We start from the raw sequence: 57,671 nt of genomic DNA, 5'->3' as shown, positions 1-57,671 counted from the left end.
TTTTGGACAGATTAAAATTAGAGTATTAATTTTAACGTCAAGAAAAAACAATGAAAAAATCAAGATTTACGGAGGCCCAGATTTTAAAGGTGCTCCAGACCCAGCAAGAAGGTAAAAAAGTGGCAGAGATCTGCCGGGAGTTTGGGATTTCCGAGCAGACGTTTTATAACTGGAAGAGCAAATACGGCGGCATGACCCTCTCGGAACTCCAGCGTGTTAAGGAGCTGGAATCGGAAAATGCCCGCCTTAAGCGTATTGTTGCAGACCAGCAACTGTCCATCGATATTTTGAAGGAGATCAACGCAAAAAAGTGGTGACACCTTATCAAAAAGAGCGCTGTATTGCTTACCTGCAGGAGATAAAACCGGATGTAAGTTATGCTAAGGTGTGCCGCGTAATGGGACGCTCACGAACTTCAAAATATTATGAAAAGCGAATGCCGCCGAAGGATGAAAAGCTGAAAGGAGCCATCACATCAATATTGGGAACCAGCAGATTGGGACGCAAGAAAGTCATTGTGAAAGTGAAGAGGAAATTTCCTGAGTTCGGTGCTTCTCAAATCCGACGCGTGTATCAGAAGTATGGTTTTTCGCTTTACAGAAGAATGAAGAGAAAACGCTTCGACAATCCTGCCAATCCCATTTCTGTCCCGTTGGAGCAGAATGAGGAATGGGCAATGGACTTTATGAGTGATGCACTGGCAAGAGGTTCACGGTTCCGGACCCTGAATATTATTGATCAGTATAACAGAAAATGCCTGGACATTGATATTCGCACCTCGATGCCCTCCAGAGCGGTAATAACGTTTTTGGAGCGTGTTATCGAGAAGCATGGCAAACCCAAGGGTATCCGCACCGATAACGGTTCGGAGTTCACCTCGGGTCTGTTCCAGACGTGGCTGCATGAGAATAATATCGAATGGATCAAAATCCAGAAAGGAAAACCACAGCAGAACGCCATCATCGAGCGGTTCAACAAAACCTACCGGGAAGACATTCTGGATGCGCATTTATTTTTCTCACAGCAGCAGGTGAAGCAGCTTACTGCGGTGTGGATTGAGGATTATAACAATGAAAGACCGCATGAGGCACTGAACTTTAAAACCCCGGCGGAATATGAAGCAGCGTAAGGTTTTATTAAGGCATGAGCTTCTGAAATATTGTTCAGAAAAAAGCACCGCAAAAAGCAGTGCTCCTGAAAATTATATTTCGTCGGCCAACTTATCCCTGTCAGGTTGCTCCTCAGCAGCGCCTGATTCCGTTTCGGTTGGCAAGTGCAAATTTCAAATGAAAAAACTATATTTACAAACTGTCGAAAAAGTAGACCACTTACCAAATGGCACTGTAATCTTTATGTTTAATAATAAAGATTGAAAAATACCAAATAAAAATAAAAATAATTAGTGGTAGAAAAATCTCAACATTCAATATTTTCGTATTCCGCAAAAATATTACAATTAAACTTAGCACTATTAATAGTGAGCTTTTATTATTATATATCATAAATAAAGTTATTATTATCTTGTTCTTCTACATTCTACATAATCATAATCACATAATTGTTTATTTGCGTCATAGTTAATTTGTGCAGCTGCAACACAAGCGCCTGCTAAAGCAACTCCTATAGGTGCAGCACCCCCAAAAGTTCCCGCAGCTATACCAATACACCTGCAACACAGCCTGTTACAATTATAATGTAATTACCATATGCAGATTGCTTGCAAGCAGATCTTCGACCTGCACAAAACTCAACATCCCCATTACCGCCGCTATCATCATAATAATCTTCTTCAAATGGATTAGATTCTGGTCCCGAAAAATTAGATGTTATTTCATTGATTGCATCTTGTATAATTATAGTTTTCTGATTTTGACTAAGAGATTTAAAATCGAAATCATTTGATAATTTTTGATTTAGTTGAATCAGATCATTTTGGAAATTATTAAAGTCTGTAGCATCTTGAAATCCCAAATTAATGAAAAGTAATTTCCTATCATTATTTGAAAGAGAAGTTTTATTCGATATTTTTTTTAATTCTGTGAAATTTTTATTTTTATTTAGATTTGAAATTAGAATTTTACTAATTTCTTGAAAGTTTTTATTTCTTGCTAAAGTTTTAGCAGTTGGTGTAATTTGTGAATCTACTTCTGATCTGCAAGAATTATTTAATTGAATAAGAATAAAAAAAAATACAATCGTTAAAATTTTTTTCATAATATAATATTGAAGTTAACCTACTTTCATGAACTTTAACGTCGCTGTTTCGGTTTGTCCGACGGATGGTAAAAAATTATTCAACTGTAATTTACTTAATATATCGCTACTTTAATTTCAAATTGTGTGAATCAAAGTTCCGCCATTGATTTTTGCAACTCTTTTGTTTAAATTTTCTGCCAACTACAGATAAAATTATTTTTTTCATAATAAAAAGGTTGTTTCCGATTTTCTAAAAGCTAAGTTGGAAACATTTCCTTAGCACTAAAGTTAAAAATTAAATTTAAATACACTTTATCTAAAATCTATCCTTCTTGCATTGTACACTACAATAGAACAGATGCTAAATCTTTTTTTTATTTACTACACTTACCATGTATTTTAAGAGCAGGAATGATGCTGTTTTTTTGGTCTACATTTTCTATATATGGCTTTAGATCCCAGTCTCCGTAATTAGATTTTCTCACGAACATTTTACCAGATGATTTATGAGGTTGAGTGTATAAGAATATTTTATTTGCGAATTTTTCACTTTTTGTGTATGTATTTTCAACCCAGATAATGGAAATGTATATCGCGTTTCCTTTTTCAATATAGATTTCGTCTATTAATTGTAAAATATTATTTTTTCCTAACTTTTCAATTGCGAGAACATAATTAGATGCATTTATTTTTTCTCCTATTTTTCCATTTTCATCATGGTAAATATCTACTAATAAATACCCCTTGCTACTTGAGGATTTCTTAAATGGTATTGAAACATTATCAATCAAACAATTAGCATTCTGGCTTTTAATCTCAACAGCAAATTCTCTATTTTGGTCAATTATGATTGTATTTTTAGAACTTTTATATCCTAATTCTGTATCAATTTTTAAATTATTATTTGAAATATTGATTTCAGAAATTTGAATAAATTTTGGAGTCAGTTTAACAATACCGGTTTTTAATGTAATTTTCTTTACTTCATATCCGGCAGACGAAATTATTACACTTTCTTTTGGAAATGTTGCGAAATTGTATTTACCCAAAGAATCGGTAACATATAAATGATCACTATCCATTATTTTACAAAAAGAGATAGGTCTGTGATCAAGACTATCAATAATGATTATTTCTTGACTTTTTATAAATATGGATAAGAAAATTAAAATTAGTTTTTTCATTATATAGAAATTTTAAAAGCAGGTGCTTGCACCTGCTTTTAATTAACAAGATGCCCAACCGCCTGTAGCTTCATGCTGAATTTTAATCCAGAAAATGTAAACATCTTCATATATAGCTCTTTCATAATTTCCTGGAGAAGTCTCTAAACACGGACCATAGCTTTCTTCAAGCCCAAAACCTTTTGCTTCCATTTGGGATGGCAAAAGAGTGAATAATAATGTTAATGCTAACGCCATAGATGGCAATAGTAATTTAATTGTTTTTTTCATAGTTTAAAAAATTTTGATATTAAAAAATTGAGTTACATATATCTAAAATCTAGCTTTATTTGCATTGTACACTACAAAATCCAGCAGATGATAAATCTTTTTTTATGGTTTTATTTTCCAACCAGTTCCCTTTACTGGCGGATCTTTGGTTTCATCATCAAAAGACGACAAAGAATCTTTTTTTGAAGCAGCATCCTTAGCTGTTCTGGACATAATTTCATTTTCTTTCGTAGAAAAAGATTCGTTGATTTCCTCATGCTCCCTACAAGAAATCATACATAAGCCGATAAGCACAGTCAACGTGCAAATTATTTTTAGTTTCATTTTTATTTTTTTTCTAAAAATCCCTCCGATACAGAATCTAAATATTGGTTTATTCATGGTATGTAATGCAGTTCGAGGTGTACAAAAGTGGTACTAATTATAAAGCAAAACAATAAAAATATCTCCGTCAATAAATAAACAATCATATAATCATTTGAAAAAAAATTATAAGTTATATTTCTAATAAGAATTTTTCAAAACTCTCCTTTTTGTCATATTTACTTCCTCGTTCTAACCGGTTCTTTTTAATAGATTTATGTTTTACAAAAGCACCAATTTTACAGTTTCTTTTTTCGATAAATTCTTTCAAATAAGACTTTTTTACCATTAAAAACCCACCATATCCAAGAGGTTCATCAAAAGGTGTGACATCTTTAAAATCTTCTAAAAAGTCACCCCAAAAGGCAACAATTTCTGATGTTCTTTTGTATACAATTTGATTTGATGATATATCAAGATTCAAATCTTTAGAAATTTGATTTGACAAGAGAAAGATTCCTTTTTTCATTCTAAAGTAATTCCACATATTATTAGTTTGATTAGCTAACGGAGAGATTAAAGGAACTAATTCTGAGGAACTATCATGAGGTTCAAGAAACTCTAACTCACAATCCATTAATCCATATTGAAATGGAATCGAAGTAGGATTATACCACATACCTACATCGGAAAGTTTTTCATGGATTTCTTTTTCATTATTTTTTTCGATAAAATTTTCATCACAACCAAATAATGTTGTTTCAATTTCATAGAAATTTGATTTTCGATCTTCAGAATTATTCTTTACAGGAAAAGAATAGTTAAAATAAATTGGTATGTATTCGTTATTTTCTTCAAATAAATTTGAGTACATTTCTCTTAAGTTTTCAATCTCAAATATATTGTTTATTGAAAATTTAGTTAACCAATTTGGTTTATTGACTGTGTTTATATCCCATAAAGAATAATCTACAGGTAAGTTCATTATTGTAAGCCTTAAAATAGCCGCTATTTCTATTAAATCAAATTTATAGAGAGCGTCAATTAGTCTAAAAAAAGTAGATTTAAGAATATCAGCAAAAATTGTAGACCTACCTGTCATATAATTATGTTCGGAGTTTTTAAAATCCTCGTCAGAATTCCTATTATAATTTAGGTTTCTGATTTCACATTCATCTTCATACATATTACACCAAACATTCCATATTTTAAATTGATCTGTTGCTTTTGATTGAAGAAAATCTATATTATCTAAATATTTTAAAGGTAAGTTTCTACCAATCAACTTATTAAATTTTTCTTCTGTGAGGTTTGTTTTTCCGGAACTAATTGTAGTAACAATTGGTTCAGAAAATCTTAAATCTAAATTGAGTTTACTTGAAATTTTCATCAACAATAGATCGGTAGCCATACATCTAATAGACAATAGATTATCTAAAATGGATTGCGTGAAATGTTTATAGGTTTCTGAATCAACCTTCGCAAGTGATTTAATTAAAATCAGCAATCCTTCACAAACTCTACTTTCGAGTTCTTCCTCAAATAAGTAATTAAAAAAACCGCTATGGAATTCACCCGTAACATCCTGTATAAGAAGATCAGCCATCTTCTCTCCTGCTATACCTCGAACTATTGGACTAATCCAAGTTAATCTTGATATTAAAATATCAAAATTTGTTATTATTAATGGATTAATGAAGTGTTCAGGCACTTCTAGTTCAACATTGGGAAAAATAGTAGGAAGAATATCCAAATAATATTGAGTAATTTTTTCAGCTTTCTCCAAATTATCTATATCAGCAAAGAATTGGTTTGAATATGGAATTGGTATGCCGAAATTTTTTTCTTGCCCATAATGAAGTCCAACATTCGCAACTGTTTTAAAATAGAAATCATCAATTCTTTCTGGAAAATCATTTTCAATTTTTTTCCATCGAATTTGTGACTCTTCCACTCTTCTTGAAAACATACTCCAACCACCACCGTTAGAATGCGCCCACGTAATACACTCGTAAGCAAATTCTTTATCATATTCAAATGCAAAAGGATAGATTATATCAAGTAAATCTGAAGAAACTTTTGAGTAATCGCCATTAATTATTTTCTTTATCTCAATTAAACTCTCTTTGGTATTCAAGTTTTGTGATAGTCGAGATTGAAACCATGTAAGTAAAAGACTTGAAATACCATAATCAACAAATCTAATTTTATAATCTATTTCTTTTTCAATATGATCCTTGATTTTTTTAGGTAAAATTGCAACTAATTTTGTATCAGTTTGAGATTTCTCTTCTTTTTTCTTTACTTCTTGCGATAAATCATAGTTAAACTTTGTTTGCAATTCCCACAAAATAGGAATCACATCTGGTTTTTCATTTGAAAATTTCATAAGAGTTTCAAAGTGAGGATCTATCGCTGTACCACCAATCGCTTTTGCTAATGAGTCACTATAATCAAGAGTATATAATATATCATCAAAGCAATTCTCAATGTCATAATACTCGCGTTTTTTGATGTAATAGAAATATTGATTGTATAATAATTGAGGATTAACCTTTGAGATTAAACCACACAGCTTTCCCATGAAATGATTCGTTTCGTCTCCATCTGTAAGTTTTTCAATATTAAAAACATAGAGGAAAATCTGTTTTATAAATTCATTTCCTTTTTTTGAACCAGATTTTACACAAACTTCTATACTTTCTATAATTTGATATAGAAGCATATCTTTATGATTTCCATAAGCTAATATGCTTTTCGCTGCCTCACTGATTAGAATTTTGGCATGACTACGATCATTATTTTTCAGCGCAAAAATTGCTAATTCAGATAGTCTTTGTGCTTTCTCATTGAAAGGAATAATTTCTTCTAAACTATATCTTGCTTCGTTTTGTATGAAGGAATTAAAATCATTTTCTTCAACAAAAACCATTTTAGAATTTATGACTCCATGTAAAGATTTACGATTATAAGATTTCCAATTATTTAAAAACTCTAAATCGTTTAGATTAAGTTCATACTGCATTCCGTTGAAACGATTAACAGTAGCCGCTAGCCAAAGAGTACTATTAATTATTTTAGGGATCGTTTCCTTTTCATAATCATAAATATCCCGATTTTCTGCAAAGTCCAATTTAGAAAGTTCAATTAATGGTAAAAGTGCTGATTTGATTTCTAAATGTTTTTTAGAATCGTAATATGTTCGAATTATTTCACCGATTTTTAAAACCGAATTATAGAATAGGATTAACCATTCTTCATTTTTATCTTTTGAAACATTTAGAAAATAATCTACCTCCTTATTAAGAAATGAAGAAATAAGATTGTGTTCGAATTGTTTAGTTATTGGGTGAATTTCGGAAGAGAAGTAAGCCACTTTTTTTGGAAACAATTCAAATGGTATAATTTTTAATTCTGAATTGTAACTCAAATTGAAGAGCTTACAATATAAACCTCTCAAAATGTCTTCTTCTTTTACAAGTTTAAATATTAATTTCTCGTATTTTGATACTCTTTTAATCACATCATCAAAAATTAAACTTTTGCCTATTGATTTTTTTTCTTCGGGATTAAGTTTTAGGTTTACGATTTTTGAGATTATTTGTTCAGATTCTTTTATTTTCAGAACTTCATTGATATAATACCCGAATAAAAATGCTGATTTTTTTTCTTTTCTAAATTGTTTAATAAAATTAAAAACTTTATTAACATGATTTTCAGTATGGCAAAGTACTTCTATCCAATATTTAACCAGTTGTTCTGAATCTTCATCATTTGTTTGTAGCAGTTCATTAATACGATTAATCGCATCTTCGGGAATCTCTGAAATTTTTCCTTTTTTTAATAATTCAATTAATATTTCCTTTAATTGATAACCAGTTAAGTCTGAAAAGTCAGGGTAAGACAAGGGCAAATCTTTTGTCATTGTAAATGAAGTAACCCAAATTGTTGCCAACGTATCTCCTAAATTGTACTCTCTATTTCTAAAAACGTTGAGTATTGTTGAGAAATAAATTACCTTCTCAAAAGATTTAAGTTCAAAAGATGCCTTTGAGGCAATGTAAAGAGTATTTTCAATTATTACCTCATTTTTTCCTTTTAGATAATATTTTATAATCCAATCATTATTAATTGACAACAAGAGCTCTGGTTTACCCAAATAATACTGAATCTTGGGAAGCTCAGACCAGCAAAGTTCTTTCTGATTGTCTTCTCTCAACCATTTTTCAAGTTCCTTGTAGAGACTAATTTGTTGTATTCTCAATTCTGGTTGCTTGAGGACGAAGACTAAAAAACTGTTATGGAATACTGATATTCCCTGTAGGTCAAATCTAAATAAATGACGAATTTGGGTAAAGCTTTCAACTATCTTGTGAGGCTTTATGTCTAGATTTGAAACCAATGAGTACAATTGTTCTTCTTGTAACTTGAACTCAAGAGTTGTAAGAGCAAAGGATATCGTTTTTGAAACCTCAGGCAACCTCCTCCAGAGTACTTGATAATATTCTTCAATTTCACCATTATATGAAGGAATGTTATCTAAGTCATAGGCTGACAAATGCATTTTTTGATTTTTGATTTCTGTAAGGACATATCTTAAATGAAGAGGATTTCCTTGAGTTAATTTTTGAATTTTTGAAATAATTGTCTCATAATAACTTCCATATGTTTCTTCTTGCTTAGGAAAAGTTTTGTTGACAATGGATTTAATACTTTGACGATTTAAACCTTTAATTTCTATCCATTCATTTTTGGGAGCATATTGATGAATTGCATTTGGAAAACAATCTATCGCCATTTCTTGCGTTCCAATTAATAACCAAAATCCTTTTTGTGGATATAGTATTTCATTAAGAAAATCAATAAGTTGTCTTTGGCTATTACCTTCCCTAATTACATGGTCAAGACCATCAATAATCAAAATGAAAGGAATATTGGAGTCTCTACTATAATTTGAAATTTGATCAATAAACTCTTTTAATTGGATGTGAGAGGTATTTTGTTCTCCTAACGATTCTATTACTGAATTTTTTTGCTTCTTGAATTCAGCTTTCAGCCCTTCTATAACCCTTTCTGAGTTTAATCTTTCTTGAAAAGATAAATCTTTAGGATTCAGATGGTAATGATGTCGAAAAACAAGACATCCCTTCTTTTGTAAAATACTATATAATTTAGAAAGATATGTGCTTTTCCCGGAGCCCGGTTTACCTATAAATACTTTTATTCCGCCCTTTAGATTTTGTAATTCATCAATGATTTCTTGATGAATACTTTTATCAAAAAATTGAAAATCAGATGGAACAACGAAATTTTGATTTAAAGGTCTTGGATTATCCCACGATAACCTTGATCTTATTTCGTTAAGAGTAATGATTTGAGGGTATTTATCTGAACCTTGTTGAGCAATATACAGTAGTAAGGGTAAGTGGTCTACTTTTTCGACAGTTTGTAAATATAGTTTTTTCATTTGAAATTTGCACTTGCCAACCGAAACGGAATCAGGCGCTGCTGAGGAGCAACCTGACAGGGATAAGTTGGCCGACGAAATATAATTTTCAGGAGCACTGCTTTTTGCGGTGCTTTTTTCTGAACAATATTTCAGAAGCTCATGCCTTAATAAAACCTTACGCTGCTTCATATTCCGCCGGGGTTTTAAAGTTCAGTGCCTCATGCGGTCTTTCATTGTTATAATCCTCAATCCACACCGCAGTAAGCTGCTTCACCTGCTGCTGTGAGAAAAATAAATGCGCATCCAGAATGTCTTCCCGGTAGGTTTTGTTGAACCGCTCGATGATGGCGTTCTGCTGTGGTTTTCCTTTCTGGATTTTGATCCATTCGATATTATTCTCATGCAGCCACGTCTGGAACAGACCCGAGGTGAACTCCGAACCGTTATCGGTGCGGATACCCTTGGGTTTGCCATGCTTCTCGATAACACGCTCCAAAAACGTTATTACCGCTCTGGAGGGCATCGAGGTGCGAATATCAATGCCCAGGCATTTTCTGTTATACTGATCAATAATATTCAGGGTCCGGAACCGTGAACCTCTTGCCAGTGCATCACTCATAAAGTCCATTGCCCATTCCTCATTCTGCTCCAACGGGACAGAAATGGGATTGGCAGGATTGTCGAAGCGTTTTCTCTTCATTCTTCTGTAAAGCGAAAAACCATACTTCTGATACACGCGTCGGATTTGAGAAGCACCGAACTCAGGAAATTTCCTCTTCACTTTCACAATGACTTTCTTGCGTCCCAATCTGCTGGTTCCCAATATTGATGTGATGGCTCCTTTCAGCTTTTCATCCTTCGGCGGCATTCGCTTTTCATAATATTTTGAAGTTCGTGAGCGTCCCATTACGCGGCACACCTTAGCATAACTTACATCCGGTTTTATCTCCTGCAGGTAAGCAATACAGCGCTCTTTTTGATAAGGTGTCACCACTTTTTTGCGTTGATCTCCTTCAAAATATCGATGGACAGTTGCTGGTCTGCAACAATACGCTTAAGGCGGGCATTTTCCGATTCCAGCTCCTTAACACGCTGGAGTTCCGAGAGGGTCATGCCGCCGTATTTGCTCTTCCAGTTATAAAACGTCTGCTCGGAAATCCCAAACTCCCGGCAGATCTCTGCCACTTTTTTACCTTCTTGCTGGGTCTGGAGCACCTTTAAAATCTGGGCCTCCGTAAATCTTGATTTTTTCATTGTTTTTTCTTGACGTTAAAATTAATACTCTAATTTTAATCTGTCCAAAAAAAGAAGCCATGTACCTAAGCTGTCAACACCAGCTTTAGTAACTTTTAAATCCTTATATAAAACTTGTCGAAGTTCTTCCTCAAAAGAATTCTTGCTAGGTTGATTAAATTTAAAGTTAAAGTTATCAAAAAAAGATTTTAGTAAAAGTTGCGAATATCCTTGTTCTTCTAACTTTAGGACTAAATCAGCATTATGGGTTTTTATTTTTTCTAAATTAAAATGATTGTCTTTAAAACTTTTCTTAAGAATAATATCTAATTGACCATTTGTAATTAATGAACAAATCCGATTATTTTCCTTCAAAGCAAAAAATGATTTCATCCATTTTAAAAGTCCTTTATTTATTAACTCGTCAGAATCCCAAAAATCTGATTCAGGGTTTTGTTTATGCTTAATCTGATAATACTCTACACTGCCATTTTTACGAGTTGCTGTTACATCATCAAGAGCAAATCCTTTTATTCCCAAATCAACAGGAACGAATTGAATTTTTATTTCAGAATATTTATCTGGATTACGTAACCAATCAATGCATAATCTTAAAACAAATAAATCTTCGTATGAATAGCCGCTTCGAATTGAACTGTTTGGATTGATTCTCATTTTTATTAATTATGTCATACACTTTTTAATAATTTCGTTTTCATTCCCGATTTCAAAAACAAGTAGAAATCAATAGAAAATTACCTTATATAGAATTACTCCAAGATAAGAATATTTTAGATAACTATTTCAGGATCAGTTACCTCTAAAAAACAACCCATTCCAATTTATTAATTTCAGACTTTAGCTTTTCGAGTGTATCAATTATCTCAGAAAATTCAGGTCTGTGTTCACTATACAACATCTCTGATTTCATGGTTTCATAATCTTCTTCCCATTGCTTGATAATTGAATCCGGAGGAATTGGATTTATGGTTTGAGGATTGTGTAGTGAGTAATCAACACCAGCAACTTTGGTAAACTCAATTCTGTGATGTACAATAGTTTTATATAAATCCTCATCTTGTAGCGCTTTATCTTTAAACTCAGAATGATAAAGAGAGTAAATATCGTATAAATGTCTACTCAAACGATTTACTCTAATTTTATCATGTGGTTTCTGAAATTCTTCATGTAGTAAGAATATTTTCTCCAAAAATGTTCTCTCCGGATTAACAGAAGGTACAAGAAATTCATCAGATGAAAAATCTAGATCTTTATATTCCTGATCAACAAAAGAAGAAATCAAACAATTAGAAAAAGGTTCTTTTAATGACCTGCAACCTATTTCAATTTGTACTCGTGGATTCAAATATCCTTTGGTTTCAATGATGGAAGGATAGTAAATATTAATGATTCGTGGATCTTGATCTGATGACTGAACATTTTCAAGGGTAAATATAACATCTTCTGCAATGCCTTTATCTTCAAAACATTTCTGTAGCTTGGGATAAAATTCTTCAGCTACGAATTTTCCAGATTTCTTTCTAAGATTAGTTTTTCTTTTAGGGATTTCAGTAAAACCCAAAAATTCTCTATCAATTGCCAAATCAACATCTTCAGAAAACCTTTGAATTAGATTCCACGATTTACTTAATGATGTACCACCTTTGAAAACTAAGAACTCAGCTTCCTCCATGGCAAATATTATAGACAAGCTTTGCGTAACCCACCAATCTTTTTCCACAGCGAAGGGTGTAATTCCTTTCTTTTCTGCTATTTGATTGAATGCATTGATTCTTGTTTCTTCCGGTAAGCTCAGAAATTTATTTTTCATCTTATTTTGTTAAGGCTTTGCGCATAATAATTCTAATCCATTCGGGAGCTAATTTGATGTCATGTTCTAAACGGTATGGTTCTTCATTTTTTAAGTGATTTAAAATCGTTTGAATTTCATCATCTGTGACATTGTCTTTTCCTATTTCTTTTAAAGCCTGAATTACAATACCGCTGATATTCCCAATCGCAGCTAAATTTTTGGGACTTGCTTTTTTGAAAACAATTTTCCGATTTCCTACCTTGACAGTTCTAGCCGATCCGTCTGTATGATACACCAGATTCATTGGTATTTGTGAAGACAATCCAAGTTTATTAAGAGCCAAGACACCTGTTGGTATAATTCGAGCTTTGTCTCTTTTTCTTATAGATTCTGCAATCTTTTCTGCCGTCGGCAAAATCTCACCTAAATAGGGATCTTGCTCTAAAATAGAAAAAATACCTCTTGCAACTCGATAAACTTTCTTTCCATTAACCAAGCGCTCTAATACTTTGGAAACAGCTTTATAGTTCCCAAATGAAAGAAAATCTTCTGTATAAAAAAGCGAACCCCTCTTGGCTTTTTTTATTTTATCAAGTATTTTATTATCAATACTTTCCATGTTGTATTGTATATATTATTGTCGCAAATTTAGGAAATATTTGCGACAAAATTCAATTTAAATAAATAGTTTAATAATTCTTCTATAAATCCCTTTTCAGTTCATTATCAAAGAATCTTCGCTAATATTTTATACTCACAATTAATGGCGAAATTATTACTTATTTATTCATATTCAGAACACTAAATAATCGTTTTACAGTTTCCATTACGATGAACTTAATTTAGGGAATGAAAAGCATTACAATGAAATTATTCGAATTATAAACTGAGTGGATTACAAGATGTCTATTTTCATTCTCTTTACCAAAACAAATTTTTACGGAAATATGCTCATTCTCTATTTTCTTTCAATTAAAGATTCATAAAGTTTTTCTCTCCAATAATCTCTTGAAATTACATCATCATTTTCAAACAGTTCATCTATTTCTCTAAAAATTTCAAACAAATTAAATGTATTATCAACCGTCATCTTCATTAGTTTATTAAATACTGGTGCCTTGTATTTTTGAAATTCAGGTTTTCTAGCATTTTTAATTTTATTTGCTAAATGGAGTCTAACATCTTTAGGACTTTTTATTTCTGAAATTTTTGTTGCATCTTCTGAAACTTGCGTAATGAAAAAATCAATTAAATTAGGTAATTCTTTAATTTTTTCAAACACATTTTTGGTATTTCCTGTATGCTTATAGTTCAATAAATCAACAGGATAGGCAATATCTTCTTTTTTAACGCCTTTTGGTTTTAAATAGATCTCACTTTTTTTGTTTCCATCTTTATATTGGAGTTTGAATACGCCATTGAAAGAAACAGCATTTCTCTTAATTTCATCATTCTCTAATATTAGATTGAATGCTAAACTAAGGTTTTTGTCTATCTGTTTTTCATTAGATAAACTAAAAGAAGCATAAAGATTTGAATCGTCAACAACGTAATTATCAATATAAATTTCGTTTTTCGATTCCTTTACATATTTATTTAATGCAATCAAAGCTACAAATACAGAGAAGTTTAATCCAAAATCTTGATAATTATCTACTGATGTTACTGCTCTTAAATAAAATTTATTTTCTTCATTTTTATAAAGAAGTCTTAAACTTTTTTCATCATTATTATCTTTGTTTTTGTTTTTTAGATATTTCTTTATAACATCAATCAAATCTTCATACTCTTTATCTCTGCAATAGTTAGCAAACTTACTTAAATTATAGTAGTCTAACATATCTTGTTTTGCCGAATATGCTGTTTCAACTTCAAGTAAATCTGATTTATTCTTCTTGATTATTTCTTCATCTTGAATTTTAAAAACTTCAAATAAAGCTTTTTCATCTTCAAGCATTTTTTTGAGTTGTATATCTTTAACTTTTGCTTTTATATCCGTTTTTTTACATTGAGAATCTAATATCAGTAAAGATTCAACTAAAAATTTTGAGTTTCCTATTTGTAAAACTTCAATTGCTTCTTCCTCAATTTGAAATAAATTTACAAGTTCATTCTTAAAAATTTCTTGATTAGCTAATAATCTCAATAACTGCTTCTGTGTAATGTAATTTTCAGAAGAGTTTTCACTAAACTTTTTACTATGTTTTTCTAAAATCATAATTTTAAAATATATTTTGGTGTTAATAAAAGGGGCGTTTCACCCCTAAACGTTTTTAATTTACTTTTGATAATGAAGCTACACCAATAAGTAACAGCATTGCAAAAGCACCAATAGCTAAAACATTAGCATTTGAACCTTTTGCATGAATGCAACTATCTTTATAGCATAGACTTATACTATCATTTTTTTGTAAAAATCTTTGCATAAGCATTAATTTTAATATTGAACACTTTGTTTTTCACTTTTGGTCGAAAAACTTAACCAAGCACACTTTTAGTACATGCTTACTTTTCTTTGGTAATTCCTTTAAAAGGCTTCGGACTTGATGTTTTCACATCCATAAATCTGCCTGTATCAGAATCTCTCTTCGTCCAAAATCCTGTTTTAGGATTATGTACTTGAGTTCTGTCTTTTACAGCACCTTTTCTAGAATTGTCTTTTGGTGGATTTATTGCCATCGTTTTACAATTGTTTGGTTAAAAATTATTCTTTCAACTTCTCGACATGAAAGATTTGACGAAATCATTATATTTGTTCAACAAAAGTATTGTTTCATATATAATACAAATGTTTCTACAAAGAAACGAATTAAATTTGTTTTACCAAAGAAACATTTGTACTTTTGCTGAAACATTATTCACAATTAACTAAAAGTTATTAACAATGAGCACTTCATTAGATACTCAAAGATTTTCAGAAATGATTAAGTCAAAAAGAGGAAGTAAGGGTTTGAGAGTGCTTGCTTCCGAAATAGGAGTTAGTGCATCCACACTTTCACGAATTGAGCAAGGGAATTTACCTGATATCGATACTTATTTGAGATTATGTGACTGGTTAGAGGTTTCAACGGATTATTTTACTAATTCGAATTCAAGTCTTGAAGATGTACAAAACGAAGTTATAGCACATTTAAGAGCAGACAAAACCTTGCCTCCAACAACTTCCGAAGCTTTAATACAAATGATAAATTTAGCTTATGCCTCTGCAACAAAAGAAAGCCAAATATAAAAGAGGTTTTAAGAAATGGACAGATGAAAAAGTCATTGAATTAAGGAAGCAGTTAGGATTATATGCTTCCTCTCCTTTGTGCGCTTTTAAATTATGTGAATTTTTAAAGATTCCAATTTTTGAACCTTCTGCTGTTCAAGGACTGTCCGAAGAGTTTTTAAATGAGTTATTAGTAGATGGTTCTACACATTGGTCAGCAGCTACAATTCCATTAAATGAAGGAAAATATATAATTATTCACAACCCTACACATTCCCCAGCAAGGCAACAAAGTAATTTAATGCATGAAATAGCTCATATACTTTGTGGGCATAAGATACCTGAACAAGCAAAAAACACTGGATTATCAGGGTTCTTAAGAAATTTTAATGCAGAACATGAAGATGAAGCAGAATGGTTGGGTTCTTCTTTACAATTGCCAAGACCAGCTTTACTATATTCGTTAAAAAAAAGAATGACATTAAATGATATTGCAGAGCATTATAATTGTAGTTTAGAAATGGTTCAATATCGAATTAATATTACTGGTGTTAAACGGCAATTATCTTATTTGAAGAAATAAGATTTTCATAATTTATTATCTTATTTGTACTGCGAGTGTAAAGAAATTTCGAAATTTAAAATATAAAGGTTTCTTAAAAATCCCGTATACCACTTATTGACTACACAAAATTGGCCATCCAATATGTGCACGATGTAGTTGTTCTAAATAGGTTCTAAATAATTTTGAATTCTCTACTTCTGGAAAATTTGAAACTTCCAAATATTCAAACCACCATTTATAATTTTTTAATTCTTCAAATTCGAAGATATTTAGGCAACCTGTACCTTGACTTCCTATGAAATGTTCTTTGCAGCGTTGTCTGAGGTATGCTTGATGACCTGTATAAACCACATATCCGTTTTCTAAATCTTCTGGAATAATTAGGGATTGTAGTTTTAAGGATTCTTTTATCTTTTTTTGAAAATTATAATGTGCTTTGTCTTTTCTTTCTTCACCATATTTTGAAAGAATTTCAATAGGAGTATTTGTTTTTATTTGATAGATGCCAGATTTTCTTTCGAGCTGTATTGCTAACTCTTTAATTGAAATAAATGGTTTTATAGGAATGGAAAACCATTTTGATTCTAATTTTGGAATGAGGACTTCTAAGATTTTTTGGTTCATTATCGAGTCATTAGTTGTGAAATATTTACAGACTTATTAAATAAAAAGTAATACTTGTAAAAATCAGATTCTATCGTAATGCCTTCTTTATTACAAGAAATTTCATAAAATGATTGCAAGTTTGAAGCTTGTGTAGCATTTATTGCTAAGGTATGGTCTCTACCTTTCACATTGTTAACTATCTCGTAACAAACCATTTCATGAATTAATTTTGTTGTACTGATGTTTGTTACGCCCGGTGAAACATTGTGTAAAAACACATCATCTTCGACTGTTATAATGTATTCGTTTATTGTAGTAGTATTTTTTTGAAGTACTAATATTATTTTTTGATTTCTAGAAATAATTTTTTTAATACGAGGTTCTAATGTTTCACACTGTGTACGTAAACTCTCAACTAACAACAATATTTTTTCGACATCAACTTTATATATTTCACTGATTAGATCACTGTGAGACAAAGGATTTAGGAGCAAAGCAATGTAATCATCAATTAAATTTAAAATAGAATTATCTATATGTAATGACTCAAAAAACTTCTTAACAGAAATCATTTTATCATTTAATTTTTTCTTATCACTTCCATCGTCATTTTTAAATAGTTCTTTAGGTAGATAATTTTCTAAAATTTGTTCTAGTTCTTTCCTAAGATAATTCATAGACGCAGGGTAATCTGGAGGATATGAATTTTTATGTTGTAAAGCTTGTGCAAAAAATCCTTTAGAAGGAAAGTCTTTTGGGGAATAAATTCCCTCATCATTTTTCACTTGATACAATTCTCTAATCTTCCAAAATGAAGAGTTTCCTGAATATTCAATTCTCCTTTTCACCATATTAAAAAAGCTTCTTTCGTGCGTAAAAAGGTAGATCTTGTATTTAGGTGCAAAAACATTCAGAATTATATCCAAAACCTTATCCCGATTACTCATATCTAAACTGACCAACAAATCATCTAAAGCCAAAAATTTGCCTTCAAAATCTGGACGAATAAAATCTAAAAGCAAGGTAAAACGAACCGCTAACCCAATACTAGTCAATTTAGCTTCATTAAAGTATGACTGTGGTTTAGGAATTGGAGTAAATGTTCCGTCTTCTTTTTTAATTTCAATTTTTATTGAAATATGCGGTTCATTAAAACCTACAAAATTATACCATCTCTCTCTTTCTTTGTAAAATTGAGGAAATCCATTACTAAACTTTAACTTATTTTCATCTTTATATTCTAATGAAATTCTAATTTCCTTATCGCCAGTATTTTTAAAATTGTCTTCATAAAACTGATTAACTTCCGTATTAATTTCATTTATCCAATAAGAAATATCATCATTGAAAATAGAGATTCGTACGTCAAAATCACTTTGTAAAGTTTGACTTCTACTTAATTTAAAATAAGGGTCACGGAATATAAATGGTTGGTTATTTTTAATATCTTTTAATTCATCTGATAAAGTTTTTTCATTATTTCCTCTATTTGTTTTCAGGAAAGGAAACATATCTGTTGATTATTTATTTTGCTAATCTATCAGCACCTAACCATATCTGCAAAAAGTAGTGGGGTCGATTTATAAATCTTTACGTAAAGATTTATAAATTTTTACACAATTAGCATTCAACAATATCATTATCAATCATTTAAAAATACTTGTAAAATAGGATTATTTTAAAACCAGACTTACTTTATCAGTATAAATTGACTATTTTTGGAATATTAATCATCTGAAAAATGAACTAAAAAACACAATGGTTAGAAAAACTCTATTATTATTTATTCTTTTTATTCTTTCTCCATTTTCCTCACAAGAATATTATTCAGAATTACGCAAGAAATATTGGGAATATGATGTGCATGACGCAAGAGCATTTACCATTCTCGAACTTTATATTAGTTCTGCAAAAAAAGAAAAAAATTATGCCGAGCTGTACCAAGCTTATGCTGATGCCATAAGATATTCTTCGAACAAAAAAATTCAATATGCAGACAGTGCCATTGTCGCTGCTCAATTATCAGGAAACAAAGATCTAATAGGCAGTTCACATATCGAAAAAGGAGCAGTTTATTATTCTACGTACAGAAAGTTTCAGCCTGCTTTGGACGAATACCTTAAAGCATATCAATACACCAAAAATGCAGACGATCAATTTTTAAAATACCAAAATCTTTATCATATTGGCGTTGTTAAAAGTTACCTGGGCTATTATCACGAAGCATTAGAATTGTTTGAAGAATGTATTGCCTATTTCGAACCGAACACAAAAGCAAATATTCATAAAAATTTAATTCTGAACAATCAAAAAGGTTATCTCAACTCACTGCATCAAATAATTATTTGCTACCAAGCAATAGGAAATGACAAAGAAGCTGAAAAACGAATAAAAGAAGGCTTAAGAAAAACGCCAAAAGCTGATTTTTTTTATTTAGAGAAAAGTTATTTTGAAAAAGCTAAAGGAATTTCGGAATTTAAAAGAAAGAATTATGAGGGAGCTATTTCTGATTTCAATCAATCACTTCTAGGATTAAAGGAGAAAGATGATTTTACTTGGGCATCGGTTGTCCATTTTTATAGAGGTTTGAGTTATGCTCAATCAGGAAATCAAGAAAAAGCCATTGAAGATTATAAAAAAGTAGATTCTATTTTTAATCAACATCATTTCATACTGCCAGAAATCCGCAGGAATTATGAAGAACTCATTCAATATTATAAAAAACAGAATATCCCACAACAGGAATTGTATTATACGAAACAACTCTTAAAAACAGACCGTATCATTGCCAACGATTTCAAATATCTTTCTAGCCGTATACATAAAGATTACGATACCAAAACATTATTGCAAGCGAAAACAGATTTAGAAAACACGAATAATTTCGGTAAATATTTGCTGCTATTAAGTGCTTTTGTTATATTAATTTTGGGTTGTATTGTTTTTTACTGGCTCAAAAGAAAAAAAGAAATCCAGAAAAAATACGACGAATTGTTATTGAAAAGAAATACCTCTAAATCCGTAGAAAAAAATAACAGTACCGAAGAAATCCCTAACAAGAATTCTAAACTGGAACCAAAAATAATTCTGAATCTCAAGAAAAATTTCGCTGAATTTGAAAAGAACAAAGGCTTTCTGGAAAAAGGAATTACCTCCGTAAAACTGGCCACCCAATTCGGAACCAACACCAGCTATATCTCCCAGTTTATCAATGAGTTTAAAGAAAGTAATTTCAATACGTATATCAATAAACTAAGGATCAATTACGCCACAGAAAAAATGTATATTGACAAAGAATGGCGGAAATATTCTGTTGAAGACATCGCAAGTGCATGCGGTTTTAACAACAGACAGAGTTTTTCGAATATTTTCTACGAACAAACAGGCCTCCGCCCCAATGATTTCATAAAAATGAGAAAAGAAGAATCTGAGCGTTCAGAAGTTTTCGTGGTATAAAAAATAAACAATACCTTTGCCCTGCTTTTAGAAAAGGGAATTGTGTGCAAATCACAAACTGTCCCCGCAACTGTAAATCACCATTAGTGAAACTGCGATACAACCACTGAGCAATCGGGAAGGTGCAGTTTTGTGAAAGTCAGGAGACCTTACTGAAAGTATTATTATTAAACGCTTTCGGAGGAAGAGTCGTGAATTACTGAACTTTCAGTTCTGTTTTTTTACCTGCATTTTTTCCGATAAGTCATCTTTAACCTAATTATTTTTTAAATGAACAAAAAATTAATCCTGGTTGGAGCAATGCTTGTCGTAAGTACAACCGTTTTTGCCCAACAGGAATCTACCATCGAAGAAGTTACCATCGCTTCAAAAACACCACAACAACTTTACAAAACCGGAAAAAATGTAAAACTGATTTCCCAGGAGGATCTTCAGAAATACAAAGGTCAAAATGTAAACGATGTCCTCGACCAGGTAGCCGGAATTCAAATTACAGGAAATTTCAACAACGCTCAGGAGCCAAAATCAATGAAAATCCGCGGTGGAAAAAGCGCCAATGTTTTAATTTTAATTGATGGAATCCCTTTGAAAGACGTTACAGGAAATGATTACAACGCGGCTGACCTTCGGCTTTTGGCTTTAGAAAATGTAGAAAGCATCGAGGTTTTAAATGGTGCATCTTCCGTGTTGTACGGTTCAAATGCTACGGTTTCGGTCATCAATATTAAAACTAAATTTTCTTCAGTGGACAAAATTCAGGGAACTTTAGGCGCGAGAGCCGGTTCTTATGATACGTTTGCGCAAAATTTGGCTCTGCGCGGAAAACTCAGTCAGTTCAATTATCAGATTTCAGGATTTAATGAAAAATCCGAAGGTTTTTCTTCTGCTACAGGCGAAAATTTCGATAAAGACGGTTTCGAAAAACAAAACATTAATGCCAATTTTGGCTTTAAAACTGATAATTTCACGATTAATTTGAATGGAGGATGGAATCATCATTTGTTCGATTATGATGAAGGCGCTTTCACCGACGGAAAATACCGGGGAAATGATGAGCAGAGTTATGCCGGAGCAAATGCGAACTTTAAATACAACAAAGGTGAAATCACCTTCAATACAAGGTTTTCCGGAAATGAAAGATTAGGACAGAACTTCGTTTCAAACGGTTACCAGGATCAATTCAGTTATTCTGGAAGAACTTTTTTCTCAGAATTTTTTAATCACTATACCGTTTCTGATCACTTCAGTTTTATTGTAGGACTTCAATATGAAACACAAAAATTGGGCGCAAAATCTCTTCCATGGGGCGGAAATTCGATGCAGGATGATTTGATCATGAACGATACCAAAATCAATAATTTTGATGTTTTCGCAACGGCAAACATCAATTATGAAGGTTTAAATCTTGATCTTGGAAGCAGAATGACCGATCATTCCAAATTTGGAAATCATTTCGTGTACAATATCAATCCGTTTTATCTGCATGAAATGGAAAACACCTATTTTAAAGTTGGATACTCCTTTGCGACCGCTTTTATTGCCCCAACTCTTTACCAGAACTACGGTTCGCTTCCTTACACTTTGCCGAATTCCGATCTGAAACCTGAGCTCAATTCTTCACACGAAATCGATCTGAGTTTCGGAAAAAAAGACAGAAGTCTGAATGTTACCGCAAGCCTTTTCCAAAGACAGGAAAAAGAAGCTTTTGCTTACCAGACGGTTGATTTTGTAACCTATGCAGGGCAATTTAAAAATGTAGGAGACAATAAAGTAAAAGGTTTTGAAATCGCCGCAGATTATCGGTTCAGCGAAATGTTTAAACTGGGCGGAAATTTCAGTTTCGTGGAAAAAGAAAAAGAAGAAACCATGCTCCGTCAACCGAAACAAAGGGTGAATTCTTATCTTGAAGTATCGCCTTTTCCGACTACAAAAATTAATTTCGCTCATCAGTTTGTATCGAAAAGAGCTGATGCTTATTACGATTCCACTACTTTTTCCAACAAAAATGTGGAATTAGAAAGTTTCAATTTATTTAATTTAAATATCAATCAGAATATCATTAAAAACGTCGATGCTTTCGTAAATATCGGTAATCTTTTTAATACTTCTTATGTTGATGTAATTGGCTTTAATACCAAGGGAAGAAATTATACCGTTGGTGCTCAATATCAATTTTAAACAGATAAAAGACTTAAATCAACTTTGCCAAAGTTTCGAACTTTGGCAAAGTTGATTTGCTTTTACAAAGAGGATTTATTGCAGAATTAGTCCCAATAATTCCCCTTCGCGAATCACGAAATTTCTCGCTTCTTCTTTATCGTTTCCGATTTCGCCTTCCAGAATGGCTTCTTTCACTTTTTCCTTTAAAATCCCAATTTCTCTGCCGGGCTGAATATTAAACATTTCCATAATTTCTTCTCCGGAAATGGGTGGCTGAAAATTCCGAACCTGATCTTTTTCTTCAACTTCTTTAATTTTCAAAGCAACATATTCGAAATTCTTTTTAAACTTTGCCTGTTTTGAAGAATTCTTGGTGGTAATATCGGCTTTGTTCAGAATAAACAAATCTTCCAGATCTTCGCCGGCATCAAACAAAAGTCGTCGCAGTGCCGAATCAGAAGTTCCGTCATCTACCAGCGCAATAGGTCTCGAGGATAACTTCACTAATTTCTGAACATATTTCATGTCGGTTCCCAACGGTAGTTTTAAACGGTAGAAAATATTTTTCACCATTTTGGAACCCAAAAATTCGTGGCCGTGGAAAGTCCAGCCTGTTCCGTCAACAAATTTTTTGGTTGGCGCTTTTCCGATATCATGCAATAAAGCCGCCCATCGAAGCCAAAGATTATCCGTGTTTTCCGAAATATTATCAACGACTTCCAGCGTATGCCAAAAATTATCTTTGTGCGTTTGTCCTTCTACTTCTTCAATTCCCTTTAATGCGGTAAGTTCAGGAATAATGAGTTGCATTAAACCGGTTTGTTCCATTAATTTCAAACCCAGAGAAGGTTTTTCGGAAAGCATAATTTTATTGAATTCCACCATGATGCGTTCCAGCGAAACAATTCTTATTCGTTCTGCTTCCTGCCGAATGGCTTTGAGAGAATTTTCTTCAATTTTGAAATTTAAAGTGGATGCAAACCGAATCGCGCGCATCATCCGCAAAGGATCGTCTGAGTACGTTTGGCTGGGTTCTAAAGGAGTTTGGAGGATTTTTTTCTTAATGTCATTAATTCCGTCAAAAGGATCGATCAGGTCACCGAAGTTATCTTTATTTAAAGAGATCGCTAAGGCATTAATGGTAAAATCCCTGCGTTTCTGGTCGTCTTCCAAAGTCCCGGTTTCTACAGAAGGCTTTCGGGAATCCTCAGCATAACTTTCTTTCCGGGCGCCTACGAATTCCAAATCAAGACCTTCATGTTTGAACATTGCAGTGCCGTAATTTTTGAATACAGAAACTTTCAGTTTGGGACTAATTTCGTGTGCAACAGCTTTTGCTAAATCGATTCCGTTGCTTTCTGTAACAAAATCAATGTCAGTGGGTGTTTTTCTTTTCATCAATAAATCCCGCACATAACCGCCAACAATAAAAACCGTTTGGTTGTTTTTCCCGGCAACTTCTGAAATAATTTTAAAGAGTTTCAGATTTTTATTTTGATTGAGATTGATGTTCATAGCTATTCTTCGACAATTTCTGCAAAGATAAAGCTTCTGATTTAATCAGCCGGTATTGAAGAACTACGGCAGATTCAAAAAAAGTGAGCACCGGTAAAAAACCGCAGTATTGAGGGGTTAATCTACCGTTGGGGAATTATTTAAAAGCCAGTCATCAATTTCTTCTTCTAAATATTCGGTCTGTAATTTTATCGCTTCCATAAAATCATCGGGTATGTTGGCTGTGTCGGTATTTTCCAGATTCCATAATTCGTCAGACATCAGTTCGTACTCGGAATATATTCTTTTGAATCGGGGGCTGTTTTTCTCTAATTCCTCAATTTTCTTTTGTTGAGGCGTAAATTTTCGGTAAGGTCTTTGTGTGGTCATGTTTTTTCCTGATTAAATTTTTGACTGGTTTATAAAACTTACTTCTGGTCTCAGACTCCATTAACTCATTAAAAATGAAAAAGTTACATTCACACATCTCTCTTTCACAAAATAAAAGTAAACAATATATCAAAGCGAAAAAATATTTTAACAAGTTTTTCTGATTGTTTAACATATAGTTTTAAATTTGCAACAATTAATATGAAGGAACTTTTACTCAAACAAAAACAAGTATTACTTTTCGTGATCGCGGGAGGGCTCAGTGCTGTCATTGAAATCGGTTCATTTAAAATATTCAGCGTATATCTGCCGTTGATTTTTTCCGGAGAAAATAATTATTACGGGATCCATTTCCCACTAAGCAATATATTTTCAACGAGTTGCGGAATCATCACTAATTATTTCCTGAGCATCTGGTTTGTTTTTGAGCGCGGCAAACATTCAAAACGCAAGGAATTTGCTTACTTTATGTTTGTTTCTTTTTTCTCAACTTTGCTGAGTTTAACTTTCTTCCAGCTTTTCTTTAGATTTGCGTTCAAAGAGAATATCGATGTAGGATTCTTCGTTATCAGCCAGGCGGTTATAAGTAAAACAGCAGCGATTCTGTTGGTTTCTGTCTTGAATTACTCGGTGAAGAAAAAAGTGATTTTCAATGGTTAATCATTAGAGTAATGAATAGCCCTTCTGTAATTTACCTAAAAAGTAATTTTCAAAGTACATGACAAAAGTTTTGAATTATATCTGGCGAGGCTGGATGGTGATTTTAGGAGCCGTCCTGACCCCGATTCTGGGCATCCCTGTGTTGCTGTTCTCCATTAAAAAAGAACATTATCCGTATGCCTATTTTTTTATCCGTTTATGGTGTTTCGGGATGTTTTACGGAATGGGATTCCGCTATGAGCTGATCAACCTCACCGATAAAAAGATGGATAAAAATCGACCGTATGTTTTTGTCTCCAACCACACCTCTATTATGGATGTGATGCTGCCGTGTATTCTGATGCCGCACCATCCGCTGTGTTATGTCGGGAAAAAGGAATTGGTGAAGATTCCGATTTTTGGAACGATTTATAAAAGGATTTGTGTGATGGTCGACCGGTCTTCTGCCCGCAGCCGTGCAGATGTGTACCGCCGTTGCGCAGAAAGAATGGAAGAAGGACAAAGCATTGTCATCTTTCCGGAGGGCGGGGTACCCGATGACACTTCGGTACTGCTGGATTCTTTTAAAGATGGTGCTTTTACACTTTCATCGAAACATCAGTCCCCGATTGCCGTATTCACATTTGTTGGTTTAAAGGAGATGTTTCCTTTCAATTATGGAAAAGGGCATCCGGGAAAAGTGAAAGTTTATTTCAATGATGTGCTGGAACCCAATCAGTCTGCGGAATTGCTAAAAGCAGAAGCACACCAAAAGATCAAAAACATTTTGAAAAGCTCAGTTTGAGAAATTAAAATAGCTATATTTGTTTTTAAGAAATAAATAAATATGTCGACAAATTCTAATTATTCTAAACAAACCAATTGGGGGCAATTTGTACCTTTGGTAACTGTATTTTTCTTTTGGGGATTCGTTGCGGCGAGCAACGATATTTTGATCCCCGTATTTAAAAAAGCATTTAATCTTTCCCAAGGTCAAAGTCAGCTGGTTTCGGTGGCATTTTATGTCGCATATACAGTGGGATCACTGATTTATATGTTTATTTCTAAAGCCATAAAACAGGATGTAGTTAATAAAATCGGATATAAAAACGGTTTGATCTTAGGACTTCTCATCTCAGCATCGGGAACCTTACTGTTTTATCCGGCAGCAAATCTGGGTTCTTTTCCTTTAATGATTACAGGGTTATTTATTTTGGGACTGGGCTTTTCGCTACAACAGATTGTGGCCAACCCGCTGGCAATTGAAATTGGACCGACTGAAACGGGATCACAACGCCTTACCATGGCGGGAGGAATTAATAATTTGGGAACAACGATTGGACCATTAATCGTCGCATTTGCTATTTTCGGTTCGGCGACCGCTTCTAATACGGAAGCGAGTATAGAATCTGTAAAAATCCCTTATATGGTTCTGGGAGGCGCGTTCATTCTGGTCGCAATTTTATTGAAATTCTCATCACTTCCACAAATTACACCAACGATTACAGAAGATACAGACGATGTTGTTCCTGGTGAGCACAGAGATTCTGCTTTGAAATATCCGCAACTGGTATTAGGAATGATTGCCATTTTCGTCTATGTCGGCGTAGAAGTATCTACCGCAAGTAATTTGCCGGCCTACATGGAAAACTCACTGGGTTTTTCAACCAAAGATATTGCTCCGTACGTTTCCTTATACTGGGCATCTTTAATGATTGGCCGATGGACCGGTGCAGTTGAAGCGTTTGACATCACATCAGGTTCAAAAAAGATCTTAAGATTTTTAGCTCCCTATTTAGCATTTGGTGTTTTCCTTTTGGTCAATGCAATTGCACAGCATGATTTATCCCATTTCTATATTTATGGTGTGATTATTCTGGTAATGATTGCGTGCGATATCTTAAGCAAAGGAAATCCTGCAAGAATGCTGCTGATCTTTTCATCAATGGGAATACTGTCCTTAATCACCGGAATGATGACCACGGGAATGATCTCTGTATATGCCTTCACCAGTGTTGGATTATTTTGCTCCACCCTTTGGCCATGCATCTTTGCTTTGGCAATTAATGGATTGGGAAAACACACCAACCAAGGTTCTGGTTTTTTAATTATGATGATTATGGGTGGCGGTATCGTTTCCTGGCTGCAAGGAATGCTTGCTGATTTCACTAATATTCATTTTAGCTATATCGTGGGTGTTATTTGTTTTGCCTATCTCGTATTTTATGCTTTGCGGGTAACAAAAATATTGAAAGAGCAGGGAATCAGTCTGGATCAGGTTCAAAAAGAAAATGCTCATTAAAAAGAATCATATTTACAATTATAAAAGATTTTGGGCAGGTGTATTACTTGCCCAATTTGTTTTGTTTTTAATGCTTTCAAAAATTGATTTTGCCATCGGTTTTTTTGAAAGTATTTTTGAATTTCAGAAAAGAATTCATCAGCACCTTTTTTCTATAATCCCTTTTTCTGTCGGTGATATTTTCTATATTTTTTTACTGGCGATTTTTCTCTTTTTCATTTTTAAAATTATAAAAAAAAGAAGCCGGAAAAGATATTCTTTAAAATTATTAATCCTTCTTAATATTCTTTATTTTACGTATCAGATTTTTTGGGGAATGCTTTACTTCCAGAAACCGCTCTTAGAAAAATTACCGGAAAAAGAGATCAATATCGAGGACGTAAAAACCCTCAGCTTAGAATATCTTGAACGCTGCAAAAAAACAAGAAAGCTGGTCAAAGAAGATCAGAATGGAGTTTTCATTGTTTCAAACGATTTGCCTGTTAAAGAGGAGATACTGAAGAATCAGACTCAGCTTCCCGCTTATTTAAATAACAAGAAGGGGACGGGAACCCAAGCGTTCAAATCGAGTTTGTTTAAACCGATGATGAGTTATACCGGGATATTAGGATACTACAATCCGTTTACAGCTGAAGCGCAGTATAACGCTGCCCTGCCATCCACTTATATTCCTTTTACGCTGTCGCATGAGAGCGCACATCAATTGGGCTACGCAAGAGAGCAGGAAGCCAATTTCATCGGTTTTTTAATTGGCAGGGATTCGAAAAATGCAGATCTAAAATACAGTACGGAATATTTTGTTTTGAAATCTTTGCTTAATTATCTGGCAGAACATGACCAGAAGTTTGCGGAAACCGTTTTAGAAAATTACTCTATGGGAATGAAACGTGACCGGATTGCAGAAAAACTTTTCGTTAAAAATCACAAAGGGCTATTGAATGAGTTTTTCGGTTTCTCCAATGATTTATTTCTGAAAAGCAACCAACAGGATGGCAGTATAGCTTATTCTTATTTCATCGATCTGCTTATCCGATATCAATGAGTTAAAAAAAAAGAATCGCACCTTACGATGCGATTCTAAAAACACAAATGATGAAAAAAAATTTATGCCTTAAATCTAACAGACGTCATCTTTAAAGCGTTGTAAATGTAGAAATAAATTTTGTAATAACAAAGTTATTTCTGATGAAAATCAGTTAAAATTGACTTATAAAAACTGAAATTATTCTTTCGGCATCACTCCTTTTTGACAGCCCTAATTGTGACAACTAAAATGGATTTTTATTGAAGTATCCAGAAAGCCGAACGGCAATAAAATATTGAGGTAGTTACTGATATTCAGTATCTGAAAATTACATTGTAAAACGGAAATCAGCAGAATTTTCACAAAAATAAAAAGTCCAGTAAAATACTGGACTTTTTTGTAGCGAAGACGGGAATTGAACCCGTGACCTCAGGGTTATGAATCCTGCGCTCTAACCGACTGAGCTACCTCGCCTTTTTTAAGGTGGTGCAAATATAAAAATATTTTACGAGGTAGCAAAAATTAATTTAACTTTAAATAAGAAATTACATCTGCAGCATGATCTGGCTTGGCAATAATCTTATTATTACCATCCAATATATAATAGCTCGGAGTTGCGTGGACATTATAAGTGTCTGAGAATGAACTATTCCAACCTTTTAATTCGGAATCATTGATCCAAGGCAGCATTTTGGCTTTATTTTCGTACGCCAAGGCATCACTGTCCAAAGAAAAAGCAATAACTTCTCCCTTCAATCCTTTAATCGCATTATATTTTTCGATAATCTTGGGTAATTCTGCTTCACAGTGGGAACAGGTAGAAGCCCAGAAAACAATAATTTTCTTATCTGCCTTTACGTCATAAATGGATTTGGCTTTGGTATTCGAGGCTCTATTGAAAACATAATTGGGAAATGTTGCTCCAACTTCTGTATTGATATTTGTTGCAATAGTATTTTTTAACCTTTCATTAATCGTGCATTTCAAATTCTTCGCTTCGGTAAGGTATTTGTCTTTTAAATCCTGCATTGCATAAGTATCAAAAATCTCAATAATTTCAGAAAGAACTGTTTGTCCGCGAGGCGTTTCTACATTTACGGCTTTTAGCATCTTATCAACATCTGCAGACAGGCTGGCAGTGGAACCGGCGTTTAAATAAGCAACAAGAACTGGTTTCAATAAAGATGAACTTTCCAGAAACTCATTTGATTTTGTTAAAAAATCGATAATTTGGTCCTGAGTAACAGCGCTCTTATTTGCACTTTTTTCCAAAAATTTATTATAGTTGGTGCCGTAATAAGCAACAAACGGGAACTTGGTAAGGTCTGGCGCAGCACTTGAGAGACGGAGAACTTCATTGTTGAGCGCCGTGGCAAAATCACTTTTAGTCTTATAATATTCTTTAATTTGATATAAGGCCGGCAAGATATATTCTTTCTTTTTCTGAATATCCTGTATTTGATCCATCACATAATTCGCTTCGTCAATGTAATCAATATTCACGATTTTATCTTTCTCAGTTTCAAATTTCATTTTAACATCCTTATTTTCTGAGATAAAATTAACGGATGCATTCGTCTCCGGGAAATACAGCTTCATCATACCGGAATAAGGTTTACTGACATTGATTTGCCATGAATTGCCTTTCTTTATCTCCTTGCTGTTTAGAACATCTTTGGAACCATTCAGCGTATAGAGATATACTTCTTTTGGAGTAAAGGAAGATGGGACTTCTACATTGATTTTAAACTGCGCTTCATAAGAATTGACAGCCAACAAACTCAAAATAAATATTACTTTTTTCATAATGTAAATATAAAAAAAAACTCATTGCAAATTCAATGAGTTCTCAGTATTGTTAAAAGGTTATACTATTTGTTTTCTCTGCACTTTTTTAGCATAAAGAACAATAAATAAAATCGCTGCTGCTGCTAAAATAAAAATGTACATATCGATTGGTGCTGCCGCTGTTTCGGGGGTTGTTCCTCCAGCACCGCCACCTGGTGGAGGTGGTGTCTGAGCATTTAATAAAAAACTGCCAAGGAAAATAAAAGCGGTTACCAATATCTTAACTATATTTTTCATCATCTTGTGTAATTTGTGTTGTATTATCTTAGGATTTTGGTTACTACTTTCTCACCTTTCTCTGAAGTGACATGTACTATATAACCCGCCGCAATTCTTTGAAGAGGCAATTCATAACGCCCTGCCGCTGAAACTTTAGAAGCATTATGTACAAGTTTTCCACTCATATCATACACTTGAATATCTGCATTTTTCCATGTTTTATCAAACATTACAAAATAGTTGTCATTCTCTGGATTGAAGACCACAATAGTGCTGCTTTTTTTCAAACTGGTATCGGTACCCAACGTGGTGTTTTGAGGCTTACCATAATAAATATTGTATTCTACACCATTTTGATAATTTCCCGGAACACTTTTTACGATTGCATTCTGTATGATGGGGTGCACTGCCGTTTCGGTTTCTTTTCTATAATAAAAACCTTCTCCCTGCGATAATAAATGAGTCGCGTCATTAACCAACTCAGCATTTTCTCTAATTTCAAATTTAAAACTTACAATATTTGAATTGTAATTCACCAATTTAATATTTTTCCCTTTGAAATCATTTTCGTTTGCTTCGTTAAGATACAACCAATACGAAACATTGCTGTTATCATATCCACCATTGATTGGGTCCTCTTCAAAAGTGCCAAAAAGTTGATCACCCTGCGCTCCAATTTGAGCTTTTACCTGAGTAGAATTACCTGACACAGTGGTCTCTCCTACAACATAATAAGTTCTTTCAACTTCGTTACCATTTGCATCTAAACCAACAATACCTAGTTGTTTAACCGTCGAGTTATTACCTGCTCCTTTGGCTGCCGAAACGGCATATGGTGTAACTGCTGATCTTGGATGATATTTAAACCTTCTCAAGGTAGAAAAATCGAGAATGGGCTTAGCTGTATTATCTTTTAATTTTATAACAAAAGTACCCATTGGGCGGATAACCTGGTAATCTACATCACCAGTTGCAACTCCTGCATTAAAGGTTATTGCTTTATAAGAAGTTGATCCACCTACTTCATTAGGCTTAAATTGCACTCCTGAAACCTCTAATCGCACTCCGTAAATATTGCTGAGATAATTACCATCACCATCCGTTTCAGCGGCAGCGATTTGAGACAAATCTAAATTAGTGAGATAAGGATTACCAAACTGATAAATGTTTTTACCAAAATCACCATTCCATGCTGTACCGCCACTGGCAATATGGAACCCATCCTGTAAATAGGTGTTATATCTTCCACCGTATTCGTTGATTCCGCTTCCACCAACACCGAAGAACATACCATCTCCCGCGTTTTCCAGTGTCACTTTTTTATCGGCATCAGGAACATCAGCAACCGGTCTACCTTTTAAAGTTCTTGTAAGTGAAGAAACATCTAATGCTTTTCCTCCTAAACTAAAATAGGTAACCGCTTTTGTATCTTCACCAAATTTAAAACTCAAATTTGGCAGGTTATCAAATACAACTCTACTGTTGTTCCAACGTAAAATCTCATTTTCCGATCTTCTTACCGTACTGAAAACTTTACCTAATTCGGAATTTAAAGTTGACGCTGATTTACTGTAAAATGGCATACCTATCTGCTGGTAAGCACCATGACTTACCTGCCGATATTCCTGATCAACAATACCTTTAATATTACTTTGAATTATACCAGAAATAAATAACTGTCCATAGGTGTAAACGGGCGGCGTAGTGGGATTAATAGAATTAGTTGATGCATAAGCAGTTGGCTCATTCAACTTATTAATAAAGTTGCCTCCTCCATTTGTTTCAACTTTATCCGCCCCAGCAGCATCGATTGTTTTAAAAACATCTGTCGTACCGTTTCCAACTACCATAACGTTTCCGTGGTTTTCGAAAACAGCATTTCCTTTCATCTGAAGACCACCGCCATTATAAAACAACGAACCTTTACCAACGTAGAGAATCCCGCCAGTGTCTACATGGCAAACAATTTGTGCTCCGAGTGTTACGCTCAACGCCAAAAAGCCTATCATAAATAGATTTTTTTTCATTTCAATTTGTGTTTTGTGTTTGTGTTTGTGTTTTGTACTTTCTTAAAAAAGAATGCCTTACAAAGATAATTAATTTTTGCAAGGCATCGTCAGATTGTTCTCAAAAAGCTAAAAAAGGGTGTTTTCACGGTTTATTACCACTTTTTTTTGAGCAGCAATATTGAACATGTAATCTTCGAGTACCTTTTCGGTTGTCCCACGAAGTCCTCGTGCTCCAAGTCCCTTATCCATAGTCTCTTCCACGATACTTTCCAGACCATCATCGGTAAACTTCAGTTCTACACCATCCATCTTAAACAATTCTACAAACTGATTAACAATCGAGTTCTTAGGTTCTTTCATAATCCGAATCATCGTTTCTTTGGTTAACTTATCAAGATAGGTAATGATCGGAAACCTTCCTAAAAGTTCAGGAATCAGACCGAACTTCCGCAAATCAATCGCATTCAGTTGGCTTAAGATATATTCTTCCTCCTCTATTTTATTCAATTTTTCTGCACTGAAACCGATCGCCTGTTTATTCAACCTACGTTCAATAATTTCTTTGATACCATCAAAAGCGCCCCCTGCAATAAACAGAATATTCTGAGTATTAACCTGGATGTATTTTTGGTCAGGATGTTTTCTACCGCCTTGCGGTGGAACATTTACGATGCTTCCTTCTAATAATTTCAACAAACCCTGTTGTACCCCTTCACCGGACACATCTCGGGTAATACTTGGATTGTCTGATTTACGTGCAATTTTATCGATCTCATCAATAAAAACGATTCCTTTCTCTGCTTTTTCTACGTCATAATCAGCTACCATTAAAAGTCTGGATAAAATACTTTCGACATCCTCGCCAACATAACCGGCTTCAGTAAGAATGGTTGCATCTACAATACAGAAAGGCACATTCAATTCTCTTGCAATCGACTTTGCCAAAAGCGTTTTTCCTGTACCTGTTTCACCAATCATGATGACATTTGATTTTTCGATTTCTACCTCGCGGTTCTCGTCTTTTGCATGCAACAACCTTTTATAATGATTATAGACTGCGACCGACAGCTGCTTTTTTGCCTGATCCTGGCCAATCACATATTGATCCAAGAACTCTTTTATTTCTTTCGGCTTTTTTAAATCCTCTATCTTTTCTGTAGAAGCAGAACCAGCTGATGCGCTGGTTTCCTTCACGATGCCGTGTGCTTGTTCGATGCATTCTTCGCAAATAAAACCGTCATTTCCAGAAATTAGCATTTGCACTTCATTTCGTTTTTTTCCACAAAAAGAGCATTGGTTTGAATTCATATAAATTTTATAATTAAGAATAAGTTTAAAAAAATTTTGTCAAAGTTCAATACTCTGACAAAAGTTGGCGTTTAAGAATTAATGATATGCTGTTGGGCTTCCCGATATTCTTCATCAGAAAATTTCAATCTTACATTTTTGAAGTTCATATCTTCCATTTTAGTAATCGGAATCAAATGAATGTGGGCGTGGGGAACTTCTAATCCGACCACCGCAACGGCGACTCGGCGCTCCGGATATGCTTTCGCCATTTTTTTCGCAACATGCTGTGCAAAACTCCACAGGTTTTTGAAATCGTCATTTTCCATATCAAAAATAAGATCTATCTCCTGCTTGGGAATGACCAGACAATGGCCTTTAACCAAAGGCATCGAATCAAGAAAAGCCAGATGCTTTTCATCTTCTGCAATCGTGTAAGACGGAATTTCGCCCTGTACAATTTTTGTAAAAATAGAAGCCATGATGATTGTATTTAATTAAAAACCCACGCATATGCGAGGGTACAAAATTACAAAATGTTAATAAAGAAGATGTTAAAAATTTGGTAATTTTTTAAAACATCCCAGTAATATCATATTTTACAAGTCATTTTTACTAATTATCCCAAATAGATTTCTAACACTTCAAAAGATAGTTTATTCCCGTTTGGCAAAAGAATTTCAGCATTATCGCCTACTACTTTCCCTAATAAACCTTTCGCAATAGGAGTATTCACAGAGATTTTCCCCAATTTCAAATCGCTTTCATTATCGGGAACCAAAGTGAATTTCTGCTCTCCTTTGGTGGTATTATTTTTAAGACGTACGGTCGTCAGAATCGAAACTTTCGAAGTATCCAGTTGCGTTTCATCGATTACCTTTCCGTTTACAATAAGGTTCTTGAGTTTAGAAATTTTCATCTCCAACATACCCTGCGCTTCTTTCGCAGCGTCGTATTCTGCATTTTCAGAAAGATCGCCCTTATCTCTGGCCTCAGCAATTTGTGCGGTGATTTTTGGTCTTTCAATGGTTTCCAGTTGCTCCAGTTCAGCTTTCATTTTATCCAATCCTACTTTGGTGACGTAACTTGCCATAATATCTAATATTTAACGTTAGTATAAAAAAATAATCCGACATTTGTCGGACAAGTTTTTGTGTGTTTGTTTCACAAAGATATAAATATATTTTAAATGAAAAGAAATATCTTCAACGTCTTTTTTTCTGTAATTTTAATTTTTGTCATTTTAAATTTCACCTCCTGCAGCAACCGCGAAGAAACGGTAAGCTGTTTCCCGAAGACCCCGATCAATGTAGTACTCAACCTGAACCTTCCCACCTATTTTACGCTGCAAAATGTTGGCGGATGGATGTACATCAATGAACAGCAATCCGGAACCCGTGGTCTGATTGTCGTAAGAACAACCAACGGATTCAAAGTATTCGACCGGAATGCTCCGCATATCTGCCCCGATTCCAACACCACTTTGAGTGTGGAGAATGAAATCAAAATTGTTTGTCCAAAAGATGGTGCAGAATGGATTACAATTACCGGTGAACCAACGAAAATATCACAGGTTCCACCCAAAACTTATCCTTACAGTTTCGATACCTACACCAAAACTTTATCTGTTTATTATTAATCAAAATTTCAACTCTATCTTTTTAAATATGAAAGCAGTAATCCAAAGAGTTTCTGAAGCGAATGTAAAAGTTGATGGTAAAATAGTCGGCGAAATTTCTGCTGGCTTACTTTTATTAATAGGAGTTGACGAAGAAGATGAACAAACCGATGCAGACTGGCTCATTCAGAAAATATTAAATTTAAGAATTTTCGGTGACGAAGAAGGAAAACTCAATTTATCTATTTTGAATATTTCCGGTGAAATCCTTTGCATCAGCCAGTTTACTTTAATCGCCGACTATAAAAAAGGAAACCGGCCGTCTTTCATCAAAGCAGCAAAACCCGAAAAAGCGATTCCTTTATTTGACTATTTTAAAACGGAGATTGCAAAATCAAATTTAAAAATCGAAAGCGGAATTTTCGGTGCAGACATGAAAGTCTCTTTATTAAACGACGGCCCCGTAACGATTGTGATGGATTCTAAAACCAAACTTTAAAATAAAATTTCTTCAACTTTAAAAACAACTCTTATTTTTAATTAAATTTGAGCATCTTATTATTAAAAATGAAGAAAACCATCCTGATTATTTCCGCGGCAACCCTTTTTTCCTGCTCAAAAAAAGGGAATGAAAACACGGCTGTCATTTCTCCGGAAGCCAAAAAAATCGAATCCATTAATGTTGAACGCCGAAAACTAAATGACCGTATTGCGATTAGAAATCAACAAAACATTTTCAGGGATTTGAGCGGAAAGCATGATCTGAAATTTACTTCAGATGAAACCTCAGCATTTTTTGGAACGGCAAATTTCGAAAAAACGGGCAGGGATCTATATACTGTATCCGGAAATGCCCAATCAGGAAAAAATACTTTAGAAATAAAAGGAACGGTAAAAAGAGTTTCTGAAAAACACCTTAATTTTGAAGGGGTGATTACTCAAAAAATCAACGGAACTGTTTTTAAAAGAACTTCAAAGACCACTTTTCTGGACGAAGGAAAAGGAAAATTCTGGCGTTTGCAGAATAAAATAAATGGTTCGGGATTTGTTGATTACATTGACATCTATTTTTAAAAATCAGCTACTATGTTAAATTACGAAATATCCGGCAGCGGAAAAGAACCTCTGGTTTTACTTCATGGTTTTATGGAAAACCTGTCTATTTGGGATGATATGGACACTTACCTTTCGGAGAAATTCATTTTAATTAAAATTGATCTGCCGGGACATGGCTTGTCTAAAGTCTATGACCACGTGCACACCATGGAACTTATGGCGAAAGAAGTAAAAAAAGTAACAGATTATCTAAACATCGGCAATTTTCATTTGCTTGGTCATTCGATGGGTGGCTATGTGTCGCTGGCTTTTGCCGAGAAATTCCCCGGGCTTCTGAAAAGCCTCACTTTATTTTTCTCTTCCTATTTCGCTGATGATACCGAGAAAAAAGAACAAAGACAGAAAAGCTTAAGAATTATCAAAGAAGCATTTCCCGCTTACGTAAATGCCGGCGTTCCGAATTTATTTAATCCCAATGAAAAAGATTTTCTGGAAGCTAAAATAGACCACGCCAAAAAAATCGCACTTTCTACTAAAAATGATGGCGTTTTGGCCGCGGTGAAAGGAATGATTGAAAGAACAAATAAAATGACTGTTCTCGAAAATTTCGACGGTAAAATTTTGGTCATCGCCGGAAAACACGACGGCGCGGTACAAACAGATTTGATTCTCAAGCATCTGCCGGATCAAACTAACATTAAATCCTACCTGCTGGATTGCGGTCATAACGGCCATTGGGAAAAACCAAGTATCTGTGCAGAAATAATCAATACAGAATTGCTACACCATCTTCCAAAAAATCTACTGTTTTAGAAATCTTCCTGCTCGATTTTCTCTTTGAAATCTACGATCGTTTCTTCGATGGTTTTCATGTACTTTCCACCGGCAGCGTTGATGTGGCCACCTCCATTGAAATATTTTCTAGAAAACTGATTGACATCAACATCTTCTTTGGAACGGAAAGATATTTTGATAAAATCATCGTATAAATCTTCCATAAAAAACGCTGCAACCTGAGTTCCCATAATACTCAAGCCATAATTGACGAAACCTTCGGTATCTCCTTTTTGAAAACCGAATTCTTTTAATTCTTCACGTTTTAGCCAGAGTATCGCCACTTTTCCATCTTTCACGACTTCTATTCTGCTTAAAATCAAAGCCAGAAGGTGCAGTCGGGAAACGGTATTCGTATCCCAGGTATTTGACGTAATCATCGCAGGATCGGCTCCTTTTTCAATTAAATTGGCGACGATTCTGTGTGTTGTGGCACTGGTCGAGCGGAAACGGAACCCACCGGTATCGGTCATAATTCCCGTATAAAGACATTCTGCAATATCTTTGTTGACCAAATTTTCTTCATTCAGTTCCTGTATAAAATGATAAATCATTTGCGAAGTTGCCGGAATCGTGACGTCCGAATATACATAATCAAAAGCATCAGGCTGTTGATGATGATCGATCAGTATCTTTTTAGCTCTGGCTTTTTCAAGCCAAGGACCAACCAAATTTCCACTTCGGTGAGATGCATTAAAATCCAAAACAAAAATTACATCTGCATTATAAATCGCTTCTCCGGCTTGTTTCCTTTTGTAATCAGCAATAATGATCTGTTTCGCTTCCGGCATCCACTTCAAAAATTTAGGAAAATCATTGGGCACAATAACATCCGCTTCTAAACCTTTTTGTTTTAAAAAATGTTTCAAACCCAAACTTGATCCAACTGCATCACCATCAGGATTATAATGGGTAATAATAACGATTTTATGACTCGGTGTTAAAAGCTTTTGAATCTCTGAAATTTCGGATGAAGTAAACATTTATTGGGATATTTTTTTTAAGAAGAGCAAAGATAGGGTTTGTTTTTATTTTAATTCCATAAAAGCTATTTCAGAAAACAGCAATCTTGACTATAATCTTATAAAGCAAATCAGATATAACACCGATTAAATGATGAAAAACGCTCTCTAATCTCCATCAAAAAATAATTTATAAAATCATTTGCAACTTTTTTTGATTGCGAAGAATATCGGACATCCTCTAATGATTAGGCTAAAAAATATAAGCAGAGATATTCCGGAAAATACGCTAAAAGATTTCATAAAGACAGAAAATGTTTATGTGATAAGTATTAAATTTAAATATGAGAAGAAACCTAGAACCACTTTGTTTGCTCACTCACTCTCTATCTTTTTAATTTATTTAAAATATTGCTTGTAGTAAATAAAAAGTTTCCTATATTTGCAATCTGAAAAATAAGATATAGTTTTTACTTAAAAATATAAGCAATGAGCAAGAGAACATTCCAGCCATCTGAAAGAAAGAAAAGAAACAAACACGGTTTCCGTTTAAGAATGTCAACACCTAACGGCAGAAGAATTTTGGCTGCTAGAAGAGCAAAAGGCAGAAAGAGTTTAACTGTAAGTGCACAGCGCGCTAAGAGATAATCTCAGGAATTATCATAACAGATTATGCTTGAAAAGTACCTTTTCAAGCATTTTTCGTTGTTAAAATTTGCTAAAGTGTATGCTCAGAAGAAAGATTTTTTTTACTTTTGAGCAGCTATTGCAGCGCACCCATTTCATCAATAACAATCAAAACACGATATGCCACATACTTATCAGGAAGGCCAGGATGTAATTCATCTAAAAAATGCAAAAATTGCGCAGAAGAATTTCACTGTACTTAACGAAGTCAACCTCAACATAAAGAAAGGAAGATTCTGCTACCTTATCGGTAAAACAGGTTCCGGAAAAAGTTCATTGCTCAAAACGCTCTACGGACACATCCCACTCAGTGCAGGACAAGGACATATTGCCGGATTTGATTTGGCTAAGTTGAAACCCTCAGACATCCCGAATTTAAGAAGAAAGCTGGGTATTGTTTTTCAGGACTTTCAGCTGTTACCAGACCGAACTGTGGAAAAGAATTTAAAATTCGTTCTCGAAGCAACAGGCTGGAGTGATAAAACCAAAATAGATGACCGAATAAATGAAGTTTTGGCAAGCGTGGGAATGAAATCCAAGAAACACAAAATGCCCCATGAACTTTCAGGAGGTGAGCAACAGCGTATTGCCATCGCCAGAGCACTCCTGAACCACCCAGAATTGATCCTGGCTGATGAGCCGACCGGTAATCTGGACCCAGAGACTTCCAACGAAATCATGACCCTTCTGAAGCAGGTAGCTTTTGAAAATAACTCGGCAGTGGTAATGGCAACTCACGATTATCACATGATCCAAAACTTCCCCGGAGAAGCAATCCGATGTGAAGACGGAAAAGTTTCGGTTTTAGATACTGCTGAACTTTTCGAATAATTAACATTGCTTTCAAAACATAAAAAATCCTGTAATTGCTTACAGGATTTTTCTATTTTAATTTGGGTGATAGTTCCTAGCCTTTGAACTGACCCATCGCGATGAATTTCTCCTGTCGCTGAATTTCTAATTCTTTGCCGGTAAATTTAGAAAACGCTTTGATGTTTTGAAGAATAGAAGCCTTCAAATGATCATAAGCAACTTGTGGTTCATAATGCGCTCCACCAAGTGGTTCTTCTACAATTCCATCAATGAATTTTTCTCTTAAGGCATCTTGCGGGGTTAATTTCAAAGCATTGGCTGCATCTTCTTTATGATCCCAATTTCTCCAAAGGATTGATGAACAACTTTCTGGAGCAATAACTGTGTACCAAGTGTTTTCGAGCATATACACTTTATTTCCAACACCAATTCCCAACGCTCCACCACTCGCTCCTTCGCCAATGATATACACGAAAATGGGAGTTTTGAGCATGGTCATTTCAAAAATATTTCTGGCAATCGCTTCACCCTGCCCACGTTCTTCAGCTTCTAAACCAGGATAAGCACCCGGTGTATCAATTAAAGAAATTACAGGAATATGAAATTTCTCTGCAAGTTTCATTAATCTCAGAGCCTTTCGGTATCCTTCGGGATTGCTCATCCCGAATCTGCGAAATTGTCTTTCCTTGGTGGTACGGCCCTTTTGGGTTCCGATAATCATTACTCTCTGTCCGTCAATCGTGGCCAGACCACCAATCATTGCAGGATCATCCGCAAAGTTTCGATCACCATGAAGTTCTAAGAAACTGTCTTTATCGGTAATACCTTTAATAACGTCCAAAGTATAAGGACGATCCGGATGACGGGAAAGCTGCACTCTCTGCCACGGCGTAAGGTTATGATAGATTTCTTTTTTCTTTTCTATAATTTTATCTTCGATTTGCGAGCAGGCGAGTTTTACATCTACCCCACTTTCTTCGCCCACCAATGAACAGGTTTGATACTGATCCATCAGTTCTTTAATCGGAAGTTCAAAGCTTAAGTATTCCATTTTAATTATTAAAATTATCCTTCAAATTTAGTAAAAATTAAAGAAAGTTATTGAATATTATTCACTGCATTTTTTATCCTGGCGATAGTTTCTTCTTTTCCAAGGATTTGCATAATATCTGGAACATCCGGTCCTTTCAATTCGCCGACTAAAGTTAACCGAAGCGGCATCATTACTTTTCCCATTCCAAGTCCTTTGCTTTCAGCAAAATCATGAATATCCTGTTTTAAAGCTTCAGGTTCAAAGACGGAATCCTGTAACTTCAGTGAAAATTCAGTCATCACTTCTGCTGCCGTTTCGTTCCAGGCTTTCTTTACCGCTTTCTCGTCATACTGAGTTGGTGCTTCAAAGAAAAATTTGCCGTCATTATAAATATCTTTTGCAAAAACGGCTCTTTCTTTCATTAATGAAATGATTTTCAATAATTGGGCATCACTTGAGTTTGTAAGATTAATTCCGTCCACATTTTTTATCAGTCCTAAAACCTCTTCGTCGGATTTTGATCTTAAATATTCGCTGTTAAACCATTCTGCCTTTTCTTTATTGAATCTTGCACCCGCTTTATGAACTTTATGCAAATCGAACTCAGTAATCATTTCTTCTAAAGTCAGCACCTCTCTGTCATTGGCAGGACTCCAGCCGAGCAGGGCAACCATATTGATAAATGCCTGCGGCAAATACCCTTCTTCGCGGTAGCCTTTTGAAATATTTCCAGTTTCGGGATCTTTAAAATTTAATGGAAATACCGGGAAACCGAATTTATCACCGTCTCTTTTGCTTAATTTCCCTTTCCCTTCCGGTTTTAGAATTAATGATAAGTGCGCAAATTCCGGTTTTTCCCAACCCATCGCTTCATATAATAAATAATGCAATCCCAGGGAAGGCAGCCATTCTTCACCCCGAATCACGTGTGAGATTTCCATTTCGTGGTCATCGACAATGTTGGCAAAATGGTAAGTGGGCATTCCGTCGTTTTTCACCAAAACCTTATCATCTAAAGTATTGGTATTCACAGACGATTTACCGCGGATGATATCTTCCAGATTCAGGACTCTGTCTACCGGCATTTTGAAACGCACGACGTATGGAACTTTTTCATCTATTAATTTTTGAACTTCTTCTTTAGAAAGCGTCAAAGAATTTTTCAGTCGGTTTCTGGTCCTGTTATCATAAGCGAAAACGTCCCCGTTTTTTTCGAACTCATTTCTCACTTCATCCAGCTCTTCCGGAGTATCGAAGGCCAAATAGGCATAATCTGTTTTTAGAAGCGCTACTAAATGTTTATCGTAAATTTCCCGTCTTTCCGATTGTCTGTAAGGTGCAAATGGGCCACCATGTTTAGGACTTTCATCAGGAATGATTCCGCACCATTCCAGGGCTTCCATAATATATTCTTCCGCACCTTCCACATATCGGGCAGTATCGGTATCTTCTATTCTCAATACGAAATCACCACCTTTGTTTTTGGCAAAAAGATAATCGTACAATGCGGTTCGTACTCCTCCTAAATGTAAAGGTCCGGTTGGACTTGGTGCAAAACGCACTCTTACTTTGCTCATTTTCCTTGAAATTTTAAGGTACAAATTTAAAGAAAAAAACGGTGTTTCATCTGTTTATTTTTATTGCTTTGAATGGTCAGATGGAACACTTGTTCAATTATTTTCCTGTAGATCATATTCTGACAGGCGTGTTTCATAAAATTACTTATTTTTGCACTATAAATTATGCTGTATATGTTAGAAATTGGTGACAGACCGTGGGGGAAATATTATGTTTTGGCAGATGAACCTCATTATAAATTAAAGAGAATTGAAGTAAATCCGGGTCAGCGATTATCTTACCAGTTTCATCATCACCGACAGGAATTCTGGACAATCGTTGAGGGCGAAGCAGTTGTCACCTTAGACGGAGAGGAGATTACTGTAAAATATGGTGAAAGCATTCATATTCCTTTAGGAGCTAAACACCGAATTGAAAACCGCTCAACAGAACTGCTTATTTTTGTGGAAGTACAGACTGGAACTTATTTCGGGGAAGATGATATTGTGAGGCTGCAGGATGATTATGAGAGAAAATAAAGTAATGGATCTTTTTAAATTACAATTCGTCTTCAGGAGTAATAACTCAAGTGAACAAAGTCGTAACAGTTTAAATGTCATTGATTATGACAACAGCCTAAACAATTCTTCTTTCTGCGCATCAATAGAAAATGGATAAATTGCTTTTTCTGAATTTTGATGAAGCGTATTCCAAAGTTCTTTGTTTTTACAGATCGCTATAATATTATCTGCAAATTTTTGACAATCCTCGTTTCCTGCAATTAAAGCGGTGATTTCATTTTCCAAAAACATTCCTTCAGCACCAATTTCGGTGGTTATCACAGGAAGTGTATATTCCAATGCCTGTCCGATTTTACCTTTCACACCTGCACCAAATCTTAACGGTGAAACAGACGCAAAACATTTTTCATAATAAGGAATAATGTTTTCCACAAAACCCACCACTTCAAATTGAGCAGAATTCATTTCTAATATTGATTCTGGAGCTTCAGCACCAATGATGGTAATCTTAAGATTGGGTAATTGTTCCCAAACCAAAGGCATTATTTTGTGATACAGCACTTCAACTGCATCTACATTAGGATCATGCAAAAAACCTCCGATAAAGAAAATACCATTTCGTTTTTCAAAGGCAGGCGTTTCTTCAGGTTTTACTTTTAAGTTATGAACATTGCTTATCGTAAACAGTTTAGATTCCTCTACAAAATCTTTCATAAAATCCTTTTCCTTCTCGCTGATTACAGCAATTTTGTCGGCTTTTCTACAGAGTTCGGTTTCGATATATTTAAAATAAACAGCTTCCTTTGCTCTGTTTTTATCATACTTTATTTGCAAACCCCTTTCCATTCTTAGATAATGGATGTCGACCATGTCATAAATAACTTTAGCATTTGGTGCGTTATTTCGGAAAAAATCGACATAATCTCTAAAGACTTCCGGGCGATGAAGCCATACAAAATCAAGCTTGGGAATCAGTTTTTTTAAAAAATATTTCTTACCACGCATGACCCCATATTTATTGAGATAGGGAGTATAAATTGTTATATCATTGCTATTTAGGTTTTCGATATATTTTTTTGACTCTACTTTGGGAATCCTGTTTGCCGAATCCATAATGTAAACATTATAGTTTTTAGCCAAAAACTTGGCAATTTCGGTGATTCGGTTGGATGCTGAATCCATATCAAAAGTGGGAATCTGAGTGTCGATAATCAGAATCGTTTTTTTGTTACTATCAGGAACAATTGTTTTTTCTGATAAAGGATAATTTTTTTTGAGATAAATAAAATTTTTAATTTTTCTTTTAATTCCCATGCATTTACTCTTTAATAATTTTTTTTATCCAACTGCTAAATCCATATTTTTTCACAATTTTATCTGAAATTTCATAATACGGAATTTTGAGAAATTCATCAATATCCTGATAATTATTCTCTAGAACCAAGATATTGCTTGGATGATAGAATTCGTAATTTCTCACCATCTTATTATCTGTAATTACTTTTTTCTTATAATACATTCCTTCAAAAAAACGAATCGATAATCCGTCGTGTCGGGGATCAACAAAATCCAGAAGAACATCTGCTTTCTTAACAAACTCCAGGTTTTCAGCAAACGATATCCGTTTTTTTATATAGGTAATATTCGGATTTTTGTTCTCATTTTTATCAAATTCCTGCAAATAAAAATTGAGTGAAATATTGTTTTCGACAGCAAACTGCACAAAGTTGTCAATCTTTTTTCTTCTGTTTTCCCAATCTAATCCTACAAAATAGAAAACTGGCCGCATGTTTTTTTGAATGGGCTGGGTGGATTTAAAATCATCAAAATCAAAGTAAAAATTGGTTATTTTCTTGACGTTTTCTACATCTTTCACTTCTTCAAAACAAAAAAAAGAATCAAAAAGAGAGAAATAGTTTTTTACCTCTGGGAACTTTTCAATGCCGTCCCATTGATAAGCAATTAATTTAGAAGTTTTATTTCTGAATTTTTCAATAAATGGAATGGGAAACTCATCTGGGCGAATCACCAAAACATAGTCAAAATTTTGCTTCAAGTCGTCTGCTAATTTTAAAAATTCGTTTTGTTTAAAGTTGGCAACAAGTTCCTTTTTGAAGTTTTTATCTTTTAAAAAAGTTTTTCTAAAAAAATTCAATAGCCTTTGATTTCCTTTATACTTAAAAACGGGAATTTTATCGGTTATCAATGACGCTTGAAATCCAGATTTCTCCAAATTTTTCATAAAGAGTTCTGAAAAATCTGAATAATCCGGCATTACCAAAAGAAAAGTTTTAGGAGTCACCATTTTATTTTAAGAAATAAGAGACTTTAAATACGTTTACGATTTTCCTCAGACTATTCACCGGGTTACGGAAGAAATGTTTTTCAATAATACTAAAGGGTTTTAATGATAATTTATTAATAGTTTTGTAATAGAGGTCATTATTCTTTGAGAGAAGATTCTCTTTTGCTAAGGGAATGTAACAATCTTTTAAAGCTGATTCCAGTCTTGAAATTATTTGACCACTGAGTTTTGATCGCTCTCTAACAGCAAAATCAAGAAATATTTTTTTAATATAAACCGAATACCATTTTGCAATTATATTGAATTGTTCGTGTTGAGAATATTTTTTAATAATCTCCTCCATAACCTGTATATAAGATTCTAAATTTCTGTCACCTACATTTTTTGTAATAGAATCTTGATTATCAATTCTATAAAAATAAGTTTCTTTATTGATAAATTTTACATTTTCAGCTAACAACATGGTTTCAAAAAACCACAATTCATCTTCATGTAAAATGCCGGATTTGAAACGAAGCTGATGTTGATCAATAAAATCTTTTCTATATAATCTGTTTTGTGCTACTGGCGTAAGTCCTATTTCCATCGTTCTAACCAAAACTTCAAAATGACTGTTCTCGAAGGTGATAGTGCCTTCTTTGGGATGCAGTAATTGAGAAAGCCTGGTCATATTATTATTATTATTAGAAAAAGCCGCAGATGTAGTAATGCCGGTAACAATATCATTATTTTGAAAAGATGAAACCAAAGTGCTGATTGCATCGTTGCTCAAAATATCATCCGAATCCAAAAAAAACAGGAATTCTCCGTTTGCATTTTCGATTCCTTTATTTCTAGTAGCAGAAAGCCCAAAATTTTCTTGTGTAAAAACTCGAATTCGGTTCTCTCTAGATTCAAAACTCTTTATTAAATCCAAAGTATTGTCCTTGCTTCCGTCATTAATTAAAATACATTCCCAGTTTTCATAATCCTGTAAAATCACAGAACTGATGCATGCCTCAACATATTTCTCAACGTTGTAACAAGGGACAACAATAGATACCAGCGGTTTATTTATCATTCTTAGAAATTAATTTCGCGTATAGATTTGGGTAATAGTAGTATAATCTTAAATATAACCAATATTCCAAACCTATGTCTTTAAGGTGATATTTAAGAAAAGATTTAAAGGATTGTCGGATTTTTTCCTTTTCAAGCTGCATTTCCTCTTTCGTCGTATTTCGGAGAATACGCTTAAGAACCATCAGAAGTTTTCTGATTATATTTTTTGTGATATTTTCTTGATTTTTGAGCTGTGTTGTACTTTGACAAAATTTAAATACATCCATTATCGCCAAATAAAAATAATAGGCGGTTTTCGGGGAAAGATTGTGCGAAAGACTGTCTGCATGTTGTAGGTAATGATAAAGCTTTTCATCCGATCTAACAACCTTTACCGCTTTGTCGAAAATTTTGAAAAGTGTTGAATAATCTTCAAAACATTTCAAATCTTCAGGAAAGCTTACATTTTTTAAAAAGGTCGCTTTGTATAGTTTGCCCCACGGGTGGCTTTGTATAAATTTATCTTCCAGTAAAAGAACTAAAGCTCTTTTTCCATCAAATACCTTCTCGCTAGAAATAGGTTTATTAAAAATGACATTTCCGATTTCATCTTCATAAGAAGCTTCTATAATAGCAATATCCGCATTTTCGGTAATAAGTAAATTATAGAGCTCGGAACAATAATTGGTTTCTACCCAATCATCAGAATCTACAAAACAAATATATTCTCCTATAGCTGCTTTTACTCCTTTGTTTCTTGCTTTCGAAACGCCATAATTGTCCTGTCTGAAAATTTCGATTCGGTTATCTTTTCTTTGAAATTCTTCATAGATTTTCGAACTCCCATCAGTGGAGCCATCATCAACAATAATTATTTCTAAATTATTGTAAGATTGTTGAATCACAGAATTAAGACATTTTTCTAACGTCTGTTCAGCGTTATAACAAGGAATGATTAGACTTATTAATGGATAATTATTCATGAGAATTGCAACTGGCTACTACTTGAATTAACGAAAATTTATATAGGAAGATTAAATCGCTTCTTTATCCTTTTTGCATAAAGCAAAGACTTCAACAGTAAGCCACACTTGCTAGATATTTATTCTGCAATTTAATTGAAAATATCAAGCCAAACAAATTTTTGATATCCGCTGTTTTACACTAAATTTGACCAGTTAAGTACCAATTTAAAATGGTATTAAAGGCTTTTAAATAAAAAATTTCATCAACATGAATATTGTATACTTAGTATTTGGCAATAATATGGATCACTATCAGCAGGTATATTTTTCAATATACACTTCCTCGGCTTATAAAAATGCTGAAGATAGAATTATAGTTGTTGCTGAAAACCCTTCATTGTTTAGCTCTTTAGAAGGTAATATAGAAATAATACCAATTAACAGAGATGTTATAAAAGAATGGGAAGGAAAATATAATTTTTTCTGGAGGGTAAAAATTAAAGCGCTTCAGTTGATTGCCCAAAAATATCCTTTAGATTCCATCCTATATTTAGACGGTGATACTTTCTTTTATAATAACATGGATGCGCTACGAAATGGTATGAAAAATGGACAAAATTTCATGCATATAGAAGAAGGAAAACTTTTTGCACTTTCTTCGAAAACCGAAAAATTAATGTGGACGCAGATGAAAGGCAAAACCTATCATAATACTAAAATTGATGAAAATTCTGCAATGTGGAACGCAGGACTGATTGGGATTTCTAACAAACATTTGGATTGCCTGGAGGTGACTTTAGGAATTAATGATGCGATGTGCGCGGATGATGTACCACGAAGACTTATAGAACAGTTTGCCTTTTCTCTGGGACTGAACGAATACTCTGCGTTGCGACCTGCGGCTCATATCGTTGGACATTATTGGGGAAATAAAAAACAATGGAACCAGATTATTGATCATTTTCTGAAAGAATGCTTTATGAAAAATTATTCTTTTGATCAAATCATAGAACACGTGAAAGAAATGAATCTTACACAAAATCCGATTCGGGTAAGGGAATCCAATACTCAAAAAAAACTAAAAATGTTTATCGATCAATTTTTTAAAAATAAAAGACCTGTTTACGTAAATAAATAATATTTTTTGCAAATAATTCAATCAACTCATTAATAGAACGTTTAATATTTTCAGATTAAATTTTCAACTATATTGTTAGCAAATCACTAATTCCATATAACAAAAAAATGGCCGAAATTTCTTCGACCATTTTTAGATATACTAATTAATTATTGTTTTTCAGGGTTCTGTAAGTTTCACTCACATAAAGGCTTTGGAGGTAACTTATTTTCAGTCCAGTAATTCCATCCAAAAATCCTAATTTTAAAAAATAAGTTTTCATAAACTTTAATGCAACTTTTCCCCAATGAGTAATGATTGAATATTTCTTTCCTTTATCGGTAAGTTCACTTCCTTTTAATAAACCATAATAAAGCATTTTCTTCTTGAATTGCTCAAAATTTTCAAAAGAATAATGAATTAATTTGTTTTTTAAAATACCGGTTGTGCCTTGTACTTCGAGTGTTTCATGTACTTTTTTATCGGCGGTATACCTGCATTTGGTTCTACGAAAAAGTCTAATGTTTTTATCAGTTTGTGTTCCCGAAAAACTCACCGGTTTTCCGCCAAAATAAAATTTTCGATAGAAATAATAAGCGTCCTTTTTATCGGATTTATTCAATTCCGAAATAATCTCTTTTTGCAGTTCCGGCGTAATCCGTTCGTCACCATCCAAAAAAATGACCCAATCATTTTTCGCGGCATCCAAAGCTATATTCCGTTGCTTTGTAAAGTCTTCGAACTGATGCTGGATGATTTTCACCTTCGGATTCCGCGAGGCAATTTCTACCGTTTTATCCGTGCTGAATGAATCTACAACAATAATCTCGTCACAAAATGTAAAGCAATCCAGAATTTCCTGAATATTTTTTTCTTCATTAAAAGTGATTATTAAACCACTTATTCTCTCCGTAAGCATCATTTTTTTATTCGTCTTTGATTAATTTACGTGTAAAGAATCAAAAAAACTTCAGTTTTCCCAGTATTAATTTAATTTTAAATTTTTGCAGCGAGTCCCCACCTTTGATATCGATTCTGCAAAGTTCGTAAGGTTGGGCATTTGGGAAATAATTTATTTTATTGCCAATTCTTACAGCAAAGTCAATGCCTAATTTCTTTAAGGTGTAAAAAAGCAGATTTTGATTCTCTTTATTTTTAGCATATTTTCCGTACGGATAGGCCACAATTTTAGAATAATTAATCTGATGAGATTCCAGAATCTGCATATTCGCTATTAAGTCTTTCTCAATTTCACGGATGTTCAATGTCCTGAAATTCTGGTGCAGATGACTGTGAAGCGCAATTTCGAAAAAATTGGGATTAAGATTCTTAAGGTCTTCAAAACTCATCATTTTATTTTCATGATACCCATTTTCAATAAAGCCTGTGGAAATAAAAATGATTGCTTTAAGGTCGTATTTTTCGAGAAGAGCCGGTAAAAACTCATAATTATTGTAATAACCGTCGTCGAAAGTAATGATGATTTTCTTTCTGGATTCGGACTGAATATCTTTAAAAAAAAGCGAACGGTATTTTTTTTCACGAAGATATTTAAACTGCTTTTCAAGATTTTCTACACTCACTGTAAGTTCATCTTCAGCTTCTTTCTCCACCTTATGATACATCAGAATAATAAGTCTGTGTTTGGGAAAAAGATAAAGATAAAGGCGAAAATAGATAATAAACAAAACTAAAATAATTACAAGAAATATCATTGTAAAGATTTTTTTTCGAGTTTGCTCCGTCTTATTATGCTGTAGAGTTTGATATATTTCATAAAATTATAAAAAGCCATCGTTCGGGCGATATAGAAACCCGCGAAACCATCCAGAAATCCAAACTTAATAAAGTAAGTTTTGAAAAACTGAAAAGCAGGATTTACAATTACTTTCAGTTGGTTTACTTTTTTGCCCCTTTCAAACATTTTTTCAGCCATCATATCCGAGTAATTATTCATTTTCGAAAGATAATGATGGATGTTTTTGTAAGTATAATGATTAATATGTCCGTTTAAACGGCCTTTTTTGCTGTCGGTCATCAAATATTCATGAACTTTGTCGGAGGAATATTGTGCACTGCTTTTTTTGAAAAATCTTTCGCGGTACACTTTTCCCCAACCTCCATGTTTTATGAGACGCGTGCCAACATAATTCTTGAATTTAATTTCATAAACATTAAATTTGGAATTTCCCGAATCCACAATTTTTCTGATGGAATTTTTCAACTCCGAATCCGGAATTTCATCCGCATCCAAAAAGAGAATCCATTCGTGGGTACAAAAATCTAAAGCATAATTTTTCTGTTCGCCGTAGCCGTTGAATTTCTTTTCGAAAAATTTCACATTAGGATATTCCGAACAGCGTTCTTTGGTTCTATCTTTAGAATAACTGTCAACAACAATAATTTCATCAGCGATATCATTCACTGAATCCAGATATCTTTTAATATTGTCTTCCTCGTTATAAGTTATGACGGCGACCGAGACTCCCATTATTTTTTATACTCCAAAACGGTTTTTTCGATAATCGAAACGCAGTCCAAAAGCTGTTCTTCAGTAATCACCAAAGGCGGCGCCAATCTAATAATATTGCCATGAGTCGGTTTTGCCAGTAAGCCGTTTTCTTTTAATTTCAAACAAAGATTCCAGGCGGTAGAACTTTCCGGAGAATCATTAATGAGAATTGCATTTAATAAACCTTTCCCACGGACTTTGGTAATGAGTGAAGTTTTCGCGATCACTTTTTCAATTTCTGAACGGAAAAGATTCCCTAACGATTCAGCTCTTTCAGAAAGTTTCTCCTCTTCTACAACATCCAGTGCAGCAATCGCAACCGCACAGGCAATCGGATTCCCACCGAAAGTAGAACCGTGTTGACCCGGTTTTATCACATTCATAATTTCGTTATTTGCCAAAACTGCCGACACAGGATACATTCCGCCGGAAATTGCTTTTCCTAAAACCAAAATATCGGGTTGTACCTCTTCGTGATAACAAGCGATCAATCTTCCAGTTCTTGCGATTCCGGTTTGGACTTCATCTGCAATGAAAAGAACATTGTATTTTTTACATAATTCCGAAGCAGCTTTTAAATAACCTGCATCCGGAACGTAAACTCCGGCTTCACCTTGAATAGGTTCTACTAAAAATGCCGCGATATTTTCTGCATCATTTTTCAGAGTTTCTTCTAAAGCATTGATATCATTATAAGGAATTTTTATAAATCCTGGTGTAAAAGGACCATAGTTTTTGCTGGCATCAGGATCATTAGAAAAAGAAACGATAGTCGTGGTTCTTCCATGAAAATTATTTTCACAAACGATTATTTTCGCTGCATTTTCAGAAATTCCTTTCACTTCATAACTCCATTTCCGGGCTAATTTTACTGCGGTTTCAACTGCTTCTGCACCTGAATTCATTGGTAAAACTTTATCAAACCCAAAAAGTAAAGTTATTTTCTTCTCATATTCTCCCAAACTTGAGTTATGGAAAGCGCGCGACGTTAAAGCTAATTTCTTAGCTTGATTTACTAAAGCACTGACAATTTTCGGATGAGAATGCCCCTGATTTACCGCAGAATAAGCGGAAAGAAAATCATAGTATTTTTTACCTTCAACATCCCAGACAAAAACGCCTTCACCTCTATCCAAAACCACAGGAAGCGGGTGATAGTTGTGTGCGCCATGTTCGTTTTCTAAATCAATATAATACTGAGAATCCTTTTGTTGAATAGCTTCTGACATTTTTTTTCTTTTTACAAATTTAACGATAATAATTGAAAAGTATTGAAACAAAAACTGCCTCAAAAAGAGGCAGCTATTTTTAAAACTGAATGATATTAATTATCAAACTTTTTATCCATTTTGAAATCTTCCATGAATTTCGTGGTATAATTTCCCGCGAGGTAATCTTCGTTCTCCATTAACTGTCTATGGAAAGGAATGGTTGTTTTCACGCCTTCAATATAAAATTCTTCGAGAGCGCGTTTCATCTTGGCAATAGCTTCTTCCCGGGTTTGTGCGGTGGTAATTAACTTTGCAATCATCGAATCGTAATTGGATGGAATCGAATATCCTGAATAAACATGGGTATCTACACGAATACCGTGTCCACCCGGAATATTCAGCCCGGTAATTTTTCCCGGTGATGGCCGGAAGTCATTGAAAGGATCTTCAGCATTGATTCTACATTCAATGGAATGCAGTTTCGGAAAATAATTAATCCCCGAAATAGCAGTCCCGGAAGCTAAAAGAATTTGTTCCCTAATTAAATCAAAATCTACAACCTGTTCTGTAATTGGGTGTTCTACCTGAATTCTGGTATTCATTTCCATAAAATAGAAATCACGGTTTTTATCCACCAGGAACTCAATCGTTCCTACTCCTTCATACCCGATATATTCCGCGGCTTTTACAGCAGCATCACCCATTTTCTGACGAAGTTCATCGGTCATGAATGGTGATGGCGTTTCTTCAGTTAACTTCTGATTTCTTCTTTGTACCGAGCAATCTCTTTCTGATAAATGACAAGCTCTTCCATATTGATCACCGGCAATTTGAATCTCGATATGACGTGGTTCTTCAATAAGTTTCTCCATGTACATTCCACCGTTTCCAAAAGCGGCAACCGCTTCCTGAACTGCAGATTCCCAATGCTCCTTCATATCTGCTTCTTTCCAAACAGCTCTCATTCCTTTTCCACCACCACCTGCAGTTGCTTTAATCATCACCGGATAACCGACTTCTTTCGCAATTTCTATGGCGTGTTCGTAAGAATCAATAAGACCTTCTGAACCGGGAACACATGGCACTCCAGCTTCTTTCATGGTCGCTTTCGCGTTCGCTTTGTCTCCCATTCTGTCAATCTGCTCAGGAGATGCACCAATAAATTTGATACCGTTTTTCTGGCAGATTCTGGAGAAATTTGCATTTTCTGACAAAAATCCGTAACCGGGATGAATTGCATCAGCATTGGTAATTTCCGCTGCCGAAATAATATTGGGTATTTTAAGATAAGAATCTTTGCTCATCGGCGGTCCTATACAAACTGCTTCATCTGCAAACCTCACATGGAGACTGTCCTTATCCGCAGTAGAATACACGGCAACGGTTTTAATTCCCATTTCTTTGCAGGTACGAAGGATTCGCATTGCAATTTCGCCGCGATTGGCGATTAATATTTTTTTGAACATCTGTTAAGAATTTTAAATTTTGAATCTTGAATTTTAAATTATTTTAAATGAATGCACATCTAAAATATATAATTTATCATTTAAAATTACTTAAGATGGATCAACTAAAAATAGCGGTTGATCGTATTCTACAGGAGTTGCATCGTCTACCAGAACTTTCACTATTTTCCCCGAAACTTCAGATTCGATTTGGTTGAATAATTTCATTGCTTCAATGACACAAACTACTTTTCCCTCAGTAACTTCGTCACCTACGTTTACAAATAGATCCTTGTCTGGTGATGGTTTTCTGTAGAAGGTACCAATCATTGGTGATTTGATGGTAATAAATTTGCTATCATCTTCCAATGGTGCAGATGGTGCGGCAATAGCTGCAGCTACTGGCGGTGCAACCGGCGCTTGTTGCGGCGCAGTGTGATAAACTGCAGGTGAACCCATATAATTCATTTCGCTTCCTGCAAGCGGAGTTTTAATGGTGATTTCGAAATCTTTAGTTTTGTATTTTACTTCTGAAACCTCAGCTTTAGAAACAAATTTTATAAGATTTTGGATGTCTTTAATGTCCATATATTTGGTATTTGTTTATTATGTCAAAGATACTAAAAAACAATAAAAAACCACTCAAAATTGAAAAAATTGAGTGGTTTTTGTATAAAAACGAAGTTTTAATTAGATTTTAGGCCTAATTTTCTTCTGCAGTTTCTACCTCTTTTTCTATTACTACTTTCCCTCTGTAGTATAATTTACCTTCATGCCAGTGTGCTCTGTGATACAAGTGCATTTCACCTGATGTTGCATCTTTTGCCAATTGAGGAACCACTGCTTTGTAGTGCGTTCTTCTTTTATCTCTTCTTGTTGACGATTGTCTTCTCTTTGGATGTGCCATTTCTTATAATTTTTTAATTTGATGAGCGATGAGTATTTGATTTCTCAATTCTCATCATTTTAAACTATTTAATTTTTATTCTTTTAATTTTTTCAATGCTTCCCACCGTGGGTCAATTTCCGGCTCTTCTTCAATAATATCTTTCGGACTGAACTTTTCCAGAATTTCTAAATCTTCTTCTGAAAGATTAGGAGAAACTTTTTTCATTGGGATCGACAGCATCACATCTTCATAAATCAATTGTGAAACATTGAAAGCGTGATCTGTTCTTGGAATGGTAACCACATCAACATTGCTGTCATCATATTCTTCCCCAAAATTTACCAAAACTTCAATTTCATGCGCTATCGGATAGTCAAAATGTTCGTTTGAAATATCACAAACTAAATTAACTGTCCCTGAAGTCTTAATCCAAAGTTCTAAAAAAGTAGTATGCTTATCCATGAGGACATCAGCAACTATTCTAGGTTCTGTAAATTCTTGTTCAGTATCGAAAAGTTGAAAGAACTTCTTATCTATCTCAAAACTGAACTGGTGTTTTCCGTTTTTTAGTCCGGAAAACTCAATCTCGTAGTTTCTAAACTTGTCCATAAAATGAGTGTGCAAAAATATGCATTTTTTTTAATATTACAAATTAATCTTAAACAAATCTGCAGTAAATATTTTCCTGGCGTATTTACTAGGCCCGATCAACCGGCAGATCCTCATCGGGGCTGTTAGCAGAAGAGCTTCTGCGGGGCTGCATCCGATTGGTTATTAAATCATTATATTCTTTTCTGTTATTGAAAATTTTGATGGCCATGAAAACTGCCTCGGTAAAACTCTGTTCATCAGCAATGTTTTTACCGGCAATATCATAAGCAACGCCATGATCGGGAGAAGTTCTGACAAAAGGCAAGCCGGCGGTATAATTTACACCTTCTTCATAAGCCAATGTTTTAAACGGTGCTAAACCCTGATCGTGATACATGGCCAAAACAGCATCGAAGTTTTTATATTTACCGGGCTGAAAATAGCTGTCTGCAGGATAAGGCCCAAATGCCAAAACACCATTATCAAACAATTCCCGGATTGCCGGCTCTATGATTTCAATTTCTTCTCTGCCAATCGTTCCGCCATCGCCCGCATGCGGATTCAAACCCAACACTGCAATTTTCGGTCTTTCGATACAGAAATCCTCAATTAAACACTGATTCAACAGTTTAATTTGCTTTTTGATCTTCTCCTTAGAAATATTTTCCGCAACGTTAGCAAGCGGAATATGGTGAGTAGACACTGCCACTTTCAAATCATCCGTCACTAAAAACATCAGGCCTTTTTTACCAAATTTTTCTTCCAGATAACCGGTGTGTCCTGCGTGCTGAAAACCATGTTTCATCATCTCCTCTTTGTTAATGGGAGCTGTAACCAACACATCAATTTCACCATTCATCAAAGCATTGGTTGCGGCTTCCAGAGAATCAATCGCCATTCGGGTAGATTCTTCAGTCGGAGTGCCCAAATTTACATTCACATTATCTTTCCAAAGATTCACCATGTTTATTTTATAATCTTGCGCCTGCGCAACTTCCGTGATATAATTAAAATTATGCTGAAGTTTGAAAATGTTTTTCTGATAGGTAAACAGTTTTCCCGAACCAAATATAATGGGCGTAAAAAAATCGGTAATAGATTTATCTTTCAGAGATTTCATGATAATTTCCGGACCGATTCCATTGTAATCACCGATAGAAATTCCCACTTTTATTTTATGTTGTTTCGGACTCATTTTTATTATCTTTGAAAATTAATAGAATTTTACAAATTTAACAAATTAGGATTAACTACTATTACTTTATTTTAATTCTAAGGAATTAATTGATTTTCAGTTCACCTTTTCTCTTAAAAAATATCAAAAACATGTTCACAGGAATTGTAGAAGCAACCGGGATTGTAGAAGCGATCAATCATAACGACAGCAATATCGATTTTATTTTAAATTGCCCTTTCACCCAGGAATTAAAAATTGACCAAAGTTTAGCGCACAACGGCTGCTGTTTAACGGTGGTAGAAATTACCGAAACCCATTATCGGGTCACCGCTATTGATGAAACTTTGGAAAAAACAAATCTTGGCAAGTGGAAAATCGGCACCGAAGTGAATTTGGAACGGTGTTTGAAGTTCGATGGACGGCTAGATGGTCACATGGTTCAAGGTCATGTTGATCAAACGGGTATTGTAGAAAAAATCCAAGACAAAGACGGCAGCTTTCTCATCACTATTTCCTATGAAAATACTGATGAGTACACAACTGTTCCGCAAGGTTCCATCACGGTAAACGGAATTAGCTTAACCGTTGCCGAGAGCGGCTCTGATGATTTTTCGGTGGCGATTATTCCTTACACTTGGGAATTTACCAATATGAAAACGCTAAAAGTGGGAGACACCGTGAATCTGGAATTCGATATCATTGGAAAATATGTTAATAAATTGATGAAAAAAAATGCCGTTCTCTAAATACAAAGGTTTTAGTTTAAGAAATAAAGTTTTCTGGGGTTTTCTGCTGATTTGCTTTCTCAGCATCACAGGCTCCTCCACCTTATCCTATTTTATTTTAAAGAACAATGCCACGGAACAAAGCAGAACCGATTTGCAGAAAAGAGCCGAATCACTCATGTCTGCCCTTGATTACGCGGTAAGTCACACACAGGTACAAACCAACGATTTACCGAAAATCTTATCCAATGCTATTTTCGAGATCGCGGACATCAACAATCAAGACATCATCATATATGATTTGAACGGGAATTTTGTAATTTCTAATAAAGACATCAACCTAATTTCCGCCAAAAAGCTTTCCTTAGAAGTTATTAATCAGGTTTTGAAAAGTGACAAAAGAGTGGATTTTCAAAACTTCGATCCGAAAACGGGTTCCAATGTAACCTCTTCCTATATGATCCTGAAAAACAATATGCTTGAGCCGATTGCTATTGTATATTTCCCTTATCATCACAACGATGCCGCGTATGTAAGCGTATTCAACAAATACCTGAATTACATTTTCATTGTTAATCTTTTTGTAATTGGATTTGGAGTCTGGCTGAGCTGGATTATCTCTAATCACTTAACCAGAGCGGTAACCAAATTTTCTGACCTTATAAACAGAATCACTCTTTTCGAAAATGATCCGCAACCCATTCGGTATTACCAGAATGATGAATTGAATCAGCTGGTAAAAGCTTATAATAAAATGATTCTACAAATTAAGGAACAAAAAGAACGGCTTAGTTTTAAAGATAAAGAAGAAGCCTGGCGCGAAATGGCGAAACAGGTTGCTCATGAAGTCAAAAATCCTTTAACACCGATGAAACTCACCATTCAGAATTTTGAAAGAAAATTTGACCCGAATGACCCGAAAATATATGACAAAGTAAAACACCTGAGTAAAACAAT

The 57,671-nt window shown here is 34.2% G+C and carries 59 protein-coding genes, 1 tRNA gene and 1 riboswitch (1 of these 61 cut by a window edge); of the genes, 20 read left to right on the top strand and 40 right to left on the bottom strand.

Going from position 1 to position 57,671, the window contains the following annotated elements; genetic code table 11:
- Positions 1-50 precede the first annotated feature (50 nt).
- Positions 51-317, top strand: coding sequence for a transposase (locus QGN23_RS12690; RefSeq protein WP_282904626.1), 267 nt, complete (start codon positions 51-53; stop codon positions 315-317).
- On the top strand, positions 311-1,129 hold the full coding sequence (locus tag QGN23_RS12685; RefSeq protein ID WP_282904633.1) for an IS3 family transposase: 819 nt from the start codon (positions 311-313) through the stop codon (positions 1,127-1,129). The genes QGN23_RS12690 and QGN23_RS12685 overlap by 7 nt, the downstream gene beginning before the upstream one ends.
- Before the next feature lie 524 nt (positions 1,130-1,653).
- On the opposite strand, the gene QGN23_RS12680 is transcribed toward QGN23_RS12685, so the two are convergent.
- The 13 genes from QGN23_RS12680 to QGN23_RS12620 all read right to left on the bottom strand — a co-directional run bounded on the left by QGN23_RS12680 (position 1,654) and on the right by QGN23_RS12620 (position 15,127).
- Positions 1,654-2,214, bottom strand: coding sequence for a hypothetical protein (locus QGN23_RS12680; protein ID WP_282904632.1), 561 nt, complete (start codon positions 2,212-2,214; stop codon positions 1,654-1,656).
- Positions 2,215-2,570: 356 nt separating this feature from the next.
- Positions 2,571-3,380, bottom strand: a complete 810-nt coding sequence (locus tag QGN23_RS12675) for a hypothetical protein (protein ID WP_282904631.1) — start codon at positions 3,378-3,380, stop codon at positions 2,571-2,573.
- Positions 3,381-3,422: 42 nt separating this feature from the next.
- A complete protein-coding gene (locus QGN23_RS12670) occupies positions 3,423-3,650 on the bottom strand; it encodes a hypothetical protein (protein WP_282904630.1) in 228 nt (75 codons plus the stop codon).
- Between the two features lie 102 nt (positions 3,651-3,752).
- The gene (locus tag QGN23_RS12665; RefSeq protein WP_282904629.1) at positions 3,753-3,974 is read right to left on the bottom strand and encodes a hypothetical protein; all 222 of its coding nucleotides are present in this window, start codon (positions 3,972-3,974) and stop codon (positions 3,753-3,755) included.
- 172 nt (positions 3,975-4,146) lie between these two features.
- Positions 4,147-9,591: an NACHT domain-containing protein gene (locus QGN23_RS12660; RefSeq protein WP_282904628.1), complete on the bottom strand. Its 5,445-nt coding sequence runs from the start codon at positions 9,589-9,591 to the stop codon at positions 4,147-4,149.
- Positions 9,578-10,396, bottom strand: coding sequence for an IS3 family transposase (locus QGN23_RS12655; protein ID WP_282904627.1), 819 nt, complete (start codon positions 10,394-10,396; stop codon positions 9,578-9,580). Before QGN23_RS12655 ends, QGN23_RS12660 begins: the two co-directional genes overlap by 14 nt.
- Entirely contained in the window at positions 10,390-10,656 is a 267-nt protein-coding gene (locus tag QGN23_RS12650) for a transposase (protein ID WP_282904626.1), read from the bottom strand. The genes QGN23_RS12655 and QGN23_RS12650 overlap by 7 nt, the downstream gene beginning before the upstream one ends.
- Before the next feature lie 21 nt (positions 10,657-10,677).
- The gene (locus QGN23_RS12645; RefSeq protein WP_282904625.1) at positions 10,678-11,310 is read right to left on the bottom strand and encodes a hypothetical protein; all 633 of its coding nucleotides are present in this window, start codon (positions 11,308-11,310) and stop codon (positions 10,678-10,680) included.
- A 145-nt stretch (positions 11,311-11,455) separates the two neighbouring features.
- Positions 11,456-12,466 (bottom strand): nucleotidyl transferase AbiEii/AbiGii toxin family protein, encoded by a 1,011-nt coding sequence (locus tag QGN23_RS12640; RefSeq protein WP_282904624.1) that lies wholly within the window; start codon positions 12,464-12,466, stop codon positions 11,456-11,458.
- Position 12,467: 1 nt separating this feature from the next.
- Entirely contained in the window at positions 12,468-13,067 is a 600-nt protein-coding gene (locus tag QGN23_RS12635) for a DUF6088 family protein (protein WP_282904623.1), read from the bottom strand.
- A gap of 339 nt (positions 13,068-13,406) precedes the next feature.
- Complete coding sequence (locus tag QGN23_RS12630) at positions 13,407-14,666, bottom strand: hypothetical protein (protein ID WP_282904622.1); 1,260 nt, start codon at positions 14,664-14,666, stop codon at positions 13,407-13,409.
- A 55-nt stretch (positions 14,667-14,721) separates the two neighbouring features.
- On the bottom strand, positions 14,722-14,874 hold the full coding sequence (locus tag QGN23_RS12625) for a hypothetical protein (RefSeq protein WP_282904621.1): 153 nt from the start codon (positions 14,872-14,874) through the stop codon (positions 14,722-14,724).
- Positions 14,875-14,953: 79 nt separating this feature from the next.
- Positions 14,954-15,127 carry a hypothetical protein gene (locus tag QGN23_RS12620; protein ID WP_282904620.1) on the bottom strand — a complete coding sequence of 58 codons (174 nt, stop codon included), beginning with the start codon at positions 15,125-15,127 and terminating at the stop codon, positions 14,954-14,956.
- 205 nt (positions 15,128-15,332) lie between these two features.
- Here QGN23_RS12620 and QGN23_RS12615 point away from each other — a divergent pair, with 205 nt between their 5' ends.
- Together QGN23_RS12615 and QGN23_RS12610 are read left to right on the top strand one after the other, a co-directional pair.
- Positions 15,333-15,677 (top strand): helix-turn-helix domain-containing protein, encoded by a 345-nt coding sequence (locus QGN23_RS12615; protein ID WP_282904619.1) that lies wholly within the window; start codon positions 15,333-15,335, stop codon positions 15,675-15,677.
- The gene (locus QGN23_RS12610) at positions 15,646-16,239 is read left to right on the top strand and encodes an ImmA/IrrE family metallo-endopeptidase (RefSeq protein WP_282904618.1); all 594 of its coding nucleotides are present in this window, start codon (positions 15,646-15,648) and stop codon (positions 16,237-16,239) included. The genes QGN23_RS12615 and QGN23_RS12610 overlap by 32 nt, the downstream gene beginning before the upstream one ends.
- Before the next feature lie 93 nt (positions 16,240-16,332).
- Here the strand turns inward: QGN23_RS12610 and QGN23_RS12605 are convergent, their stop codons facing one another.
- Both QGN23_RS12605 and QGN23_RS12600 read right to left on the bottom strand, forming a co-directional pair.
- On the bottom strand, positions 16,333-16,845 hold the full coding sequence (locus QGN23_RS12605; protein ID WP_282904617.1) for a hypothetical protein: 513 nt from the start codon (positions 16,843-16,845) through the stop codon (positions 16,333-16,335).
- Positions 16,845-18,338 (bottom strand): hypothetical protein, encoded by a 1,494-nt coding sequence (locus QGN23_RS12600; RefSeq protein WP_282904616.1) that lies wholly within the window; start codon positions 18,336-18,338, stop codon positions 16,845-16,847. The genes QGN23_RS12605 and QGN23_RS12600 overlap by 1 nt, the downstream gene beginning before the upstream one ends.
- Positions 18,339-18,585: 247 nt before the next feature.
- Between QGN23_RS12600 and QGN23_RS12595 the strand changes: the two genes are divergently transcribed.
- Both QGN23_RS12595 and QGN23_RS12590 read left to right on the top strand, forming a co-directional pair.
- Positions 18,586-20,283, top strand: coding sequence for an AraC family transcriptional regulator (locus QGN23_RS12595; protein WP_282904615.1), 1,698 nt, complete (start codon positions 18,586-18,588; stop codon positions 20,281-20,283).
- Positions 20,260-20,453: riboswitch (cobalamin riboswitch) on the top strand. Its footprint overlaps the gene before it by 24 nt.
- Positions 20,454-20,553: 100 nt before the next feature.
- Positions 20,554-22,461 (top strand): TonB-dependent receptor plug domain-containing protein, encoded by a 1,908-nt coding sequence (locus tag QGN23_RS12590; protein WP_282904614.1) that lies wholly within the window; start codon positions 20,554-20,556, stop codon positions 22,459-22,461.
- Between the two features lie 75 nt (positions 22,462-22,536).
- Here the strand turns inward: QGN23_RS12590 and QGN23_RS12585 are convergent, their stop codons facing one another.
- Positions 22,537-23,958: a CCA tRNA nucleotidyltransferase gene (locus QGN23_RS12585; RefSeq protein WP_282904613.1), complete on the bottom strand. Its 1,422-nt coding sequence runs from the start codon at positions 23,956-23,958 to the stop codon at positions 22,537-22,539.
- A gap of 117 nt (positions 23,959-24,075) precedes the next feature.
- Positions 24,076-24,327: a hypothetical protein gene (locus tag QGN23_RS12580; protein WP_133439660.1), complete on the bottom strand. Its 252-nt coding sequence runs from the start codon at positions 24,325-24,327 to the stop codon at positions 24,076-24,078.
- A 201-nt stretch (positions 24,328-24,528) separates the two neighbouring features.
- Between QGN23_RS12580 and QGN23_RS12575 the strand changes: the two genes are divergently transcribed.
- Genes QGN23_RS12575 through QGN23_RS12560 form a run of 4 tightly spaced genes read left to right on the top strand, consistent with a single transcriptional unit; the run spans position 24,529 to position 28,310 of the window.
- A complete protein-coding gene (locus tag QGN23_RS12575) occupies positions 24,529-24,987 on the top strand; it encodes a GtrA family protein (protein WP_133439659.1) in 459 nt (152 codons plus the stop codon).
- A 58-nt stretch (positions 24,988-25,045) separates the two neighbouring features.
- Positions 25,046-25,771 carry a lysophospholipid acyltransferase family protein gene (locus QGN23_RS12570; RefSeq protein WP_133439658.1) on the top strand — a complete coding sequence of 242 codons (726 nt, stop codon included), beginning with the start codon at positions 25,046-25,048 and terminating at the stop codon, positions 25,769-25,771.
- Between the two features lie 42 nt (positions 25,772-25,813).
- A complete protein-coding gene (locus tag QGN23_RS12565; RefSeq protein WP_282904612.1) occupies positions 25,814-27,268 on the top strand; it encodes an MFS transporter in 1,455 nt (484 codons plus the stop codon).
- On the top strand, positions 27,258-28,310 hold the full coding sequence (locus tag QGN23_RS12560; RefSeq protein ID WP_317622306.1) for a DUF3810 domain-containing protein: 1,053 nt from the start codon (positions 27,258-27,260) through the stop codon (positions 28,308-28,310). Before QGN23_RS12565 ends, QGN23_RS12560 begins: the two co-directional genes overlap by 11 nt.
- A 382-nt stretch (positions 28,311-28,692) precedes the next feature.
- On the opposite strand, the gene QGN23_RS12555 is transcribed toward QGN23_RS12560, so the two are convergent.
- The 7 genes from QGN23_RS12555 to greA form a co-directional block, all read right to left on the bottom strand.
- A tRNA-Met gene (locus tag QGN23_RS12555) sits at positions 28,693-28,766 on the bottom strand.
- 48 nt (positions 28,767-28,814) lie between these two features.
- Positions 28,815-30,098, bottom strand: coding sequence for a TlpA family protein disulfide reductase (locus QGN23_RS12550; protein WP_282904611.1), 1,284 nt, complete (start codon positions 30,096-30,098; stop codon positions 28,815-28,817).
- Between the two features lie 60 nt (positions 30,099-30,158).
- Positions 30,159-30,380 (bottom strand): signal peptidase, encoded by a 222-nt coding sequence (locus QGN23_RS12545; protein WP_282904610.1) that lies wholly within the window; start codon positions 30,378-30,380, stop codon positions 30,159-30,161.
- Positions 30,381-30,400: 20 nt separating this feature from the next.
- Positions 30,401-32,386, bottom strand: coding sequence for a T9SS type A sorting domain-containing protein (locus tag QGN23_RS12540; RefSeq protein WP_282904609.1), 1,986 nt, complete (start codon positions 32,384-32,386; stop codon positions 30,401-30,403).
- Positions 32,387-32,494: 108 nt separating this feature from the next.
- Positions 32,495-33,676 (bottom strand): ATP-dependent Clp protease ATP-binding subunit ClpX, encoded by a 1,182-nt coding sequence (gene clpX, locus QGN23_RS12535; protein WP_282904608.1) that lies wholly within the window; start codon positions 33,674-33,676, stop codon positions 32,495-32,497.
- A gap of 71 nt (positions 33,677-33,747) precedes the next feature.
- Positions 33,748-34,137, bottom strand: coding sequence for an HIT family protein (locus QGN23_RS12530; RefSeq protein WP_133439652.1), 390 nt, complete (start codon positions 34,135-34,137; stop codon positions 33,748-33,750).
- A gap of 137 nt (positions 34,138-34,274) precedes the next feature.
- The gene (greA, locus tag QGN23_RS12525; protein ID WP_133439651.1) at positions 34,275-34,748 is read right to left on the bottom strand and encodes a transcription elongation factor GreA; all 474 of its coding nucleotides are present in this window, start codon (positions 34,746-34,748) and stop codon (positions 34,275-34,277) included.
- A 96-nt stretch (positions 34,749-34,844) separates the two neighbouring features.
- Between greA and QGN23_RS12520 the strand changes: the two genes are divergently transcribed.
- From QGN23_RS12520 to QGN23_RS12505, 4 genes are all read left to right on the top strand, one after another.
- Entirely contained in the window at positions 34,845-35,294 is a 450-nt protein-coding gene (locus tag QGN23_RS12520; RefSeq protein WP_133439650.1) for a hypothetical protein, read from the top strand.
- Between the two features lie 28 nt (positions 35,295-35,322).
- Positions 35,323-35,772, top strand: a complete 450-nt coding sequence (gene dtd, locus QGN23_RS12515; RefSeq protein ID WP_133439649.1) for a D-aminoacyl-tRNA deacylase — start codon at positions 35,323-35,325, stop codon at positions 35,770-35,772.
- Between the two features lie 68 nt (positions 35,773-35,840).
- The gene (locus QGN23_RS12510) at positions 35,841-36,347 is read left to right on the top strand and encodes a hypothetical protein (protein WP_282904607.1); all 507 of its coding nucleotides are present in this window, start codon (positions 35,841-35,843) and stop codon (positions 36,345-36,347) included.
- 12 nt (positions 36,348-36,359) lie between these two features.
- A complete protein-coding gene (locus tag QGN23_RS12505; protein ID WP_282904606.1) occupies positions 36,360-37,142 on the top strand; it encodes an alpha/beta fold hydrolase in 783 nt (260 codons plus the stop codon).
- On the opposite strand, the gene QGN23_RS12500 is transcribed toward QGN23_RS12505, so the two are convergent.
- A complete protein-coding gene (locus QGN23_RS12500; protein ID WP_282904605.1) occupies positions 37,139-38,146 on the bottom strand; it encodes a DHH family phosphoesterase in 1,008 nt (335 codons plus the stop codon). The two genes, QGN23_RS12505 and QGN23_RS12500, sit on opposite strands and share 4 nt — an antisense overlap.
- A gap of 468 nt (positions 38,147-38,614) precedes the next feature.
- On the opposite strand from QGN23_RS12500, the gene rpmH reads away from it, so the two are divergent.
- Complete coding sequence (gene rpmH / locus QGN23_RS12495) at positions 38,615-38,773, top strand: 50S ribosomal protein L34 (RefSeq protein WP_074781389.1); 159 nt, start codon at positions 38,615-38,617, stop codon at positions 38,771-38,773.
- A 159-nt stretch (positions 38,774-38,932) separates the two neighbouring features.
- Positions 38,933-39,643 carry a cell division ATP-binding protein FtsE gene (locus QGN23_RS12490; protein ID WP_282904604.1) on the top strand — a complete coding sequence of 237 codons (711 nt, stop codon included), beginning with the start codon at positions 38,933-38,935 and terminating at the stop codon, positions 39,641-39,643.
- Between the two features lie 76 nt (positions 39,644-39,719).
- Here QGN23_RS12490 and QGN23_RS12485 read toward each other — a convergent pair whose 3' ends face one another.
- Both QGN23_RS12485 and gltX read right to left on the bottom strand, forming a co-directional pair.
- Complete coding sequence (locus QGN23_RS12485) at positions 39,720-40,676, bottom strand: acetyl-CoA carboxylase carboxyltransferase subunit alpha (protein ID WP_282904603.1); 957 nt, start codon at positions 40,674-40,676, stop codon at positions 39,720-39,722.
- Between the two features lie 47 nt (positions 40,677-40,723).
- Positions 40,724-42,235, bottom strand: a complete 1,512-nt coding sequence (gene gltX / locus QGN23_RS12480; RefSeq protein WP_282904602.1) for a glutamate--tRNA ligase — start codon at positions 42,233-42,235, stop codon at positions 40,724-40,726.
- A gap of 174 nt (positions 42,236-42,409) precedes the next feature.
- On the opposite strand from gltX, the gene QGN23_RS12475 reads away from it, so the two are divergent.
- Positions 42,410-42,754 (top strand): phosphomannose isomerase type II C-terminal cupin domain, encoded by a 345-nt coding sequence (locus QGN23_RS12475; RefSeq protein WP_282904601.1) that lies wholly within the window; start codon positions 42,410-42,412, stop codon positions 42,752-42,754.
- A gap of 84 nt (positions 42,755-42,838) precedes the next feature.
- On the opposite strand, the gene QGN23_RS12470 is transcribed toward QGN23_RS12475, so the two are convergent.
- Genes QGN23_RS12470 through QGN23_RS12455 form a run of 4 tightly spaced genes read right to left on the bottom strand, consistent with a single transcriptional unit; the run spans position 42,839 to position 47,065 of the window.
- The gene (locus tag QGN23_RS12470; RefSeq protein ID WP_282904600.1) at positions 42,839-44,050 is read right to left on the bottom strand and encodes a glycosyltransferase family 4 protein; all 1,212 of its coding nucleotides are present in this window, start codon (positions 44,048-44,050) and stop codon (positions 42,839-42,841) included.
- 4 nt (positions 44,051-44,054) lie between these two features.
- Positions 44,055-45,041: a hypothetical protein gene (locus tag QGN23_RS12465; protein ID WP_282904599.1), complete on the bottom strand. Its 987-nt coding sequence runs from the start codon at positions 45,039-45,041 to the stop codon at positions 44,055-44,057.
- Between the two features lies 1 nt (position 45,042).
- Complete coding sequence (locus QGN23_RS12460; protein ID WP_282904598.1) at positions 45,043-46,101, bottom strand: glycosyltransferase family 2 protein; 1,059 nt, start codon at positions 46,099-46,101, stop codon at positions 45,043-45,045.
- Positions 46,091-47,065, bottom strand: coding sequence for a glycosyltransferase family 2 protein (locus tag QGN23_RS12455; RefSeq protein WP_282904597.1), 975 nt, complete (start codon positions 47,063-47,065; stop codon positions 46,091-46,093). Before QGN23_RS12455 ends, QGN23_RS12460 begins: the two co-directional genes overlap by 11 nt.
- 250 nt (positions 47,066-47,315) lie before the next feature.
- On the opposite strand from QGN23_RS12455, the gene QGN23_RS12450 reads away from it, so the two are divergent.
- Positions 47,316-48,185 carry a hypothetical protein gene (locus QGN23_RS12450; protein WP_282904596.1) on the top strand — a complete coding sequence of 290 codons (870 nt, stop codon included), beginning with the start codon at positions 47,316-47,318 and terminating at the stop codon, positions 48,183-48,185.
- Between the two features lie 145 nt (positions 48,186-48,330).
- Here QGN23_RS12450 and QGN23_RS12445 read toward each other — a convergent pair whose 3' ends face one another.
- The 9 genes from QGN23_RS12445 to pdxA form a co-directional block, all read right to left on the bottom strand.
- Positions 48,331-49,086: a glycosyltransferase family 2 protein gene (locus QGN23_RS12445; RefSeq protein WP_282904595.1), complete on the bottom strand. Its 756-nt coding sequence runs from the start codon at positions 49,084-49,086 to the stop codon at positions 48,331-48,333.
- Between the two features lie 37 nt (positions 49,087-49,123).
- Positions 49,124-49,879: a polysaccharide deacetylase family protein gene (locus tag QGN23_RS12440; protein ID WP_282904594.1), complete on the bottom strand. Its 756-nt coding sequence runs from the start codon at positions 49,877-49,879 to the stop codon at positions 49,124-49,126.
- Positions 49,876-50,655, bottom strand: a complete 780-nt coding sequence (locus QGN23_RS12435; protein WP_282904593.1) for a glycosyltransferase family 2 protein — start codon at positions 50,653-50,655, stop codon at positions 49,876-49,878. The genes QGN23_RS12440 and QGN23_RS12435 overlap by 4 nt, the downstream gene beginning before the upstream one ends.
- A complete protein-coding gene (rocD, locus tag QGN23_RS12430; RefSeq protein WP_282904592.1) occupies positions 50,655-51,905 on the bottom strand; it encodes an ornithine--oxo-acid transaminase in 1,251 nt (416 codons plus the stop codon). The genes QGN23_RS12435 and rocD overlap by 1 nt, the downstream gene beginning before the upstream one ends.
- A gap of 95 nt (positions 51,906-52,000) precedes the next feature.
- Complete coding sequence (gene accC, locus QGN23_RS12425; protein WP_282904591.1) at positions 52,001-53,353, bottom strand: acetyl-CoA carboxylase biotin carboxylase subunit; 1,353 nt, start codon at positions 53,351-53,353, stop codon at positions 52,001-52,003.
- Between the two features lie 90 nt (positions 53,354-53,443).
- On the bottom strand, positions 53,444-53,920 hold the full coding sequence (accB, locus tag QGN23_RS12420; RefSeq protein WP_282904590.1) for an acetyl-CoA carboxylase biotin carboxyl carrier protein: 477 nt from the start codon (positions 53,918-53,920) through the stop codon (positions 53,444-53,446).
- A 115-nt stretch (positions 53,921-54,035) separates the two neighbouring features.
- Positions 54,036-54,239: a 50S ribosomal protein L32 gene (rpmF, locus tag QGN23_RS12415; protein WP_133439628.1), complete on the bottom strand. Its 204-nt coding sequence runs from the start codon at positions 54,237-54,239 to the stop codon at positions 54,036-54,038.
- Between the two features lie 75 nt (positions 54,240-54,314).
- Positions 54,315-54,830, bottom strand: coding sequence for a YceD family protein (locus QGN23_RS12410; RefSeq protein ID WP_282904589.1), 516 nt, complete (start codon positions 54,828-54,830; stop codon positions 54,315-54,317).
- 88 nt (positions 54,831-54,918) lie between these two features.
- Positions 54,919-56,007 carry a 4-hydroxythreonine-4-phosphate dehydrogenase PdxA gene (gene pdxA, locus QGN23_RS12405; RefSeq protein WP_282904588.1) on the bottom strand — a complete coding sequence of 363 codons (1,089 nt, stop codon included), beginning with the start codon at positions 56,005-56,007 and terminating at the stop codon, positions 54,919-54,921.
- Between the two features lie 131 nt (positions 56,008-56,138).
- On the opposite strand from pdxA, the gene QGN23_RS12400 reads away from it, so the two are divergent.
- Complete coding sequence (locus QGN23_RS12400; protein WP_282904587.1) at positions 56,139-56,735, top strand: riboflavin synthase; 597 nt, start codon at positions 56,139-56,141, stop codon at positions 56,733-56,735.
- Positions 56,722-57,671, top strand: partial view of a sensor histidine kinase gene (locus QGN23_RS12395; RefSeq protein ID WP_282904586.1) — the 5' portion only. 523 nt of this gene lie beyond the right edge of the window; 950 of the gene's 1,473 nt are visible here — the first part of the coding sequence; it begins with the start codon at positions 56,722-56,724; the stop codon falls past the right edge of the window. The genes QGN23_RS12400 and QGN23_RS12395 overlap by 14 nt, the downstream gene beginning before the upstream one ends.

Origin of the sequence: Chryseobacterium gotjawalense, from assembly GCF_030012525.1 — a bacterium.
Taxonomy (GTDB): domain Bacteria; phylum Bacteroidota; class Bacteroidia; order Flavobacteriales; family Weeksellaceae; genus Kaistella; species Kaistella gotjawalense.
This window is presented reverse-complemented; position numbering and strand designations above follow the sequence as displayed.

Coding starts and splice junctions, on each gene's coding strand:
- QGN23_RS12660 (WP_282904628.1), bottom strand. CDS start 9,591: ATGAAGCAGCGTAAGGTTTTATTAAGGCATGAGCTTCTGAAATATTGT.
- QGN23_RS12585 (WP_282904613.1), bottom strand. CDS start 23,958: ATGAACATCAATCTCAATCAAAATAAAAATCTGAAACTCTTTAAAATT.
- QGN23_RS12690 (WP_282904626.1), top strand. CDS start 51: ATGAAAAAATCAAGATTTACGGAGGCCCAGATTTTAAAGGTGCTCCAG.
- clpX (WP_282904608.1), bottom strand. CDS start 33,676: ATGAATTCAAACCAATGCTCTTTTTGTGGAAAAAAACGAAATGAAGTG.
- greA (WP_133439651.1), bottom strand. CDS start 34,748: ATGGCAAGTTACGTCACCAAAGTAGGATTGGATAAAATGAAAGCTGAA.
- QGN23_RS12580 (WP_133439660.1), bottom strand. CDS start 24,327: ATGACCACACAAAGACCTTACCGAAAATTTACGCCTCAACAAAAGAAA.
- QGN23_RS12620 (WP_282904620.1), bottom strand. CDS start 15,127: ATGGCAATAAATCCACCAAAAGACAATTCTAGAAAAGGTGCTGTAAAA.
- accB (WP_282904590.1), bottom strand. CDS start 53,920: ATGGACATTAAAGACATCCAAAATCTTATAAAATTTGTTTCTAAAGCT.
- QGN23_RS12445 (WP_282904595.1), bottom strand. CDS start 49,086: ATGATGCTTACGGAGAGAATAAGTGGTTTAATAATCACTTTTAATGAA.
- QGN23_RS12575 (WP_133439659.1), top strand. CDS start 24,529: ATGAAGGAACTTTTACTCAAACAAAAACAAGTATTACTTTTCGTGATC.
- QGN23_RS12505 (WP_282904606.1), top strand. CDS start 36,360: ATGTTAAATTACGAAATATCCGGCAGCGGAAAAGAACCTCTGGTTTTA.
- QGN23_RS12665 (WP_282904629.1), bottom strand. CDS start 3,974: ATGAAACTAAAAATAATTTGCACGTTGACTGTGCTTATCGGCTTATGT.
- gltX (WP_282904602.1), bottom strand. CDS start 42,235: ATGAGCAAAGTAAGAGTGCGTTTTGCACCAAGTCCAACCGGACCTTTA.
- QGN23_RS12560 (WP_317622306.1), top strand. CDS start 27,258: ATGCTCATTAAAAAGAATCATATTTACAATTATAAAAGATTTTGGGCA.
- QGN23_RS12500 (WP_282904605.1), bottom strand. CDS start 38,146: ATGTTTACTTCATCCGAAATTTCAGAGATTCAAAAGCTTTTAACACCG.
- QGN23_RS12565 (WP_282904612.1), top strand. CDS start 25,814: ATGTCGACAAATTCTAATTATTCTAAACAAACCAATTGGGGGCAATTT.
- QGN23_RS12645 (WP_282904625.1), bottom strand. CDS start 11,310: ATGAGAATCAATCCAAACAGTTCAATTCGAAGCGGCTATTCATACGAA.
- QGN23_RS12530 (WP_133439652.1), bottom strand. CDS start 34,137: ATGGCTTCTATTTTTACAAAAATTGTACAGGGCGAAATTCCGTCTTAC.
- QGN23_RS12590 (WP_282904614.1), top strand. CDS start 20,554: ATGAACAAAAAATTAATCCTGGTTGGAGCAATGCTTGTCGTAAGTACA.
- QGN23_RS12640 (WP_282904624.1), bottom strand. CDS start 12,466: ATGAAAAATAAATTTCTGAGCTTACCGGAAGAAACAAGAATCAATGCA.
- QGN23_RS12460 (WP_282904598.1), bottom strand. CDS start 46,101: ATGATAAATAAACCGCTGGTATCTATTGTTGTCCCTTGTTACAACGTT.
- QGN23_RS12450 (WP_282904596.1), top strand. CDS start 47,316: ATGAATATTGTATACTTAGTATTTGGCAATAATATGGATCACTATCAG.
- QGN23_RS12670 (WP_282904630.1), bottom strand. CDS start 3,650: ATGAAAAAAACAATTAAATTACTATTGCCATCTATGGCGTTAGCATTA.
- QGN23_RS12490 (WP_282904604.1), top strand. CDS start 38,933: ATGCCACATACTTATCAGGAAGGCCAGGATGTAATTCATCTAAAAAAT.
- QGN23_RS12600 (WP_282904616.1), bottom strand. CDS start 18,338: ATGTTTCCTTTCCTGAAAACAAATAGAGGAAATAATGAAAAAACTTTA.
- rocD (WP_282904592.1), bottom strand. CDS start 51,905: ATGTCAGAAGCTATTCAACAAAAGGATTCTCAGTATTATATTGATTTA.
- QGN23_RS12470 (WP_282904600.1), bottom strand. CDS start 44,050: ATGGGAATTAAAAGAAAAATTAAAAATTTTATTTATCTCAAAAAAAAT.
- accC (WP_282904591.1), bottom strand. CDS start 53,353: ATGTTCAAAAAAATATTAATCGCCAATCGCGGCGAAATTGCAATGCGA.
- QGN23_RS12680 (WP_282904632.1), bottom strand. CDS start 2,214: ATGAAAAAAATTTTAACGATTGTATTTTTTTTTATTCTTATTCAATTA.
- QGN23_RS12435 (WP_282904593.1), bottom strand. CDS start 50,655: ATGGGAGTCTCGGTCGCCGTCATAACTTATAACGAGGAAGACAATATT.
- QGN23_RS12650 (WP_282904626.1), bottom strand. CDS start 10,656: ATGAAAAAATCAAGATTTACGGAGGCCCAGATTTTAAAGGTGCTCCAG.
- QGN23_RS12410 (WP_282904589.1), bottom strand. CDS start 54,830: ATGGACAAGTTTAGAAACTACGAGATTGAGTTTTCCGGACTAAAAAAC.
- dtd (WP_133439649.1), top strand. CDS start 35,323: ATGAAAGCAGTAATCCAAAGAGTTTCTGAAGCGAATGTAAAAGTTGAT.
- QGN23_RS12510 (WP_282904607.1), top strand. CDS start 35,841: ATGAAGAAAACCATCCTGATTATTTCCGCGGCAACCCTTTTTTCCTGC.
- QGN23_RS12455 (WP_282904597.1), bottom strand. CDS start 47,065: ATGAATAATTATCCATTAATAAGTCTAATCATTCCTTGTTATAACGCT.
- QGN23_RS12520 (WP_133439650.1), top strand. CDS start 34,845: ATGAAAAGAAATATCTTCAACGTCTTTTTTTCTGTAATTTTAATTTTT.
- QGN23_RS12675 (WP_282904631.1), bottom strand. CDS start 3,380: ATGAAAAAACTAATTTTAATTTTCTTATCCATATTTATAAAAAGTCAA.
- QGN23_RS12615 (WP_282904619.1), top strand. CDS start 15,333: ATGAGCACTTCATTAGATACTCAAAGATTTTCAGAAATGATTAAGTCA.
- QGN23_RS12610 (WP_282904618.1), top strand. CDS start 15,646: ATGCCTCTGCAACAAAAGAAAGCCAAATATAAAAGAGGTTTTAAGAAA.
- QGN23_RS12570 (WP_133439658.1), top strand. CDS start 25,046: ATGACAAAAGTTTTGAATTATATCTGGCGAGGCTGGATGGTGATTTTA.
- QGN23_RS12485 (WP_282904603.1), bottom strand. CDS start 40,676: ATGGAATACTTAAGCTTTGAACTTCCGATTAAAGAACTGATGGATCAG.
- QGN23_RS12400 (WP_282904587.1), top strand. CDS start 56,139: ATGTTCACAGGAATTGTAGAAGCAACCGGGATTGTAGAAGCGATCAAT.
- QGN23_RS12475 (WP_282904601.1), top strand. CDS start 42,410: ATGTTAGAAATTGGTGACAGACCGTGGGGGAAATATTATGTTTTGGCA.
- QGN23_RS12595 (WP_282904615.1), top strand. CDS start 18,586: ATGGTTAGAAAAACTCTATTATTATTTATTCTTTTTATTCTTTCTCCA.
- QGN23_RS12605 (WP_282904617.1), bottom strand. CDS start 16,845: ATGAACCAAAAAATCTTAGAAGTCCTCATTCCAAAATTAGAATCAAAA.
- QGN23_RS12550 (WP_282904611.1), bottom strand. CDS start 30,098: ATGAAAAAAGTAATATTTATTTTGAGTTTGTTGGCTGTCAATTCTTAT.
- QGN23_RS12545 (WP_282904610.1), bottom strand. CDS start 30,380: ATGATGAAAAATATAGTTAAGATATTGGTAACCGCTTTTATTTTCCTT.
- QGN23_RS12630 (WP_282904622.1), bottom strand. CDS start 14,666: ATGATTTTAGAAAAACATAGTAAAAAGTTTAGTGAAAACTCTTCTGAA.
- QGN23_RS12465 (WP_282904599.1), bottom strand. CDS start 45,041: ATGGTGACTCCTAAAACTTTTCTTTTGGTAATGCCGGATTATTCAGAT.
- QGN23_RS12440 (WP_282904594.1), bottom strand. CDS start 49,879: ATGATATTTCTTGTAATTATTTTAGTTTTGTTTATTATCTATTTTCGC.
- QGN23_RS12635 (WP_282904623.1), bottom strand. CDS start 13,067: ATGGAAAGTATTGATAATAAAATACTTGATAAAATAAAAAAAGCCAAG.
- rpmH (WP_074781389.1), top strand. CDS start 38,615: ATGAGCAAGAGAACATTCCAGCCATCTGAAAGAAAGAAAAGAAACAAA.
- pdxA (WP_282904588.1), bottom strand. CDS start 56,007: ATGAGTCCGAAACAACATAAAATAAAAGTGGGAATTTCTATCGGTGAT.
- rpmF (WP_133439628.1), bottom strand. CDS start 54,239: ATGGCACATCCAAAGAGAAGACAATCGTCAACAAGAAGAGATAAAAGA.
- QGN23_RS12540 (WP_282904609.1), bottom strand. CDS start 32,386: ATGAAAAAAAATCTATTTATGATAGGCTTTTTGGCGTTGAGCGTAACA.
- QGN23_RS12625 (WP_282904621.1), bottom strand. CDS start 14,874: ATGCAAAGATTTTTACAAAAAAATGATAGTATAAGTCTATGCTATAAA.